The sequence below is a fragment of the Streptomyces sp. NPDC050842 genome (assembly GCF_044456565.1).
Taxonomy (GTDB): Bacteria; Actinomycetota; Actinomycetes; order Streptomycetales; family Streptomycetaceae; genus Streptomyces.
In genome coordinates this window covers 735,206-789,448 of record NZ_JBITGA010000003.1, presented here as the reverse complement: position 1 = coordinate 789,448, position 54,243 = coordinate 735,206, and the positions used below count along the sequence as shown (strand labels likewise).

General features: G+C 71.7%; 57 protein-coding genes, 1 tRNA gene and 1 riboswitch (1 of these 59 running past the window's edge). Of the genes, 33 read left to right on the top strand and 25 right to left on the bottom strand.

Annotated features, from left to right (window positions below):
- The first annotated feature begins 85 nt into the window (after positions 1-85).
- On the top strand, positions 86-490 hold the full coding sequence (locus tag ACIBG6_RS12755; RefSeq protein ID WP_399222589.1) for a DUF4259 domain-containing protein: 405 nt from the start codon (positions 86-88) through the stop codon (positions 488-490).
- A 67-nt stretch (positions 491-557) separates the two neighbouring features.
- Here the strand turns inward: ACIBG6_RS12755 and ACIBG6_RS12750 are convergent, their stop codons facing one another.
- The 4 genes from ACIBG6_RS12750 to ACIBG6_RS12735 form a co-directional block, all read right to left on the bottom strand.
- Positions 558-2,771: a LamG domain-containing protein gene (locus tag ACIBG6_RS12750; protein WP_399222588.1), complete on the bottom strand. Its 2,214-nt coding sequence runs from the start codon at positions 2,769-2,771 to the stop codon at positions 558-560.
- Positions 2,772-2,852: 81 nt separating this feature from the next.
- A complete protein-coding gene (locus ACIBG6_RS12745; protein WP_399222587.1) occupies positions 2,853-3,029 on the bottom strand; it encodes a hypothetical protein in 177 nt (58 codons plus the stop codon).
- A gap of 230 nt (positions 3,030-3,259) precedes the next feature.
- A complete protein-coding gene (locus ACIBG6_RS12740) occupies positions 3,260-3,532 on the bottom strand; it encodes a DUF397 domain-containing protein (RefSeq protein WP_399222586.1) in 273 nt (90 codons plus the stop codon).
- Positions 3,501-4,340 (bottom strand): Scr1 family TA system antitoxin-like transcriptional regulator, encoded by an 840-nt coding sequence (locus tag ACIBG6_RS12735; RefSeq protein WP_399222585.1) that lies wholly within the window; start codon positions 4,338-4,340, stop codon positions 3,501-3,503. The genes ACIBG6_RS12740 and ACIBG6_RS12735 overlap by 32 nt, the downstream gene beginning before the upstream one ends.
- 147 nt (positions 4,341-4,487) lie before the next feature.
- Here ACIBG6_RS12735 and ACIBG6_RS12730 point away from each other — a divergent pair, with 147 nt between their 5' ends.
- The 3 genes from ACIBG6_RS12730 (at position 4,488) to ACIBG6_RS12720 (ending at position 6,491) form a co-directional block, all read left to right on the top strand.
- Positions 4,488-4,832: an ATP-binding protein gene (locus tag ACIBG6_RS12730; protein WP_399222584.1), complete on the top strand. Its 345-nt coding sequence runs from the start codon at positions 4,488-4,490 to the stop codon at positions 4,830-4,832.
- Between the two features lie 57 nt (positions 4,833-4,889).
- Positions 4,890-5,522 (top strand): class I SAM-dependent methyltransferase, encoded by a 633-nt coding sequence (locus tag ACIBG6_RS12725; protein WP_384147580.1) that lies wholly within the window; start codon positions 4,890-4,892, stop codon positions 5,520-5,522.
- Between the two features lie 138 nt (positions 5,523-5,660).
- A complete protein-coding gene (locus tag ACIBG6_RS12720; protein ID WP_399222583.1) occupies positions 5,661-6,491 on the top strand; it encodes a hypothetical protein in 831 nt (276 codons plus the stop codon).
- A gap of 130 nt (positions 6,492-6,621) precedes the next feature.
- Here the strand turns inward: ACIBG6_RS12720 and ACIBG6_RS12715 are convergent, their stop codons facing one another.
- On the bottom strand, positions 6,622-7,617 hold the full coding sequence (locus tag ACIBG6_RS12715) for an ArsR/SmtB family transcription factor (RefSeq protein ID WP_399222582.1): 996 nt from the start codon (positions 7,615-7,617) through the stop codon (positions 6,622-6,624).
- A gap of 67 nt (positions 7,618-7,684) precedes the next feature.
- Here ACIBG6_RS12715 and ACIBG6_RS12710 point away from each other — a divergent pair, with 67 nt between their 5' ends.
- From ACIBG6_RS12710 to ACIBG6_RS12700, 3 genes are read left to right on the top strand one after another with little or no spacing between them, the layout of a single operon-like run.
- On the top strand, positions 7,685-8,593 hold the full coding sequence (locus ACIBG6_RS12710; RefSeq protein ID WP_399222581.1) for an aldo/keto reductase: 909 nt from the start codon (positions 7,685-7,687) through the stop codon (positions 8,591-8,593).
- 46 nt (positions 8,594-8,639) lie between these two features.
- On the top strand, positions 8,640-9,188 hold the full coding sequence (locus ACIBG6_RS12705) for an ArsR/SmtB family transcription factor (RefSeq protein WP_399222580.1): 549 nt from the start codon (positions 8,640-8,642) through the stop codon (positions 9,186-9,188).
- 17 nt (positions 9,189-9,205) lie between these two features.
- The gene (locus ACIBG6_RS12700) at positions 9,206-10,489 is read left to right on the top strand and encodes an MFS transporter (protein ID WP_399222698.1); all 1,284 of its coding nucleotides are present in this window, start codon (positions 9,206-9,208) and stop codon (positions 10,487-10,489) included.
- A gap of 30 nt (positions 10,490-10,519) precedes the next feature.
- Here ACIBG6_RS12700 and ACIBG6_RS12695 read toward each other — a convergent pair whose 3' ends face one another.
- The gene (locus ACIBG6_RS12695; RefSeq protein WP_399222579.1) at positions 10,520-11,986 is read right to left on the bottom strand and encodes a hypothetical protein; all 1,467 of its coding nucleotides are present in this window, start codon (positions 11,984-11,986) and stop codon (positions 10,520-10,522) included.
- A 646-nt stretch (positions 11,987-12,632) separates the two neighbouring features.
- On the opposite strand from ACIBG6_RS12695, the gene ACIBG6_RS12690 reads away from it, so the two are divergent.
- The 3 genes from ACIBG6_RS12690 to ACIBG6_RS12680 all read left to right on the top strand — a co-directional run bounded on the left by ACIBG6_RS12690 (position 12,633) and on the right by ACIBG6_RS12680 (position 15,707).
- Positions 12,633-13,571, top strand: a complete 939-nt coding sequence (locus ACIBG6_RS12690) for an N-acetylmuramoyl-L-alanine amidase (RefSeq protein WP_399222578.1) — start codon at positions 12,633-12,635, stop codon at positions 13,569-13,571.
- Between the two features lie 104 nt (positions 13,572-13,675).
- Complete coding sequence (locus tag ACIBG6_RS12685) at positions 13,676-14,563, top strand: DUF5336 domain-containing protein (RefSeq protein ID WP_399222577.1); 888 nt, start codon at positions 13,676-13,678, stop codon at positions 14,561-14,563.
- 109 nt (positions 14,564-14,672) lie between these two features.
- Positions 14,673-15,707, top strand: coding sequence for an LLM class F420-dependent oxidoreductase (locus tag ACIBG6_RS12680; protein ID WP_399222576.1), 1,035 nt, complete (start codon positions 14,673-14,675; stop codon positions 15,705-15,707).
- A gap of 2 nt (positions 15,708-15,709) precedes the next feature.
- Here the strand turns inward: ACIBG6_RS12680 and ACIBG6_RS12675 are convergent, their stop codons facing one another.
- The 4 genes from ACIBG6_RS12675 to ACIBG6_RS12660 form a co-directional block, all read right to left on the bottom strand.
- On the bottom strand, positions 15,710-16,255 hold the full coding sequence (locus tag ACIBG6_RS12675; protein ID WP_399222575.1) for a hypothetical protein: 546 nt from the start codon (positions 16,253-16,255) through the stop codon (positions 15,710-15,712).
- Between the two features lie 110 nt (positions 16,256-16,365).
- Complete coding sequence (locus ACIBG6_RS12670; protein WP_399222574.1) at positions 16,366-17,460, bottom strand: prenyltransferase; 1,095 nt, start codon at positions 17,458-17,460, stop codon at positions 16,366-16,368.
- Positions 17,457-18,191, bottom strand: coding sequence for a class I SAM-dependent methyltransferase (locus ACIBG6_RS12665; RefSeq protein ID WP_399222573.1), 735 nt, complete (start codon positions 18,189-18,191; stop codon positions 17,457-17,459). The genes ACIBG6_RS12670 and ACIBG6_RS12665 overlap by 4 nt, the downstream gene beginning before the upstream one ends.
- A 73-nt stretch (positions 18,192-18,264) precedes the next feature.
- Positions 18,265-19,599 (bottom strand): glycosyltransferase family 4 protein, encoded by a 1,335-nt coding sequence (locus ACIBG6_RS12660; RefSeq protein ID WP_399222572.1) that lies wholly within the window; start codon positions 19,597-19,599, stop codon positions 18,265-18,267.
- Between the two features lie 238 nt (positions 19,600-19,837).
- Between ACIBG6_RS12660 and ACIBG6_RS12655 the strand changes: the two genes are divergently transcribed.
- Positions 19,838-20,464, top strand: coding sequence for a TetR family transcriptional regulator (locus tag ACIBG6_RS12655; protein ID WP_329623747.1), 627 nt, complete (start codon positions 19,838-19,840; stop codon positions 20,462-20,464).
- 130 nt (positions 20,465-20,594) lie between these two features.
- Here the strand turns inward: ACIBG6_RS12655 and ACIBG6_RS12650 are convergent, their stop codons facing one another.
- The 3 genes from ACIBG6_RS12650 to ACIBG6_RS12640 form a co-directional block, all read right to left on the bottom strand.
- Complete coding sequence (locus ACIBG6_RS12650; RefSeq protein WP_399222571.1) at positions 20,595-21,113, bottom strand: hypothetical protein; 519 nt, start codon at positions 21,111-21,113, stop codon at positions 20,595-20,597.
- A gap of 125 nt (positions 21,114-21,238) precedes the next feature.
- Entirely contained in the window at positions 21,239-21,472 is a 234-nt protein-coding gene (locus tag ACIBG6_RS12645; RefSeq protein WP_329623745.1) for a ferredoxin, read from the bottom strand.
- Entirely contained in the window at positions 21,472-22,944 is a 1,473-nt protein-coding gene (locus ACIBG6_RS12640; RefSeq protein ID WP_399222570.1) for an aldehyde dehydrogenase, read from the bottom strand. The genes ACIBG6_RS12645 and ACIBG6_RS12640 overlap by 1 nt, the downstream gene beginning before the upstream one ends.
- A 766-nt stretch (positions 22,945-23,710) precedes the next feature.
- On the opposite strand from ACIBG6_RS12640, the gene ACIBG6_RS12635 reads away from it, so the two are divergent.
- Both ACIBG6_RS12635 and ACIBG6_RS12630 read left to right on the top strand, forming a co-directional pair.
- A complete protein-coding gene (locus tag ACIBG6_RS12635; RefSeq protein WP_399222569.1) occupies positions 23,711-24,322 on the top strand; it encodes a hypothetical protein in 612 nt (203 codons plus the stop codon).
- A 23-nt stretch (positions 24,323-24,345) separates the two neighbouring features.
- Positions 24,346-25,488, top strand: a complete 1,143-nt coding sequence (locus ACIBG6_RS12630) for a hypothetical protein (RefSeq protein WP_399222568.1) — start codon at positions 24,346-24,348, stop codon at positions 25,486-25,488.
- Here the strand turns inward: ACIBG6_RS12630 and ACIBG6_RS12625 are convergent.
- A complete protein-coding gene (locus ACIBG6_RS12625; RefSeq protein ID WP_399222567.1) occupies positions 25,485-26,720 on the bottom strand; it encodes a hypothetical protein in 1,236 nt (411 codons plus the stop codon). The genes ACIBG6_RS12630 and ACIBG6_RS12625 overlap by 4 nt on opposite strands.
- 265 nt (positions 26,721-26,985) lie before the next feature.
- Between ACIBG6_RS12625 and ACIBG6_RS12620 the strand changes: the two genes are divergently transcribed.
- The 7 genes from ACIBG6_RS12620 (at position 26,986) to ACIBG6_RS12590 (ending at position 34,829) form a co-directional block, all read left to right on the top strand.
- On the top strand, positions 26,986-28,023 hold the full coding sequence (locus ACIBG6_RS12620; RefSeq protein WP_399222566.1) for an MBL fold metallo-hydrolase: 1,038 nt from the start codon (positions 26,986-26,988) through the stop codon (positions 28,021-28,023).
- Positions 28,024-28,114: 91 nt separating this feature from the next.
- A riboswitch (cobalamin riboswitch) is annotated at positions 28,115-28,191 on the top strand.
- Between the two features lie 95 nt (positions 28,192-28,286).
- Positions 28,287-29,540: a prenyltransferase/squalene oxidase repeat-containing protein gene (locus tag ACIBG6_RS12615; protein ID WP_399222565.1), complete on the top strand. Its 1,254-nt coding sequence runs from the start codon at positions 28,287-28,289 to the stop codon at positions 29,538-29,540.
- A gap of 8 nt (positions 29,541-29,548) precedes the next feature.
- Positions 29,549-30,244 carry an SCO2322 family protein gene (locus ACIBG6_RS12610; RefSeq protein ID WP_399222564.1) on the top strand — a complete coding sequence of 232 codons (696 nt, stop codon included), beginning with the start codon at positions 29,549-29,551 and terminating at the stop codon, positions 30,242-30,244.
- Positions 30,245-30,251: 7 nt separating this feature from the next.
- Positions 30,252-31,400 carry an energy-coupling factor transporter transmembrane component T gene (locus ACIBG6_RS12605; RefSeq protein WP_399222563.1) on the top strand — a complete coding sequence of 383 codons (1,149 nt, stop codon included), beginning with the start codon at positions 30,252-30,254 and terminating at the stop codon, positions 31,398-31,400.
- Positions 31,397-33,271 (top strand): ABC transporter ATP-binding protein, encoded by a 1,875-nt coding sequence (locus ACIBG6_RS12600; protein ID WP_399222562.1) that lies wholly within the window; start codon positions 31,397-31,399, stop codon positions 33,269-33,271. The genes ACIBG6_RS12605 and ACIBG6_RS12600 overlap by 4 nt, the downstream gene beginning before the upstream one ends.
- On the top strand, positions 33,268-34,143 hold the full coding sequence (locus ACIBG6_RS12595; protein WP_399222561.1) for an ECF transporter S component: 876 nt from the start codon (positions 33,268-33,270) through the stop codon (positions 34,141-34,143). The genes ACIBG6_RS12600 and ACIBG6_RS12595 overlap by 4 nt, the downstream gene beginning before the upstream one ends.
- A gap of 284 nt (positions 34,144-34,427) precedes the next feature.
- Positions 34,428-34,829: a transglycosylase SLT domain-containing protein gene (locus ACIBG6_RS12590; protein WP_399222560.1), complete on the top strand. Its 402-nt coding sequence runs from the start codon at positions 34,428-34,430 to the stop codon at positions 34,827-34,829.
- A gap of 234 nt (positions 34,830-35,063) precedes the next feature.
- On the opposite strand, the gene ACIBG6_RS12585 is transcribed toward ACIBG6_RS12590, so the two are convergent.
- On the bottom strand, positions 35,064-36,233 hold the full coding sequence (locus tag ACIBG6_RS12585; protein WP_317594604.1) for a steroid 3-ketoacyl-CoA thiolase: 1,170 nt from the start codon (positions 36,231-36,233) through the stop codon (positions 35,064-35,066).
- Between the two features lie 242 nt (positions 36,234-36,475).
- Here ACIBG6_RS12585 and ACIBG6_RS12580 point away from each other — a divergent pair, with 242 nt between their 5' ends.
- Both ACIBG6_RS12580 and ACIBG6_RS12575 read left to right on the top strand, forming a co-directional pair.
- On the top strand, positions 36,476-37,723 hold the full coding sequence (locus tag ACIBG6_RS12580; protein ID WP_399222559.1) for a cytochrome P450: 1,248 nt from the start codon (positions 36,476-36,478) through the stop codon (positions 37,721-37,723).
- Positions 37,724-37,881: 158 nt separating this feature from the next.
- Complete coding sequence (locus ACIBG6_RS12575) at positions 37,882-38,550, top strand: O-methyltransferase (RefSeq protein WP_399222558.1); 669 nt, start codon at positions 37,882-37,884, stop codon at positions 38,548-38,550.
- On the opposite strand, the gene ACIBG6_RS12570 is transcribed toward ACIBG6_RS12575, so the two are convergent.
- Positions 38,547-39,737 (bottom strand): serpin family protein, encoded by a 1,191-nt coding sequence (locus tag ACIBG6_RS12570; RefSeq protein ID WP_399222557.1) that lies wholly within the window; start codon positions 39,735-39,737, stop codon positions 38,547-38,549. The two genes, ACIBG6_RS12575 and ACIBG6_RS12570, sit on opposite strands and share 4 nt — an antisense overlap.
- A 144-nt stretch (positions 39,738-39,881) precedes the next feature.
- On the opposite strand from ACIBG6_RS12570, the gene ACIBG6_RS12565 reads away from it, so the two are divergent.
- A complete protein-coding gene (locus ACIBG6_RS12565; protein ID WP_317594610.1) occupies positions 39,882-40,220 on the top strand; it encodes an antibiotic biosynthesis monooxygenase in 339 nt (112 codons plus the stop codon).
- 29 nt (positions 40,221-40,249) lie between these two features.
- Entirely contained in the window at positions 40,250-40,735 is a 486-nt protein-coding gene (locus tag ACIBG6_RS12560; protein ID WP_399222556.1) for a GNAT family N-acetyltransferase, read from the top strand.
- Between the two features lie 27 nt (positions 40,736-40,762).
- Here ACIBG6_RS12560 and ACIBG6_RS12555 read toward each other — a convergent pair whose 3' ends face one another.
- Both ACIBG6_RS12555 and ACIBG6_RS12550 read right to left on the bottom strand, forming a co-directional pair.
- Positions 40,763-41,587 (bottom strand): hypothetical protein, encoded by an 825-nt coding sequence (locus ACIBG6_RS12555; RefSeq protein ID WP_399222555.1) that lies wholly within the window; start codon positions 41,585-41,587, stop codon positions 40,763-40,765.
- 96 nt (positions 41,588-41,683) lie between these two features.
- On the bottom strand, positions 41,684-43,753 hold the full coding sequence (locus ACIBG6_RS12550; RefSeq protein WP_399222554.1) for a DHA2 family efflux MFS transporter permease subunit: 2,070 nt from the start codon (positions 43,751-43,753) through the stop codon (positions 41,684-41,686).
- Between the two features lie 323 nt (positions 43,754-44,076).
- On the opposite strand from ACIBG6_RS12550, the gene ACIBG6_RS12545 reads away from it, so the two are divergent.
- On the top strand, positions 44,077-45,120 hold the full coding sequence (locus ACIBG6_RS12545) for a peptidoglycan-binding protein (RefSeq protein ID WP_399222553.1): 1,044 nt from the start codon (positions 44,077-44,079) through the stop codon (positions 45,118-45,120).
- 144 nt (positions 45,121-45,264) lie between these two features.
- Positions 45,265-45,933 (top strand): HAD-IA family hydrolase, encoded by a 669-nt coding sequence (locus ACIBG6_RS12540; protein WP_399222552.1) that lies wholly within the window; start codon positions 45,265-45,267, stop codon positions 45,931-45,933.
- A 171-nt stretch (positions 45,934-46,104) separates the two neighbouring features.
- Here ACIBG6_RS12540 and ACIBG6_RS12535 read toward each other — a convergent pair whose 3' ends face one another.
- Positions 46,105-46,884: an ABC transporter permease gene (locus ACIBG6_RS12535; protein ID WP_399222551.1), complete on the bottom strand. Its 780-nt coding sequence runs from the start codon at positions 46,882-46,884 to the stop codon at positions 46,105-46,107.
- Between the two features lie 220 nt (positions 46,885-47,104).
- Here ACIBG6_RS12535 and ACIBG6_RS12530 point away from each other — a divergent pair, with 220 nt between their 5' ends.
- From ACIBG6_RS12530 to ACIBG6_RS12520, 3 genes are all read left to right on the top strand, one after another.
- Complete coding sequence (locus ACIBG6_RS12530) at positions 47,105-47,755, top strand: HNH endonuclease family protein (protein ID WP_399222550.1); 651 nt, start codon at positions 47,105-47,107, stop codon at positions 47,753-47,755.
- 188 nt (positions 47,756-47,943) lie between these two features.
- Positions 47,944-48,426: a DoxX family protein gene (locus ACIBG6_RS12525; RefSeq protein WP_399222549.1), complete on the top strand. Its 483-nt coding sequence runs from the start codon at positions 47,944-47,946 to the stop codon at positions 48,424-48,426.
- Positions 48,427-48,614: 188 nt separating this feature from the next.
- On the top strand, positions 48,615-49,244 hold the full coding sequence (locus ACIBG6_RS12520) for a DedA family protein (protein ID WP_399222548.1): 630 nt from the start codon (positions 48,615-48,617) through the stop codon (positions 49,242-49,244).
- Here the strand turns inward: ACIBG6_RS12520 and ACIBG6_RS12515 are convergent.
- Both ACIBG6_RS12515 and ACIBG6_RS12510 read right to left on the bottom strand, forming a co-directional pair.
- Positions 49,204-49,464: a DUF2277 domain-containing protein gene (locus ACIBG6_RS12515; protein WP_399222547.1), complete on the bottom strand. Its 261-nt coding sequence runs from the start codon at positions 49,462-49,464 to the stop codon at positions 49,204-49,206. The two genes, ACIBG6_RS12520 and ACIBG6_RS12515, sit on opposite strands and share 41 nt — an antisense overlap.
- Before the next feature lie 98 nt (positions 49,465-49,562).
- Entirely contained in the window at positions 49,563-49,784 is a 222-nt protein-coding gene (locus ACIBG6_RS12510; protein ID WP_399222546.1) for a hypothetical protein, read from the bottom strand.
- A gap of 196 nt (positions 49,785-49,980) precedes the next feature.
- On the opposite strand from ACIBG6_RS12510, the gene ACIBG6_RS12505 reads away from it, so the two are divergent.
- Positions 49,981-50,739, top strand: coding sequence for a GntR family transcriptional regulator (locus ACIBG6_RS12505; protein WP_399222545.1), 759 nt, complete (start codon positions 49,981-49,983; stop codon positions 50,737-50,739).
- On the opposite strand, the gene ACIBG6_RS12500 is transcribed toward ACIBG6_RS12505, so the two are convergent.
- Entirely contained in the window at positions 50,681-51,493 is an 813-nt protein-coding gene (locus ACIBG6_RS12500; RefSeq protein ID WP_399222544.1) for an MBL fold metallo-hydrolase, read from the bottom strand. The genes ACIBG6_RS12505 and ACIBG6_RS12500 overlap by 59 nt on opposite strands.
- Before the next feature lie 124 nt (positions 51,494-51,617).
- Here ACIBG6_RS12500 and ACIBG6_RS12495 point away from each other — a divergent pair, with 124 nt between their 5' ends.
- Entirely contained in the window at positions 51,618-52,067 is a 450-nt protein-coding gene (locus ACIBG6_RS12495; RefSeq protein WP_399222543.1) for a lamin tail domain-containing protein, read from the top strand.
- Positions 52,068-52,124: 57 nt separating this feature from the next.
- Here the strand turns inward: ACIBG6_RS12495 and ACIBG6_RS12490 are convergent, their stop codons facing one another.
- The 3 genes from ACIBG6_RS12490 to ACIBG6_RS12480 all read right to left on the bottom strand — a co-directional run bounded on the left by ACIBG6_RS12490 (position 52,125) and on the right by ACIBG6_RS12480 (position 53,090).
- Complete coding sequence (locus tag ACIBG6_RS12490) at positions 52,125-52,658, bottom strand: DUF4231 domain-containing protein (RefSeq protein WP_399222542.1); 534 nt, start codon at positions 52,656-52,658, stop codon at positions 52,125-52,127.
- 32 nt (positions 52,659-52,690) lie between these two features.
- Positions 52,691-52,969 (bottom strand): hypothetical protein, encoded by a 279-nt coding sequence (locus tag ACIBG6_RS12485; protein ID WP_399222541.1) that lies wholly within the window; start codon positions 52,967-52,969, stop codon positions 52,691-52,693.
- A 46-nt stretch (positions 52,970-53,015) separates the two neighbouring features.
- Positions 53,016-53,090, bottom strand: a tRNA-Val gene (locus tag ACIBG6_RS12480).
- Between the two features lie 167 nt (positions 53,091-53,257).
- Here ACIBG6_RS12480 and ACIBG6_RS12475 point away from each other — a divergent pair.
- Positions 53,258-54,016, top strand: coding sequence for a DUF4097 family beta strand repeat-containing protein (locus ACIBG6_RS12475; protein WP_399222540.1), 759 nt, complete (start codon positions 53,258-53,260; stop codon positions 54,014-54,016).
- Between the two features lie 129 nt (positions 54,017-54,145).
- Positions 54,146-54,243, top strand: partial view of a hypothetical protein gene (locus ACIBG6_RS12470; RefSeq protein ID WP_399222697.1) — the 5' end (the start) only. The gene runs 1,228 nt beyond the window's last position; the window shows 98 of its 1,326 coding nt (coding positions 1-98); its start codon is at positions 54,146-54,148; its stop codon lies off the right edge, out of view.

Below are 54,243 nucleotides of genomic sequence, written 5' to 3'. Positions count from 1 at the left end.
CGTCCGCGCCCCGGGGCGTTGTCAGTGGGTCCTGTCACGATGCACGGAACACGGACAGAACGCGGACAGTGGGAGTGAACACACCATGGGCACCTGGGACATCGGCCCCTTCGACAACGACACCGCCGCCGACTTCTCGTACCGCGTGGACGAGGCCCCGGCGGAGAAGCGGGCGGAGGTGCTGCGCGAGGCGTTCCGCGAGGTGACGGCGACAGGTGACGACTACCTGGACTCGGACGTGGCTGTGGAGGCCATCGCGTCGGCGGCGCTGGTCGCCGCGCAGTGCCCGGGCGGCGACCCGGTCACGACCGCGTACGGCCCGAAGGAGCCCCTGCCCGACCTGCCGGTGGAATTGCGTCCGCTGGCCGTCGCGGCCCTGGACCGGGTGCTCGTCGCGCCGTCCGAACTCCTCGAACTCTGGGAGGAGTCGGACGGCGACGAGTGGAAGGCCGGCATACGGACGCTGCGGGCCGTCCTCGCGGGAAGCTGACCCGTCAGATCGACCCGTCAGGTCGATCCGTCAGGTCAGCCAGTCGGGTCGACCGTCGGATCAGCCGTCAGGCCGCCGGTGTCTTGAAGTGGCAGTTGGCGGAGACGGGCGTGCTGTTGGTGGTCTGGTCCGCCGTGCGGACCCGCCAGCCGTAGCTGTGGCCGGGGGCGAGCGTCGGCACGGTGAGCGAGACGGTGCCCTGGCCCTTGACCGTCGTGGCGCTGCGCGACCCCGGCGTCCCCAGCGTCAGGATCTGCGTCGACGTGGTGTTGTCCCAGAGGGAGAACTCCGCCCAGACGTCCTTCGACGGGTCGGGGTGCCGGACCGTGGCCGTGAGCGTGGGCGTGAGGCTCGCGGCGGTGCCGATGCCCTGCGCCTGGTGGCAGCCCTGAGTGCGCGTCCCGACCTCGCCCGTGAGCTGGATGTTCTCGCCCGTGGGCACGGTCATGCTTCCGGAGTGGTTCGCGATCTGGTCGTCCCGCAGGGCGTAGCCGAAGGCCTCGACGCGCTGGATACGGCCCTTGAAGAACGCGTTCTGGGCGCCGTTCACGAGGTCCCGGCCGACGACGAACGGCCCCTTCGCCTGCCACTGGTCGGCGCTGAGGTGCGCGGCCTCGGCCTTCTTCACACCGTTGACGTACAGCCTGGTCTTCCCGGCCGCCGCGTCGAAGACGCCCGTGACCCTCGTCCACTCCCCCTTGACCGCGCCGGGAGAGATGGCCTGGTCGATGCTCCAGCCGTCGGCGTCCGCCTTGGGCATGCCGAAGCGCCAGGAGTTGTCGGGCGCGTTGTACCAGAGGATCATTCCGCTGATCCTCGATCCGTCCTGAGCCACCACGGCCGACGTACCGGCCGCGGGGTCCACCTTGGCCCAGGCGGAGACGGTGAAGCTCTGGGCGGTGTTGACCACGGGACCGGCCGCGGTCACGGTGTCGTCGCCGTCCAGCGGCAGGGCACCCCCGTGGTCCGCGAGGTCCCAGTCGGTCCCTCCGGTACGTACGCCGCTGTGGGCGCCGGAGCCTCCGACGGCCGCGTCGGCGCTGCCGTCGAGCTTCCAGGAGAGGACCGGTCCGCCCTGGGTGTAGCCGTAGAGCGGGGTGTGGTCGGAGTAGGCCTCGGGGCCGGGGACGCACTTCTTCGCGATGTTCTGGCAGTCCGGCTGAGTGCCGACGAGGTAGTCCGTCCGGTCGCCGTACTCGACCGCCGAGTCGCAGCCGGTGAAGTCACCGGTCGCGAAGAGGTAGTCGATCTTGCTCGACGTGTTCTCGTACGACAGGTACCCCGCGTTCGCGTCGAGCTGCGCGCTCGTCCGGTTGAGCTTCGTCACCTCGTTCGCCGTGTCGCCGGGGAGATAGGAGCGCTGGTCGCACTCCGCCATGAGGCTGTAGAGCGGCTGGATCCTGTCCGCACGGGTGGTGTTGAAGTCACCGCCCACGACCACGGACGGGAACTTCTTCACCACGTCCACGACCTTGTCCATCTGGCCCTTGTAGTAGGCGTCGGCCTGGTCCTGGGTGATGTCGGCGGGCTGCCCCGGCTTCGACTTGGCGTCCTCGTCGAAGTTGGAGATGTGTGTGGTGCACAGGTGGTTCTCCCAGCCGGCCACCTCGACGCAGAGCACGGTCCCGCTGCTCATCGACAGACCGGCGTTGACGGGGGTGTGGAAGTCCGTCTCCGACTTCCAGGTGATCTCCCCCTTGACGGCGATGGCGACGCCCAGCGTCCCCGTCAGGGCATCACCCCGGCAGTTCGAGCCCTCCTGGTCGATGAGCTCGACCGTCGGGCGCTCCGGCTCCTCCGCAAGCTCGTCGGGCCGCGTGACGCCCGCCGACGCGATGCTCCATCCCTCGGGGAGCAGCGCGTCGAGCTCGTCGAGGTGGCTCGTTCCGTAGAGGTCGCCCGGCGTCCTGCCGCCGCAGACCTCCTGGAGCATCACCGCGTTGAGGTTGCGCTTGTTGATGAGATTCACGACGCCCTGCATCTTCGTACGGGGCCCGTCGTAACTGAGGATGGGCTTCCCGTCCGGCTTGTCCAGCCCGGTGTCGGTCGCCTTGCCGTTCCGCCAGGGGCAGTAGCCGGGCGCGGAAGCCCACTCGCCACCGGCCTCACCGCACATGTTCCAGGTCGCCGCGCGCACCGAATCCCGGGTGTACGCGTTCCCCGCCGCGTCACCGGCCGTCGTCGTGACGGCCGCGGCGGGCGTCGCCTGGGCCCCTATGAGGAGCGCGGCGCCCAGGACGGGCGCCGCGGCACGCAGCCACGTGGCTACTCTTCTTCGCATACCAACTCGCCAATGGACATACGGGTGTCCCTCCCCTCCCCCGATCCCACCTTGGGACACGCCAAGACTGCCAAAGCGCGTTCAACGCACGCCAGCGGGCCTGTTCTTGAGGGCGAGGGTGACGCTCGTGACGGTCGCGGCGACGGCCATCACGCCGAAGGCGAGGAGCCCGGGATTGACCCACCACGGGACGATCTCCCTGCCGCCGCACACGAGGCTGACGGGGAGCGCGCTGGTGGAGTCCGGGTAGACCAGCATCCCTGCCTTAAACCAGCACGTGTCCTCAGGGAAGAGGAACGGCATGTACGACAGGCCGTACAAGTGCAGCGCCCCGCCCCCGAGGCAGGCGAGCCCGGCGATCCGGGCGGCCTTGCCGGCTGATGAGCGACGGGGGCGGGAGCGGGGCGGCGGGGGCAGGCGTGCGCCCCGCCGCGCCCGGACCAGCAGAAGGACGGTGAGGACCACCATCCCTATGAGGATCACCACGGTCAGCGGCCGATACGCCCCTCGGCGGCGGCGCTCACGAAGGCCGTGAAGGCGGCGGGGGTGGTGCGGAAGGCGGGGCCTTCGGGGTTCTTGGAGTCGCGGACGGCGATGTGGGCGACGAGGTCGGCGACTTCGACGCAGTCGCCGCCGCTGCTGCCGCTGAACGAGGACTTGCGCCAGGCGGCGGTGCCGAGCGGGGCGCACTCGATGCAGTCGCCGCCATTGGGGCCGCTGTAGGACGACTTACGCCACCGCAGGTCCTGGCTGGTGCCCATACCGCTCCTTCGTCACGCGTCTGATCAGCGCAGCCGAGTCCTCCTGCGAGAGGGCCGTGGCCTGCAACCGAGCGTATCCGACGGACCGCTCCCTGATCGCCTGAGAATTGGCGGTCATATGGCCCGAGTCGTAGCTCTCGGTGTAGAGGATGTCCGGGTCGTCCTCGAAGCGCAGAAGGTTGAAGGAACCCAGCAGTCCCGTGTGCTGCCCTGCCTCGAAGGGAAGCACCTGGACCTGCACCCACGGACGGTCCAGGAAGCTCAACAGGTGGGCGAGTTGGTTTCGCATCACCTCGACGCCGCCGATCGGCCGGTGGAGCGTGCCTTCGTCCAGCACGACACACAACACCGGCGGATGCTCCCGCTCCAGGATGCGCTGGCGTTCCATCCGAGCAGCCACCATCTCGTCGAGCCGCTCCGGGTTGTCGACACTCAGCACGGCCCGCGCGTACGCCTCCGTCTGAAGCAACCCGTAGACCAGTTGGGCCTGGTACGTCGAGATGAACGTCGCCCGCGCCTCCATCTCCGCGTACGGCTGGAACCACGTCGGCAGCTGGCTCTTCAGCACCAGCCCCACAAGGCGCGAGAACACCCCGCCCGTCATCAGCGCCGCGTCGACCCGTTCCGAGAACTGGCGCGTCGGGACCTTCTTCGCCGTCTCTATCTGACCGATGAGCGACGCCGTGCAGTAGAGAATCGCACCCAACTGCGCCTGGCCGAGCTTCGCCTCCTCCCTCAGGCGGCGGAGTTCCGAGCCGTAATAGTCCAGCGGCGAGGCACTCGGATCCAGGTTGCGGATGTTGACCACGGCGAGGTCACCCCCAAGCTCACGCGGTGAGGCGTTGCGTTCAGTCCGTAGCCGAGCGTAACGACACCGCTCCACCCTGGTGGCATGAATCACGCAACTGACCTCTATCCTCCGGCACTTACCTCCAGCTACCGGATGGGGTTCACCGTGGGTGAGCACTCGGCCGGCCACATGCGCAACATCCTGCGCATCTTCCTCACCCGTTGGGAACTCGACCGGCTGTCCGATTCCGGCACGCTCGCGCTCACCGAGCTCGTCGCCAACGTCGTGCGGCACGTGCCCGGCCGGCGGTGCTCCGTTCTCATCCTGCGCGAGCCGCACGGGCTGCGGGTGGAGGTCGCGGACTCCGTCCCCGGGGCCGTGTTCGCGAAGCTCGCCGGGCCGCTGGAGGAGAGCGGGCGGGGGCTCGCGCTCGTCGAGGCGGTGACGGACCGGTGGGGGGTCGACGAGGCGGCCGACGGGAAGACGGTGTGGTTCGAGTGCGACGCGTAGGGCACGGGTAGGGCACGATGGGCGCCCGTACCCGCGTACTCGCCAGTAGGAGACACCATGTCCGTGCCCGCGCCCGAGATCCTTGCCGCCTTCGAGGCCGCGAAGGGCTTCATGCCCGTCGGGGAGGGGCTCGCGCTGTACGAGGCGGCCACGGAGGCAGCGAAGCTCGGGCTGCCGCTGCTTGAGGTCGGGACGTACTGCGGGCGGTCCACGATCCTGCTCGCGGACGTGGCCCGGCAGGCGGGGACGGTCGCGGTGACCGTGGACCATCACCGGGGCAGCGAGGAGCAGCAGCCGGGCTGGGAGTATCACGACCCGACCGTCGTCGACCCGGAGGTGGGGCTCATGGACACGCTCCCCACCTTCCGCCGGACGCTGCACAAGGCAGGGCTTGAGGAGCACGTCGTCGCGGTCGTCGGCCGGTCGCCGCTGGTCGCGAAGGCGTGGGGCGGGCAGCTCGGCCTGGTCTTCATCGACGGCGGGCACACCGACGAGCACGCGACGAACGACTACGAGGGCTGGGCCCCCAAGGTCGCCCCCGGGGGCCTGCTCGTCATCCACGACGTGTTCCCGAACCCGGAGGACGGCGGCCAGGCCCCGTACCGGATCTACCTCCGCGCGCTGGAGTCGGGCGACTTCGACGAGGTCTCGGTCACCGACTCGCTGCGGGTCCTGCGCCGCCGGGGCTGAGCCAGGAGCGGGGGGCGGCACCGGAGCCGTACCGCCGCTGACCGTTCAGGTACTCAAGGCTGCCCTTGCGTACCTGGACCGGCGAGCCGCCCCACGCGTATCCAGGGAGGTCCCGACCCCGTCTCCCAGGAGGCTCTGATGCGCGCCCACGAAACCGCTCGACCCGCGGACCGGACCACGTCCGGCCGCGTACCCGCCCGCACCCGCGCGCCCGCCGGCGCGGGCACGGCCGCCGGGGCCACGTCCCCTCAGGCGCTCCTGGCCTTGCAGGGCACGGCGGGCAACGCCGCCGTGGTCCAGCTGCTCCGGCAGGCGGGCCGGCCCCAGGCGCAGGAACAGCACCAGCACGGCGCCGGATGCGGCCACCAGCACACGGAACAGCCTCAGGTGCAGCGGGTCCCGGCGGACGAGAGCCGCTCCCGTAGGCAGGCGGCGATCAACTCCCCGTTCTCCCACACACCGCGCTCCGAGCGGCTCCAGCAGCAGGGCGGCTACACGCGCGGGCAGGACCGTGAGCCGCCCGTTCCGGTGCAGGACGACCAGGGCCGCGCCCTCTGGAACGGGACGAGAAGGAACCTGAACTTCAGAGAGGAGGACATCACCGCGACGCTGAGGAGGACCCCGAGTCAGACCAACGCCTCCGGTGCGCAGACCTACGCGTGCACGAATTGCGGAACGTACCTGCCGCAGCAGCGGGACGCGGGCCCGAGGCAGCCGCACATCCAGGTGGACCACATCAATCCGATCCTCCGGTACGTCTACGACCACACCGACACCCAGCGGTGGACCGTGGGGGACCGGACGGCGGAAGGGATGCTCCTCGCGGACGCGCAGGCGGCGGCCAGGGATCAGCGGAACCTTCGCGCCCTGTGCAACAGCTGCAACGCGGGCCGGAACTCGACCGTCAGCAGCAGGGACATGGACACGAGCAACCCGACCCGCTGGATACGACCGAACATGTACGGCTGAGAGACTCCGGACCCACCGGACACGCCGACGGCCGCCCCCTCGGAAGGTGACGGCCGCCGGGGTGCGACCCGGGCGTGGGCGGGGGCTCGGTGGTCGGCCCCGGAACCCTTCGAGGGTCGGCCGCCGAGTGTCAGGTGGATGCGGCGTTGAGGAGGGTTTCGCCCGCGGTGGTGCGGGCGTAGAGGACGGAGCGGCCGGCGCGGTGGGCGCTGACCAGGCCCGCGTTGCGCAGCGCGGTGAGGTACTGGGAGACCCCGGACGGGGAGAGCCCGGTGCGGTGGGCCAGGTGTGTGGTGGAGGCCGGGGTCTCCAGTTCGGTCAGCAGCAGGGCCCGCGAGCGGCCGACCACGGCGGCGAGGGCGTCGCCCCGGGTGGCGCGCCGCGTCTCCCACAGCGCGCCGACACCGCGCGCCTGATAGGCGAGTTGCGGTGGATCCGGCGGTGTCGTACGGGTGCGCAGCGCCGGTCCGGTGAAGGCCGAGGGGATCAGCAGCAGTCCCGTGCCTGCCGTTTCACGGGTCAGCGGCTGCTTTCGGCGGGCCATCCGCAGTCCGCCCGCGTCCCAGCTCACCGAGGTGTGCAGGTCGTCGAAGAGGCGGCCCGCGCCGTGCTCGGCGACCATGCGGGCCCGGTAGAGGACGTCGGCCTCCAGCACCGCCCGGATCCGCGCCCAGTACGGGGCGAGCGCCACTTCCCAGAACGCTTCGAGTTCGTCCGTGACCTTCGCCAGGCGGGTCTGCGGGTCGGCGCGCAGCATCCGCAGCCGGGGGCCGAGGCCGCCCTGGTGGCGGGCCAGGTGATCGAGGTCCTGGCGCACCCGCTCGGCGGGCGCGGCCCGTATCGCCCGCCACTCCGCCTCCGGTGCGGGAGCGGGTCCGGCGGGTGCCGGGTTGAGGAAGTCGGGGACGTAGCCGGTGGGCGGGATCAGCTCGGCGAGCCAGCCGCGGTCCAGTCCGGCGGCCACCAAGCGCGGCCTGACCTGGTCGGCCCAGGGCCGGTGGACCGGATGTGCGGCGTGGGACCGCAGCAGCCGGAAGCCGGGCGCCACCTCCCACATCGGGGAGACGGCGAACCGTACCTGCGCCAGATCGCTCGCCGAGAACGACAGCTCCGCCAGGGTGACCACTCCTCGATGGATTCAAGCATGTGTGAATCAATGGCCGCCGATCCTATCGGGCGCAGATCATCCCGCCATGACCTCACAGACAATCGACGCGGCGGCAGCGGGCGCCTGGACGCTCGGCGACCGCACGGTCAACCGGATCGGTTTCGGCGCGATGCGCCTGCCCCAGACCGGCGAGGCGTTCGCGGCCGATGCCGTGGCACGCGACCGTGACCACGCGACAGGGGTGCTGCGCCGCGCGGTCGAACTCGGCGTGAACCACATCGACACCGCCGCGTTCTACTTCTCGCCCCTGCGCAGTGCCAACGAGCTGATCAACCGGGCACTGGCCCCCTACCCGGACGACCTCGTCATCGCCACCAAGGTCGGGCCCGGTCGCGACCCTTCGGGTCGGTGGCTGCCGCACGCCACCCCCGAGCAGCTGCGCGGCCAGGTCGAGGAGAACCTGCGCCAGCTCGGCCGCGACCACCTCGACGTGGTGAACCTGCGCATCGTCGGCACCGACTCGATCGCCGAACGCTTCGGCGCACTCGCCGAACTGCGCGGGGCCGGACTCATCCGTCACCTGGGCCTGTCCAACGTCCGCCCCCACCACCTCGCCGAGGCCCAGGCCATCGCGCCCGTGGTCTGTGTGCAGAACATGTACGGAATCGGGGCATCGCCCGAGCAGAGACAGTTCGTGGACCTCTGCGGTGGACAAGGCATCGCGTTCGTGCCGTTCTACTCGATCGCCGGCACCGGACGCACGGCCGGCGCGACCACGGACGACAGCGACGAGATCCTCGCCGTCGCCCGCGCCCACGGGGTCGGCACGGCCCGGATCCGGCTGGCCTGGACCCTGCACCAGGGCCCTCACGTCCTGGCCATCCCCGGTACCGGCGACCCCGGTCACCTCGCCGAGAACGTGGCCGCCGGCTCCCTGCGCCTGTCCGAGGACGAACTCACCGCCCTGAACTCCCTTCGCCACGACACGGCGTGAACGAAACCCCTTGACCAATGGTCAAGAAACGTTGACCATTGGGCGCATGCCTTCCGATGATCTTCCCGAGACGTTTCACGTCACCACTGACGAGCAGCTACGCGCCGTCTCCAATCTCACGCGCCACCGGATCATGGCCGTGCTCCGCTTCGAGCCGGCGACGATCACGCAGATCGCCGCGCGGGTGGGCCTGGCGAAGGGGAGCTCCAGCTATCACGTGCGACTGCTGGAGCGGGCCGGCCTGGTGAAGGTGGTGCGGACGCGGAAGGTGCGGGGCGTCACCGAGCGGTACTACGCGATGGCCGCGCGGTCGATCGAGCTGCCGGATCCGGGGGCGGGGCAGCCGGATGTGCTGATGCGGAACGCGGTGGCGGACCTGGAAGCGGCGCCGGTGGACGCCGAGCGGCACGTGGGGATGGCGCATCTGCGGCTCACCGAAGAGCAGTTCACGGAGTTGGGGACTCGGCTGCAGGCACTGGCGGAGGAGTACCGGGAGCTGTCCGATCCGTCACTGCCGGACGTGTCGCTCGTCTTCGCGCTGTTCCGGCCGGCGCAGCCCACGCAGACCGAGCAGACCGAGGGGGACTCCAAGTGAAGCCGATTACCGAGAAGTTGCCGTCCGGGTTCGGACGACTGTGGACCGCGCAGACGGTGTCCTCGCTCGGTGACGGGGTGACGCATGCCGCGCTGCCGCTGCTCGCGCTGACGTTGACGCGGGATCCGATGGCACTCGCCGTCGTCACGGCCGCCGGGACGCTGCCGTGGCTGCTCTTCGGGGTGCTCGGCGGTGCGCTGGTGGACCGCTGGGACCGCCGGCGCACGATGTGGGTCGCGGACGCGGCACGGGCGGTGCTGCTCGCGATACCGGCAGCGGCGGCCGTGCTCGACGTGCTGAGCATTCCGCTGCTCGCGGCCGTCGCCTTCCTGCTCGGCCTCGGCGGGCTCTTCTTCGACACGGCCGCCACGGCCTATCTGCCGGATCTGCTCGGCCGCGACCCCGCGCTCCTGGAGCGCGCCAACTCCCGCCTGCGCGGCGCCCAGACGGCCGCGTCCGGCTTCGCCGGGCCACCCGCGGGCAGTGCGCTGCTCGCGCTCGGGCGGGCGGTACCGCTGCTCGCCGACGCGGTGTCGTTCGCGGTCTCCGCACTGCTCGTACGGTCGCTGCCCGCCTCGCCCCGGCCGGTACCGGAGGCCCGCGAGTCGCTGCTTCGGCAGGCACGGGCCGGGGCCGCCTACGTCTTCCGGGACCGGTTGCTGCTCGGGCTCGCGCTCCGTCCGGCGGTCGGGAACATCGCCTTCCTCGCCGTGGAGACCGTGCTCGCCCTCTTCGCGCGCGACCATCTCGGCATCGGCACCTTCGGTTTCGGCCTGCTCCTCACGGCGGAGGCCACCGGCGGCCTGCTCGGCGCGGGCATCGCCTCCTTCCTCGGCCGACGACTCGGCACCGGCACCGCGCTGACCTGCACGGCCGCGGTCGAGGGACTCGCCATCCTGGGGCTTGCCGCCGCCCCGAATCCTTATGCGGCCGGGCTCGCGCTCGCCGTCTGCGGGGCGGGCATGGGCGCCACGATGGTGCTCGCGCCCTCCCTCCGGCAGGCGATCGTCCCGGCCCACCTGATGGGCCGGGTCGCCTCCACCTCCCGCATGCTCTCCATGTGCGCCGCCCCCTTCGGCGCCTTCCTCGGCGGCTGGCTGGCCACCACGTACGACGTGCGCACCCCGCTCTACACCGCCGCCGGCCTCCTCCTCGCCATGACCGCCATCACGGCGAACATGACCAGCAACCGCCGGGTCGAGGCGGCACTGCGCGGCACAGCTCCGGCAGGCGGCCGAGGCCGCCCCGGATCCGCGGACCCCGTTCGGGCCGGTGCACCCGAATCCGGTGGAACCGCCTGACCGCCCCGAAGGGGTGCCGGAGCCGACCGCTCAGAACCTCGACGTCACGTACAGGCAGTTGGTGTAGCTGTAGCCCGGTTCGATCTTGATCTTGCTCGTCTTGGTGTCCTCGGTCGCCGTCAGGCTTCCGCCCCGCTTCTGGAGGAAGTGGTAGTCACCGGCGGGCAGCAGCAGGGTCGACTTCGGGTACTTCGAGGCAGGCCCGGTGCAGGCCTTGATCTTCTTGCCCTGGGAGAGGATCGGGCCCGGGTACTTGGTGCAGGTCGTGCAGTTCTTGAGCGTGACCTTGCCGGTCATCGGACCGGTGTAGAGCAGCTCGACCTCGCCCGGTCCGTCGTTGCTCACGACCAGGATCATCCGGGAGCCGCCGGGAACCTCCGACGGCGGCAGCTTGTTGCCGGCCGCCGGCTCCTCCTCGGCGATCTCGGCCGCGATGGCGATGGAGCGGGCGTGCTCGGCCTGCGGGCTGTCCGGGTACGCCTTGGCGTACTCGGTCATCGTCTTGGCCGCGTCGTCGAAGTCCTTGTCCTTGAACTGGTCGGTCCCGCAGGCGAAGTCGCCCCGCTGGACTCCTTCCTTGGCCTCGGTCGTGACGCCGTCGAGGGAGGGATCCGTCATGTCGCTGAGGGACGTCCGGAGGGTGCGCAGCTCGACGGTCGCGGCGCAGGGGTCGTTGCCGCTGTCGAGTGCGGTCGTACGGGTCTTGACCGCCGCCCGGATCGCCGGCTCGACGCGGGTGGCGTGGGACGACTTCGGGAAGGTGCTCAGGAGCTCGTTGAGGCTCTGGGCGGCGGTCGGCGTGGCGGTCGCCACCCCGAGCGCGGCCGTCCCGCACTCGTAGAGCGAGTGGGCCAGCGGCTCGTCGGTCTTGGCGGGCCGGGCGCCCAGGAGGTCCTTGTCGACGGTGCCCGCGAGGCCCCGCAGGTGCTTGAGCGGGGCGATGGCCTCGCAGTACGTCTCCTTCTCGTACGGGGAGGAGACCGTCTCGTAGTACGCGTCGAGGCGCGCGGGGACGAGCTTCCCGGCCCGCGAGCCCGTGTGCTTCGTGCCGAGGTCCTCGTACGCGTCGAGCGCCTTGGCGAGGATCGGCTCGGCCTTGTCGAAGGCCAGACCGTCGGCCGACTTCACCTGGGCGTCCGCCGCGGAGAGCCGGTCGAGCAGGGCCTGCTCGCGCGCCTCGTCACGGGCCGCCCCGTAGGCGAGCGAGCCGCCCGCGGGGACGGCGAGCAGCACGACGGCGAGCGGGAGCGCCAGGCGCCGGAAGGAGGCGCCGAGGCTGAGGGTCGCGCGCAGTCCGCGCCGGGCCCCGTCGGCGGCGACGGCGAGCAGGAAGACGCCGTAGCCGATGAGGAGACCCGAGGGCACGCCGTCGACGTCGGCGGGCAGCGCCATCACGAGCAGGGCCACTGTGGCGGCCCAGCAGAGCGCGGCACCGATCCAGTTGCGCAGGAAGACGTAGCCGAGGCCCAGGCAGGAGAGGTTGAGCAGGCCGATCATGGCGGCCTGCGCCGGGTTCGCCTCGCCGCGCGGCCCGGGGCCGGGGGGCGGGCCGTACCCCGGGGGTGCGGCCGGCGGCGGCGGCAGCGTCCCCGAGCCGGCCCAGCCGGGCGCGGTCGCGGGGCCGGTCCCTGGCGTGGGTCCGTATCCCTGCCCGGCACCGGCGCCGGCGCCGGGCGGCGGGCCGAATCCGGGCGCCGGGGCTCCCGGGGCGGAGGCGCTCGAAGCGCCCGGACCGCCGGGCGCCGGACCACCGGGCGCCGGACCGCCGGGCGGCGGACCGCCGGGCGCCGGACCACCGGGCGGCGGGGCCTCCCAGGGCGCCGGAGCGCCGAAGCCCCCACTCGTACCGCCACCACCGGCACCGGCACCGCTCCGGGCGTCAGGCGTGCCCTGGCCCTGCGGCGGTCTGTTTAACGATCCGTCTCCCGGAATGCGGTCGGACGGCTCGGGACGTGCGTCGTTCGGTTCTTCCCCCACCACGGTTCCCCCTCGTGGGTCCATGCGCGGTGACACCCCACCGTCGCCTCTGGACACCTACCCTTCACTGTCTCCGCACACGCGTCCACGGTTCTGCGAAGCCGGTGACCAAGCTGCGACCTACCCACTACCGTGATTCGCCCCGCGCAGGGCCTAAAGTCGCGGGGTGCCGTACGACCACCGGAAGACCGCCCCCCGTACCCTCGCCCTCGCGCTGGCCCTCACGGGCTGCTGCGCCGCGCTAGCCGGCTGCGGAGCCTCCCAGGCATCCGAGGCCTCCCCGACGGCCGGGAAGGGCGGGACGCAGACCCCGCCGCCCGCCGTCACCGCGACGCCCGACGCCTCCTCCTCCGCGCCCGCGGACGGACAGCCGAGCAGAACCCCGCCCCCGGCCTCCTCCACGCCGCAGGGCAGCCGCTCCCTCGCCGGCCGGACCGTCGTCGTCGACCCCGGCCACAACCCCGGGAACTTCCGGCACTCCCGGGAGATCAACGCGAAGGTGGACATCGGCACGGGCCGCAAGGAGTGCGACACCACCGGCACCTCCACGAACGGCACCGCGACGAAGGCCGCCTACACCGAAGCCGCCTTCACCCTGGACGTCTCCCACCGGCTGCGGGACCTCCTCACCGCGCGCGGCGCGAAGGTGGTGTTCACCCACGACGCGGACCGCCCCTGGGGCCCCTGCATCGACGAGCGGGCCGAGATCGGCAACGAGGCCGCCGCCGACGCCGTCGTCTCCGTCCACGCGGACGGCTCGGCCGTCGGCAACCGCGGCTTCCATGTGATCCTCCCGGCCCGGGTGAGCTCCGGCGCGGCCGACACGGCCCCGATCGTGGGGCCTTCCCGTGAACTCGGCGAGAACATCGCGGACCGGTTCGCGCGCGCGACGGGTACCGCCCCCGCCAACTACCTCGGCTCGGGGACGGGGTTGGACGTCCGCAAGGATCTCGGCGGGCTGAATCTCTCAACCGTCCCCAAGGTCTTCGTCGAATGCGGCAATATGCGTGATCCGAAGGATGCCGAGCTGCTGACGTCCGCGGCATGGCGGCAGAAGGCGGCCCAGGGCATCGCGGACGGCATCGCCACCTACCTCAACGGGTAGAACCGGCGAGCGATAGATTCGCTCCGTAATATGGGGCCGCCCCCGTGCCACGACCTTGAGCGCCACCCCGACGCGACGACGACGACCCGACGAAGGACTCTTACGTGAATATCCGCTCCCTCACCCGAGGCGATGGCGTGCTGATCGGTGCAGCGGTGGTGCTGTTCATCGCTTCTTTCCTGGACATCTCCGGCTGTGACGCCGCCCCGGCCATCTGCGACCAGGTGCCGTCCACGAACTCCTGGGAGGCCTCGCCCCTCGGCTGGGGCGCCTTCTTCCTCGGCTTCGCCGGCGCCGCGCTGGTCGTCACCTCCCGAGCCCTGCCGCAGCAGCGCAAGGTGGCCGGCCTGGAGCTGGGCCAGGTCGGTGCCGGCTTCACCATCGCCTCCGCGTGGACCCTGCTCATGTGGATCTTCGAGGCGAACAACGCCGGTGCCGGCCTCATCCTCGGCCTGATCGCCTCGCTCGTGGTCGCCGGTGCCGCCGTCGCCGGTCCGCTGGTGCCGGCCCTCAAGGCCCCGCTCGTCAGCGCGCCGCGCCCGCAGACCCCGCAGCCGTACGGCATGCAGCCCGGCCAGCCGGGTCAGCCGGGCGTCCCCGGTGGCTACGGCTACCCGGGTGCGCAGCAGCAGTTCAGCGGCCCGCAGGACCCGTCGCACGGTGCGGGCCAGCAGTTCGGCGCGCAGGGCGCCCCGCAGCAGCACGCTCCCCAGCCGCACGCCCCGCAGCAGCCGGAGCCGCAGGCCGCCCAGGCTCCGGCCCCGCAGCCGCAGGCCGCGGCGCAGCCGTCCTCGGACTTCGCGCCGTTCTGGTTCGCGGTCCCGGTCGCCCGCGCGCTGTACGCGGAGGACGGGTCGCAGGCGCCGATCGCCGAGCTGGCCCCCGGTACCTGGTACCTGGCGGTCGAGCAGCGCGGTCCGGCCCTGGTGGCCCAGACGCAGGACGGCCGCCGCGGCGTCCTCCAGGACACCACGGGCATCCAGCGCGGCTGACTGACCGTACGACCCGACGGCCCCTCGTCCGGAATCCCTTCCGGGCGGGGGGCCGTTGGCGTACAGTCCCGGGAACTGAACTGACGGATCGTCAGAAAGGTTGCTCGTCATGCGCCTCGGACTCGCCCTCGGCTACTGGGGTCGCGGCCCCTCACCCGCCCACCTGGACCTCGCCCGCGAGGCCGAGCGGCTCGGGTACGACTCCGTGTGGACGGCGGAGGCCTGGGGCTCCGACGCGTTCACCGCGCTGACCTGGATCGCCGCGCACACCTCGCGCATCCGGCTCGGGACCGCCGTCGCGCAGATGGCCGCCCGCACCCCGACCGCGACCGCGATGCACGCGCTGACGCTCGACCACCTGTCCGGCGGGCGCGTGATGCTGGGGCTGGGCCTGTCCGGGCCGCAGGTCGTCGAGGGCTGGTACGGCCGCCCCTTCCCCCGCTCACCCCTCACGGCGACCCGCGAGTACGTGGACGTGATCCGTCAGGTCCTGCGCCGCGAGGCCCCCGTACGGCTCGACGGACGGCACCACTCCCACCCGTACACCGGCGAGGACGGCACCGGCCTCGGCAAGGCCCTCAAGCCGATCACCCACCCGCTCCGGCCGGACCTCCCGATCCTCCTGGGCGCCGAGGGCCCCAAGAACATCGCGCAGACCCTCACCATCGCGGACGGCTGGCTGCCCCTCTACTGGTCCCCCGAGCGCTGGGCCGACGTCTACGCGCTCCCGGACCGCCTCCCCGAGGCCCGTGAGGGTACGAACCAACGTAACTTCCTCGTCGCCCCGATGGTCCGCGCGCAGGTCTGCGAGGACGTGGCGGCCGGGCTGCTGCCCGTCAAGGCGATGCTCGGCTTCTACATCGGCGGCATGGGGCACGCCGCCCGCAACTTCCACGCCGACCTCATGGGGCGGATGGGGTACGCGAAGGAGGCCGGCCGCATCCAGGAGTTGTTCGCGGCGGGGCGGCGTGAGGAGGCGGTGCTCGCCGTACCTGACGGATTCGCCGACGAGATCTCGCTCGTCGGCCCCCGGGAGCGGATCGCCGAGCGCCTCGACGCATGGCGGCGGGGCCCGGTGACGGACCTGCTGGTCACCTCACCGGACCCCGCCACGCTCCGCGTACTGGCGGAGCTCAACTCGTAGCATCAGCCGCCCAGTTGCGACGTGCTGGGCACCTTCTCGACCACCACCGCGCCGGCACTCTGGCCCGCGTCCTTGACGCTGTTGATGACGGACTCGAAGGCGCCGACGTCCGCGGCGCCGACCTCGCCCTTGCGGAGCTTCGTCCCGAGTTCCTTGAGCGACTCGATCCCGGCCGTGAGCGGCGCGACCGCCTTCGAGAGCAGCGGGTCGCCCTTGGCGTTGTTCACCGCCGCCTTGAGCCGGTTGTACGTGAACGCGCCCGCGAGACCCGCCTTCACGAGGGCGAAGGTCCGCCCGTCCGCGCCCTTCGCGAACTTGCCCGCGCGGTACGGCTTCACGATCCACTGGTACGTGGCCCCGGCGGCGAGGCCCGCGTTGGCCACGAACCGGGTCTTCGCCAGCTTCTGCTGCTCGAAGGTGCTGGTACTCGTGGGCGTCGCCGCGCTGCTCGCGCTCTGCGTGTCGTCGCCGCCGCACGCGGCGGTGGTCAGCAGCAGGACGCAGGACAGCAGCAGCGCGACGACACCGCGCGAAGGGCTTCTGGGCACGACGGGACCTCCCTGGGACCGATGGCGCCAGCCTCACCCCGGCCCCCGGCGTCCGCCACCCGGGCGACTCCGTACGGGTCCCGCGACCCCTCCTAGCCGGACCGGCCCGGTCAGGCCGCCCCGCAGCAGTCCGGTTCGAGGCCGGCGGGGAGGCGCTCGCCGCCGAAGACGGCGACCGTGGCCTCCTCGCCGCCGAGGGCCGCCACCGCGAGCAGCAGCGAGCCGGCGGTCCAGGCCGTCTGCTCCTCCGGCCACATGGCCTTGTCGCTTTCCGTGTCGCCCTCGAAGACGTACCCGGTCCAGTACATGCCGTTCCCCGCGCGCAGGTGCCGGATGTCCTGGAGGATCGTGAGGGCCCGGTCGGATTCGCCCATCGCCCAGAGGGTGAGGGCGAGTTCGCAGGACTCGCCGCCCGTGACCCACGGGTTCGGGATCACGCAGCGGACGCCGAGGCCGGGCACGACGAACGCGTCCCAGTCGGCGTCGATCCGGGCCAGCGCGTCCGGTCCGGTGATCGCGCCGCCGAGGACCGGGTAGTACCAGTCCATCGAGTAGCGGGACTTGTCGAGGAAGCGCTCGGGGTGCCGGCGGATCGCGTGGCCGAGCGCGCCCGTCGCCAGCTCCCAGTCGGGCTGCGGCTCTTCGCGGACCTCGGCGATGGCGAGGGCGCAGCGCAGCGCCTGGTGGATGGAGGACGAGCCGGTGAGGAGCGCGTCGCCCACGGGCTCGCCGGAGGGCTCGCGCTTCCAGCCGATCTGGCCGCCGGGCTGCTGGAGTCCGAGGACGAACTCGACGGCCGCGTAGACGACGGGCCACATCCGGTCGAGGAAGGCGTCGTCGCCGGTGGACAGGTAGTGGTGCCAGACGCCGACCGCGATGTACGCGACGAAGTTGGACTCCCGGCTCGGGTCGGTGACGTCGTCCGGGTCGCCGTCCTGGTAGGCCGCGTACCAGGAGCCGTCCGTGTTCTGGTGGCGGGCGAGCCACTCGTAGGCGCGGGCCGCGGCGGCGTGTTCGCCGGCCGCGTCGAGGGCCATGGCCGCCTCGGTGTGGTCCCACGGGTCGAGGTGGTGGCCCCGGAACCACGGTATGGCCCCGTCCTCGCGCTGGACGGCGAGTATCCCGGTGACGGTCTCGGCGGCCTGCTCGGCCGTGAGCACTCCGGGCAGCACGAGGTGCTCGGCGATCCGCTCGGGAGAGGTCACTTGGTGTCGGCCTTCGGGTGGTGCGGCTTGGTCGCGTAGGCCACGAAGCTCTTGCCCACGACCGGGTTGAGCAGCTGCTCGGTGACCCGGGTCAGGGCGGGCTTCTTCATGATGTCCCAGACCAGGAGCTTGTGGTACGCGCGGACCGGCAGGGCCTTGTCGTTGTCGACGCCGAAGGCGCACTTCAGCCACCAGTACGGCGCGTGCAGGGCGTGCGCGTGGTGGGTGCCGTACGGCTTGAGGCCGGCCTGCCGGATCCTGTCGAGGAGCTCGTCGGCCTTGTAGATGCGGATGTGGCCGCCCTCGACCTCGTGGTACGCGTCGGAGAGCGCCCAGCAGATCTTCTCGGGGCCGTAGCGGGGCACGGTGATCGCGATCCGGCCGCCCGGCTTGAGGACGCGGACCATCTCGGCGAGCACGCCCTTGTCGTCCGGGATGTGCTCCATGACCTCGGAGATGATGACGACGTCGAAGGACTCGTCGGGGAAGGGCAGGTTGAGGGCGTCGCCCTCCATCGCGGTGGCGGTCGCCCCTGCGGGGGCCTCCCCGGCCTCCTTCATCGCCGCGAACCACTTGGCGACCTCGCGGATCTCCTCGCCGTTCTGGTCGAGGGCCACGACCTGGGCGCCGCGCCGGTAGCACTCGAAGGCGTGCCGGCCCGCACCGCAGCCCAGGTCGAGCACGCGGTCGCCGGGGGCGAGCGGGAAGCGGGTGAAGTCGACGGTCAGCACGAGGGCCTGCCTTCGCGGTCGGGACGGGGGTGGTGCGTGTGCGTGTGGTGCGGATGGTGCGCGAGCGGGGTGGTCACCTGCGGACGCCCTGACGGGCGCCCTGCCTGGCGACGGCCTCGCGGTACAGCTCGGCCGTGCCCTGGGCCGCGCGGGCCCAGGTGAAGCGCTCCAGGACCCGTTCCCGGCCCGCGGCGCCGAGGCGGGCCCGCAGCTCCGGGTCACCCAGCACCCGGCCCAGCGCGGCGGCCAGCGCCCCCGCGTCGCCCGGCGGCACCGCGAGGCAGGTCTCGCCGTCGGCTCCGGCGACCTCGGGGATCGCGCCGCCGGTGGTGGCGACGAGCGCCGTCCCGGTGGCCATGGCCTCGGCGGCGGGCAGCGAGAAGCCCTCGTACAGCGAGGGCACGCAGGAGACCTGGGCGGAGCGCACGAGGTCGACGAGCTCGGCGTCGCTGATGCCCTTGACGAACTCGACGGCACCGGCCAGCCCGTACCGCTCGATGGCCTGGGCGACGGGGCCGTCCTCGGCGCGCTTGCCGACGACGACGAGGTGGGCGTCCGGGTTCTCGGTGCGGAGCTTGGCGAGCGCCTCGATGAGGTGGACGAGGCCCTTGAGGGGGACGTCGGCGCTGGAGGTGGTGACGATCCGTCCGGGGACCTCGGCGACGGCCGCGTCCGGGGACCAGAGCGTGGTGTCGGCGCCGATGTGGACGACCCGGATGCGGTCCTCGCGTACGCCGAGGTGCTCGACGATCTCGTCGCGGGAGGTGCCGGAGACGGTGAGGACGGACGGCATCCGGCGGGCGACCCGCTTCTGCATGCGCGTGAAGGCGTACCACCGGCGGACGGAGGCGCGGCGCTTCCAGTCGGCGGCGGCGTCGAGTTCGAGCTGCCGGTCGACGGTGATGGGGTGGTGGATCGTGGTGACGAGCGGCGCGCCGAGGGCCCGGGGGCCGCCGAGGAGGCCGTAGCCGAGGGTCTGGTTGTCGTGGACGACGTCGAAGTCGCCGCGGCGGGCGGCGAGCATGCGCCGGGCCCGCAGGGAGAAGGTGAGCGGCTCGGGGAAGCCGCCGGTCCACATGGTGGCGACTTCGAGGCCGTCGATCCAGTCCCGGTACTCGTCGCGCTTCGGCGTACGGAAGGGGTCCGGCGAGCGGTAGAGGTCGAGGCTGGCGATCTCGGTGAGCGGCACGCCGTCGTCCAGCGTGGGGTACGGCTGGGAGCCGACGACCTCGACGGTGTGGCCGAGGCGGGCGAGCTCACGGGAGAGGTGGCGGACGTAGACGCCCTGGCCGCCGCAGAAGGGGTTCCCCTTGTACGTGAGGAGAGCGATCCGCAACGGACCGTCACCGTCCGCGGTGGCGCCCTGCCGGGGGCTTGCCGGGCTTGCCTCTATGGCTTCCGCGGTCATGCGCGACCCCCTTCGAGCGTGTTTCGCCGGAGCGTAACCGCTCGCGCTAATCTAGAACAAGTTACAGACTTGATCGTTCTCGATCTTCTTGCATGATCTTCCTGATCGCTCAAGGAGGACAGAATCTACCGGCAGGTAGCTCCCTGGTGAGAGCCGGAACAGGTGATTCGCGCCACGACGGCCGGACCGCGATACTGTCGCTCCCCACCTCCGCTCCCACCGCACGGAACGGGAACCCATGACCGCAGACAACAGGGCGGACCTCGGCCCTTCGGCGCCGGCCCTCACGGAGCGCCAGGAGGCGCGGCGGCGCCGCATCCTGGACGCCAGCGCGCAGCTCGCGGCGCGGGGCGGCTTCGACGCCGTACAGATGCGGGAGGTCGCCGAGGCGGCCGGGGTGGCCCTCGGCACGCTGTACCGCTACTTCCCGTCCAAGATCCATCTGCTGGTCGCGACGATGCAGGACCAGCTCCAGCACATGCACACCACGCTGCGGAAGCGTCCGCCCGCGGGCGCCGACCCGGCGGAGCGGGTCGCGGAGACCCTCATGCGGGCCTTCCGGGCGCTCCAGCGGGAACCCCAGCTCGCCGACGCGATGGTGCGGGCGCTGACCTTCGCGGACCGCGGGGTGAGCCCCGAGGTCGACACGGTCTCGCGGCTGACGACCGCGATCATCCTGGACGCGATGGGGGCGGAGCACCCGAGCCCGCAGCAGCTGTCGGCGGTGCGGGTGATCGAGCACACCTGGCACTCGGCGCTGATCACGTGGCTGTCCGGGCGCGCCTCGATCGCGCAGGTGAAGATCGACATCGAGACGGTCTGCCGGCTGATCGACCTGACGGCGCCGGGCGCGCCGGAGCGGTGACGGCCCCGGACGCGGGCAGGGGCACGGCCGAACCGAGCGCGACACCCGTCCGTGCCCCGATCCGTCGGGGGTACGGACGGATCGAGGGACGGGCGGACGGGCGGACGGACGCCAGGAGCACTGACGGACGTCAGGAGGACTGACGGGCCTTCTCGTTGTCGGCCGCGATCTTCGCGGCGCACTCCGGACCGCTGTCGGCGGCGACGAACATCACGAGCTTCACCGGGCCCTGGGCGTGGTTGCTGGCCTGGAGCGTCCAGCCGCTCTTCTCCAGGGACTTGATGACGGAGCCGTTCATCTCGTTGCTCCGCAGCTCCTTCCAGCCGCCGCCGGTCAGGGCCGTGATCGTGCCCGCGTAGGACTTCACCGGGTCCGCGGCCTTCTCGGCGTCGGCCGTCCAGGTGACCATGCAGTCCTTGAGTTCCGGCGCGACGTCCTCGCCCGAGGCGTCCTGCGCGAAGCCGGCCCCGGTCGCCGCGGCCTCGATCTCCTTGGTGACCGCGGCACCGTCCAGCTTGCCGCCGCCCGAACCGCCGGAGCCCGAACCACCCGCGCTCGTACCGCCCGTGACGGACGCGCCGCCCTTGTCGGAACCGCCCTCGCCACCGCAACCAGCGACCAGCAGCACCACACCGGCGGCCGCGGCCACCCACTTCCCCTTGCGCACAACACTCCCGAAATACGTGCGCACGAAGGCCCCTTGCCCCCGTGACCAAGGGCCTAGTTTTGCACAAGGGAACGACAGCGCGCCGTACTCCGGGCCCCGCTCGGCCGCTACTCCTCCGGTGGGAACACCGGTTCCCCTCCGTCCGCGAGGGCGATCAGGATGGCCTCCACCGGGCAGCCCTCGGCCGCCGCGAGCAACGTCTCCCCCGCGTCCACCTCCGGTTCCACCGGATGGGACTGGCGGGCCGTGTCGAGCCGGAAGGCCGTCGGGGCGTGGTTGACGCACATGCCGGAGCCGATGCAGACGCTCCGGTCGACCTCGACGTGCCAGCGGTCCCCCATCACGCCCCGCTCGCGGGAGCCTCGTAACCACCGGGCAGGTGGATCATCTTGTGCTCCAGGTACTCGCCGAAGCCCTCGGGGCCGAACTCCCGTCCCAGACCGGAGTTCTTGTAGCCGCCGAAGGGGCCGAGCATGTCGAGGCTGAAGGTGTTGACGTTGAACGTGCCGGTGCGCACGGACCGGGCGAAGTCGATGCCGTGCTCCACGTCGCCGGTCCAGACGCTGCCGCTGAGCCCGAAGTCGGAGTCGTTGGCGATCCGGAGGGCTTCGGCCTCGTCCCCGTACGGCAGGAGGCAGATGACCGGGCCGAAGATCTCCTCGCGGGCGATCCGCATGGAGTTGTCGACGCCGCCGAACAGGGTCGGCTCGACGTACCAGCCGCGGTCGAGCCCGACCGGGCGGCCACCACCCGCGAGGACCTTGGCGCCCTCCGCCTGGCCGATGCCGATGTAGTCGAGGGAGCGCTGCTGCTGGCGCCGGGCGACGAGCGGGCCGACCTGGGTGGCGGGGTCGAGCGGGTCGCCGACGACGAGCGCGCCGGCCGCCGCCGCGAAGGCCTCGGCGATCTCCTCGTAGCGGGAGCGCGGGGCGAGGATACGGGTCTGGGCCACGCAGGCCTGGCCGTTGTTCATCCAGGCGGCGGGGACGATCCCGGCGACGGCGGTGTCCAGGTCCGCGTCAGGCAGGATCACGGCGGCCGACTTGCCGCCGAGTTCGAGGGTGACGCGGGTGAGGTTGCGGGAGGCGACCTCCATGACCCGCTTGCCGGCCGCGACGGATCCGGTGAAGGACACCTTGTCGACGCCGGGGTGGCCGACGAGGTACTCGCTGACCTCGCGGTCGGCGGGCAGGATGCTGAGCACGCCCTCGGGCAGCCCGGCCTCGGTGGCGATCTCGGCGAGGATGTACGAGTCGAGGGGCGACTCTGGCGAGGGCTTGAGGACCACCGTGCAGCCGGCGAGCAGCGCGGGCCCCAGCTTGGCGGCGGCGGTGAACTGCGGCACGTTCCACGGGATGACGGCCGCGACCACACCCACCGGCTCGCGCCGGACGAGCAGCGGACCGAGGACGCCGCCGCGCCGCTCCTCGAAGGCGAAGTCCCGGGCGACGGTGATCGCCGCGTCCCAGACCATCATCGCGCCGAGCGCCTGGGCGAGGACGGACCAGGAGTACGGGGAGCCGTTCTGCGAGCTGATGGAGCGGGCGATCTCCTCGTACCGGACGGCGATGGCGTCCTTGATCCGGGTGACGACCGCGATCCGCTCCTCGACGGTCATCCGCGGCCAGGGCCCCTCGTCGAAGGCCCACCGGGCGGCGGCGACGGCCCGGTCGACATCGGCGACGGAGGCGTGCGGGACGCGCCCGATGACCTCTTCGGTGTGCGGCGAGATCACCTCGATGACCGCATCGCCCAGGGGATCGGTCAACTCCCCGCCGATGAACAGCTTTCCGTGCTCCACAAGCTCGCTCATGACCGCAGCCTCCCGGGGGGACGAGTATTCTGACGATGCCTCAGAACTGATACCAGTTCTAGTTATAGGGAGCAATGCCGCGGACGAGATAGGCCCCCACCAGGCGCTTTGCGGCCAGTGTGCGCCACCGGCATGCCGCCTGGGCCGCCTCCGGGCCGTCAGCCACCCCGCCGCCCTTCCGACTACATGCCGTCCACGGCCGTTCTGGGGCGACTCTCACTGGAGAACCGGCGGACCCTCACCAGGGTCCGGATGAACGGCCGGCACACCACCACGCCGCTGCGGGCTCTCCTCGTACGTCGAGAAGCCGGGATTCACAAGGAGCGAGAACTGCGGCGCCTGCTCGACAACTGACTTGCTGCGACCTAGCGTTGCTCAGTTCCAACGGAATCGGGGGAAGTGCATGACCGACGGGATCCAACCTTCCAGGCGCTCGCCCGGCACACCGGGGCCTCCGGTGCCCGACACCACGTCGACTCGCCCGCCTGTACCGGACAGCACCACACCGAACCAGCCCGCACGACCGGCACCGACCTCGCCGCCGGAACCCTCACCTACACCGGCCGCCCCCGAACCTTCGGCTGCGCCGACCCCGGACGCGCCGTCTCCCCCGGCCCGGCCGAGCCGTCTCCGCACTCAGACGGCCCGCGTCCGAGCCCTGGACCCGGCCAACAAGATCGCTCTGGGAGGGCTGGTTCTGGCCGGCCTGGCCCTTGCGGCGCCTTCGCTCGGCTCCGTTTACGACCGCGTCTTCGCTCAGGAGTCAGTGCTGGTCGACGCCGAACAGCTGAACACGTACTGCACGAGTACCTGGTCCGCTCTCCCGGGCAACGACGATCTGTTGCCCCGGCTGCCCGAGGCCGACACCCGGGAGGTTGCGCGCTGGGAGCGCGAGCAGCGGATCGTGCAGCGGCAGACATTGCGGGTACTCATCAGTCTGCGCGGCAACACCGATCAGGCAGCACAGTTACGTGACGTCACGATCACCGTCGTTCGCCGTGATCCATTGCCAGAGGGGGTGCGCCCCGACGGCAGGACTGCGGGATGCGGGAACGGTGAGGAACCTCCCGAAGCGGCGGGCGTCAACCTCGATCTGCTCGCGGTCGGCCGGCCCGTGTCGCTCAGCACGCTACGCGGGAAACCCGGGCAGCGTGTCGTGGCCAAGGAAGCACTGGACTGGGGCAAGCCTGTGTCCCTGCCGCACTCCCTGAACAGCGGGGAGATCTATTCCCTCTTCCTCCTGGGCCGGACCGAGAGCTACGACGTCAGGTGGAAGGCGACATTGACCTGGTGGGACGGCAAGAAGACGAAGTCGGTCGACTTGGACAACGCCGGCCGGCCCTTCCACGTGATGGCCGACCCCGATGAGGCGCCGTGAGCGGCCGGCTCAGGATGACGGCTGTGGCCGCGGTCGTCGCAGTCGTTCACCTTGCCGGTGTGCTTCCCGCGCAGATCCACTGGGCGGAGACGGCGGAGTCCTTCTCGCCCTGGGAAGCCCTGAGGACGCCGACGGTGTCACCGGTATGGCAGTTCAACGAGCGCACTGGCATCGCGGGTTGGCTCCTTGAAGGAGTCTGGCTGGCTCTCTTTCTGACGCTCCTGTTGTCCCTCACACACGCACTCATCGCCCGGATGGGGCCGCCCTTGCAGTCCGGGGCACGAAGGGCCGTGGTTCTGCCGTTGGTCGCTCCGGTCGCCGCGATGCTGGCTCTTCTGATCAGCGGGCTGCCGGACTTCCTGCGCGCCCAAGAGCCAAAGGGGCACTGGCAGCGCATAGTGGGTAACCGGGGACCGGAGCTTTCACGCCTCCTGGAAGACGCTTACGCCACCGCCCCGCATGCCCTCCTCCTAGGTACCGCTGCCGCCGCAACCGGCCTGTTGTGTGCTCTGCCCGCCCGGATGCGGTCCGCAGGATTCCCCCGGTCCGCCAAACGGCGGGTGTTGCTCCTGCTGTCGGTGCTGCGCGGCCCCCTGCGCACCCTCTGGCCACGGATCGGCGAAACAGTCCTGGCAACCGCAACAGCCACCGCCTGCGAACGTCTTCTCACATTGCCGGCTTTCCACGAATCCTCGGCCCGTGCCCTCGACTCTCTCTGCCAGGTGCGCTGCGGGGGGTCCGTGGCATCCACCGTGCTGCCGCGGTCGGATACCAGTTCACCGCCGATCACGGTCCAGCAGCTCGTGCAGGCCGTTCACATCGAGCCGATGGGGCACTTGTGGTTCACCTGTACCTTCGCCGTCACGTTCTTCATACTGCGTGCGCACCCCGCGTTCCGCGCCAGACCGCTACGCCCGGCCACCCTGTTCGTATTGTTCTGGGCCGCCTACGTGGTCGGCCGACTTGACAGTCACCTCTACAGCACCGAGTACCTGCTCAGCATGTCGGTGCCGCAGGGTGCCCTCCAGGGAGAACTCTTCCATTCCCTGCTCCTGGAACCGGAGCCGCTGCGCGACGCACTGTTCGGCGCTCCAGGAAGCGCTGCGCTGGTGGCGGCGGCCCTCACGCTGATCAGAGTCGTACGCCACCGCGCGGCGCGAGGCTAGGGATCCACTCTGTACTCGACGCTGTTCGTCACCCCGCGACTGCGTCGATAGGGGTCGATACTCTCCACCTGCGTGGCGGTGCTTCCTCTGCCCCACCAGGAAGTCGGCACGAATTCCGCCTCCAGGAGAGGCAGGGGGATACCACGCTTCGGGTCGTGGTGGCGAAACTTCACACGAGCTACCGGTCGGTCGCCGAGCAGGTCCCGAATGAGGCTCTCCCGGGGCAATTTCACTTCGAGGCATTGATCGAGCACCCCGGGACCGGCTTTACATTCGGCGAACTCCCCCAAAGAGTCCGAACCGTGCATGATGAAATAGAGGAAAACAGTCAGTCGCACACTCTCCAGAGAGTCGTTCTTGACATCGAACACGAATGATGTCTCGCTTTTCTGCCCCGGGGTGAAGTGTCCTCCATGGCGGGTCAGGCGACCGACCTTGAGCAACCCTCTATATCGACTGTTCTCCCTCCACGCCACATTCCCCGGCCTTCCCAGGACGGAATTTGCCTCTTCCTTCGTGATGTAGCGAGGCGCAGCCACGTCATGTCCCGTGACGGTGTACACAGCGGCAAGAACATCCAGTTCACCGGCGCCCACGTTCTCCATCGTCACGGTTCCGCGCATATGAGTGACGCCCTTGCCATGCCGCAACTCATGCAGCTGCGGCACGACGTTCACACGCGGACCTTCGTGTACAGGTCTGTAGAACGTCAAGTACCAGAATTGAAGCAAGCCCACCAGCGGCAGAATCGCCGCGACCAGTCCCCAGGTCACGTTCAGCACGTGCGGCTGCCCGACAATGGAGATCACAGCAGCGATGGCCAAAGCGATCAGCAGCAATGCGGCAATCAACACGAGAATGTCGAGGGCGTCTTGAAGGCCACTGCTGAGCTCGATCCAGATCGGGATCAACAGGATCGGGATGGCGGACGCTTGGCCAGCGATAGCACTGGGAAAATCCCAGGGCCTATGACCTGCCGGCGAAATTCCGATGGCCATCAAGCGCCCAAGCTTTTTCCTGACCTGAATGAAGGCGGCAGCATTGACGAATGCGGAGGCGAATCTCAGGATACTGGTGGCCGCTTGCGCACTTCCCACGAGCGCGAGGTCGACCAGTCCAGTGACCGAAAAGACAATACAATCCAACAGTAGGACCCATTGGAAACGCTGCACGTCGAGAATCCAACTTGGGCGACTTGCTACCCAGCGAAGAATTCGCTTGATGGATGCCATACGGGAAGGCTAGGAGATCACCGCCTCGCAAGCCCTCAAGGAGGGGCGCCTGGCGCGCCCTGGAGACACGCCACTTCCCTGCCCCCTCGGCGGCGGCGATCCCGCCGGCCGGCGGCTCCGCCACCGGCCGTGGGCCACGCGCGGGCGAGGCAGCCCCAACTCGGTTACCCCACGCGACTCTGACGAGCCGTCAGTTCTCGTTATAGTGGGTCATGGAACGGGCACGGTCGAGCAGGCTCCGTACGGCCTTGAGAGATGAGGGCACATGACCCAGGTGACCGAGCACGGTGGAGGCGTCTGGTCCCTGCGGGTGCCCATTCCGGACAATCCGCTTGGCCATACTCTGGTCCACGTCCTCGACACCGACCGTGGTCCGGTCCTCGTCGACACCGGCTGGGACGACCCCGCCTCCTGGGAGGAACTCACCGGCGGACTCGGTGCGTTGGGGTTGTCCGTCCAGGAGATCCACGGGGTCGTCATCACCCACCACCACCCCGACCACCACGGCCTCTCCGGCCGGGTCCGCGAGGAGTCCGGGGCCTGGATCGCCATGCACGCCGCCGACACGGCCGTCGTCCGCCGCACCCGCGAGGCCGAACCCGGCACCTGGCTCGACTACATGACGCAGAAGCTGACCGCCGTCGGCGCCCCCGAGGAGCACGTCGCCCCGCTGCGGGCCGCCCGCGCCTCCGGCCGGATGCTGACCCTGCCGGGGCTGCGCTCCGCCGTCCCCGACCGGGAGATCGTCCCCGGCGAGCTCCTCGACCTGGCCGGCCGGCGGCTGCGCGCGATCTGGACCCCCGGCCACACCCCCGGCCACGTCTGCCTCCATCTGGAGGAGGAGCACCCCGCCGGGCTGCCGGGCCACGGCCGGCTGTTCTCCGGCGACCACCTGCTGCCCGGGATCTCCCCGCACATCGGGCTGTACGAGCACCCGGGCGACCTCCACGAGACCGACCCCCTCGGCGACTACCTCGACTCGCTCGAACGCATCGGCCGCCTCGGCGTCGCCGAGGTCCTCCCCGCCCACCAGTACGCGTTCGCCGACGCCGCCGGCCGGGTCGACGAGCTCCTCGCCCACCACGAGGAGCGGCTCACCGGGCTCCTCGCCCTGCTCGCCACCCCGCTCACCCCCTGGCAGCTCGCCGAGCGCATGGAGTGGAACCGTCCCTGGGACGAGATCCCCCACGGCTCCCGGAACATCGCCGTCAGCGAGGCCGAGGCCCACGTCCGCCGCCTGGTGAAGCTGGGCCGCGCGGAGGCCGTGACCGGCACGGACCCGGTGACGTACGTCGCGGCGTGAGGTTCCCGTACCCGTGTGAGGCAGCTCGCACCCCCGGGGCCGCGGGCGTACGGGCCGGTAGAGTGAGCAGGTCGTCATCATGCCCGTACGGGGGGAAGCCGGTGCGAATCCGGCACTGACCCGCAACCGTGAGCCGCCCCGAACCGAGGGCGGCGAGTCGGAATGCCCCGTCCGGGACGTGACCGCCGGCACCGTCGAGGAATACGGAGCCGGAGCCTGGTGCCCCTGAGGCGTGCCGGTGCCCGGCCGCAGGAGAGGGCCCCATGAACACCGTCCGCCGCGGCGCCGCCGCGCTCGCCGCCGCCGCAGTCGTACTCGGCACCGGAGCGGCCCTTCCGGCCGCCGCCGCGCCCTCCCCGACCCCGTCGACCGGCGCCCTGGCGCCCGGTCTGTACGGCACGAAGGACCCGACGTACGACGGTGTGTGGCGCCAGTCGCTCGCCTTCCTCGCCCAGCGCGGCACCGGCTTCCAGCCCGCCGACCAGGCCGTGGACTGGCTCCTCGGCCAGCAGTGCGCCGACGGTTCCTTCAGCTCCTACCGCGCGGACGCGACCAAGCCCTGCGACGCGAAGACCATGCGGGACACCAACGCCACCGCCCTCGCCGTCCAGGCGCTCGGCGCCGTCCGCCGCCAGGCCGCCGCCCCGGAGAAGGCCGACAAGGCCGTCAAGGCCGGCCACGACTGGCTGCGGTCCGTGCAGAACAAGGACGGCGGCTGGGGCTACATCCCCGGCGGCGGGCCCAGCGACGCCAACTCCACCTCGGTCATCGCCGGCGCCCTCGCCGCGACCGGCGTGCGGCCCGGCTCCTTCACCTCCGCCGAGGGCCGCACCCCCTACGACGCGCTCCTCACCTTCGCGGTGCCCTGCTCCGACAAGGCCGGCGCCGGCGCCTTCGCGTACCAGCCCGACAAGACCGGCAAGCTCCTCGCCAACGCGGACGCCACCGCCGCGGCCACCCTCGCCGGGCTCGGCAAGAGCGTCGTCTCCACCAAGGCCTCCCCCGAGCAGGCCCCGACCTGCCAGGACCTGACGAAGCCGACCGTCGAGCGGGCCGCCCTCAACGGCGCCTCCTACCTGGCGAAGGCCCTCGCGAAGACCGGCCACCTCACCGCCCCGCCGATGCCCGGCGCCACCGACACGACGGAGAAGCCGGACATCGGCAACACCGCCGACGCGGTCGTGGCACTCGCCGCGGCCGGTGCCACCAAGGAGGCCCAGCCCTCGGTCGAGTGGCTGGAGAAGAACTCCGCCGCCTGGGCCAAGGAGAGCGGCCCCGCCGCCTACGCGCAGCTGATCCTGGCCGCCCGCGCGACGGAGAACGACCCGCGCGAGTTCGGCTCGGCCGACCTGGTCGAGCAACTCAACGCCCTCGGCCCGGCGCCCAAGAGCCCGGACACGTCCGCCGCGACCACGAGCGACGACGAGGAGTCCGGCTTCGACATCTGGTGGATCATCGGCATCGGCATGGTCGTCGGCGTCGGCATCGGCTTCCTCGTGAGCGGCCGCAAGAAGTGACGCGAGAAGTGACGACAGTCCGAAGGGGCGGCGTCTCTCGAATCGCGGGCGCCGCTGCCGGGGCGCTCCTCACGCTCACCGCCGTCGCCGCCGCCCCCGCGCAGGCCGCCGGGTACCGCTACTGGTCGTTCTGGGAGAGCGACGGCGGGACGTCCTGGACGTACGCCACGCAGGGACCGGCGACCGCCCGCCCCGCCGACGGCGACGCCATCGGCTTCCGCTTCGCGCTCAGCCAGGGCACGAGCGACACCTCCAAGCCCTCCGCCGCCCCCGACTTCCCGGGGATCTGCGCGGGCGTGGAGAAGAAGGACGGCAGCAAGCGGATCGCGGTCGTCGTCGACTTCGGCGGTCCGCAGGACGCCCCGCCCGGCGAGAAGCCGCCGGGGAAGCCGGTCACGACCGGCTGCGTGCAGGTCCGTGAGGACGCGACGGGCGCGGAGGCCCTGGCCGAGGTGGCGAAGCCGCTGCGGTACGACGGCGCGGCGATGCTGTGCGGGATCGCCGGGTATCCGGCGCGGGGCTGTGGCGAGCAGGTCGCGGAGGGCGAGGAGCAGCCGGCCCCGTCGTCGGCTTCCCCCGCCCCCACCACCGCTGCCTCCGGCTCGGAGAGCGGTGGGGGCCCGTCCTTCGGCGTGCTCGCCGGCGGGGCGGCCGTGCTCGCGCTCGGCGGCGCCGCGATCTGGAAGGCCCGCCGTCGCGGATGAGCCCCGCATGAGCCCCGCCCGTAGCCGCAGGACGTTCGCGGCCCCCGTGGCGAACCGGTCGAACGCCCTCCACGCCGGTGCCTGGTGGGTGTGGGCGCTCGGCCTGGCCGTCGCCGCCTCGCGCACCACCAACCCGCTGCTGCTCGGTCTGCTCGTCGGGGTCGCCGGGTATGTCGTGGCGGCCCGGCGTACGGACGCGCCCTGGGCGCGTTCGTACGGGGCGTTCGTGAAGCTCGGTCTGTTCGTCGTCTTCCTGCGGGTCGTCTTCTCGCTGCTGCTCGGCTCCCCCATCCCGGGGACGCACGTCCTGTTCACGCTGCCCGAGGTGCCGCTGCCCGACTGGGCGCAAGGGGTACGGATCGGCGGCCGGGTCACCGCCGAGCAGCTGGTCTTCGCCCTCTACGACGGCGCGAAACTGGCCACCCTGCTGATCTGCGTGGGCGCGGCGAACGCGCTGGCCAACCCGGCGCGACTCCTCAAGTCGCTGCCGGGGGCCCTGTACGAGGCCGGGGTCGCCGTCGTCGTGGCGATGACCTTCGCGCCGAACATGGTCGCCGACGTGGTCCGGCTGCGTACCGCCCGCCGCCTCCGGGGCCGCCCCACGGGTGGGGTCAGGGCGGTGCTCCAGATCGGTCTGCCGGTGCTCGAAGGAGCGCTTGAGCGGTCGATCGCGGTGGCGGCCTCGATGGACGCGCGGGGTTACGGCCGGACGGCCCAGGTCCCCGCGTCCGTGCGCCGTACGACGAACGCGCTGACCCTGGGCGGGCTGCTCGGCGTCTGCGCCGGTTCGTACGGGCTGCTCGCGGCGGAGGGCGCGCGGTACGGGCTGCCGCTGCTCGCCGCCGGGCTCCTCGCGGCGATGGCGGGGCTCCGGCTCGGCGGGCTGCGGACCGTACGGACCCGGTACCGGCCCGACCGCTGGGGCGTGCGGGCCTGGCTGGTCGCGGGCTCGGGGGTGGCGGTCGCGGTGCTGATGATCTGGGCGAACGCGTACGCACCGGAGGCGCTGCACCCGGGGGTCGTCCCCCTGGAGGCGCCGGAGCTGCCGCTCCTGCCGGCCCTCTCGATCCTGGTGGGCCTGGTCCCGGCGTTCGTGGCCCCCGTACCGCAGGAGTCCGTTCCCCGCCGGGACGCCGTCGCCAAGGAGAGCACGTGATCCGCTTCGAGAACGTCTCGGTGAGGTACGAGGACGGAGACGGCGCCGAGCCCACGCTGCGGAACGTGAACCTCACCGTCCCCGAGGGTGAGCTCGTCCTGCTCGTCGGCCCGTCCGGCGTCGGCAAGTCGACGCTGCTCGGGGCGGTCTCCGGCCTCGTCCCGCACTTCACGGGCGGCACCCTGACCGGCCGGGTGACGGTCGACGGCCGGGACACCCGCACGCATCCGCCGCGCGAGCTGGCGGACGTGGTGGGCACGGTCGGGCAGGACCCGTCGGCACACTTCGTGACGGACACGGTCGAGGACGAGCTCGCGTACGGGATGGAGTCCCTGGGTCTGGCACCGGCCGTCATGCGGCGCCGGGTGGAGGAGACGCTCGACCTCCTCGGCCTGGCGGAGCTCCGCGACCGCCCGATCGCCACGCTCTCCGGCGGGCAGCGGCAGCGCGTCGCGATCGGCTCGGTCCTCACCCCGCACCCCAAGGTCCTCGTCCTCGACGAGCCGACGTCCGCGCTGGACCCGTCGGCGGCGGAGGACGTCCTGGCGGTGCTCCAGCGCCTGGTCCACGACCTGGGCACGACGGTCCTCCTGGCGGAGCACCGCCTGGAGCGGGTCGTCCAGTACGCGGACCAGGTCATCCTCCTGCCGGACGGCGTCATGGGCCCGCCGGCCGAGATCATGGCGGTCTCCCCGGTCCACCCGCCGGTGGTGGCCCTGGGCCGTCTCGCGGGCTGGTCCCCCCTGCCACTGACGGTGCGGGACGCACGGCGGCGGGCGGGCGCGCTGAAGGAGCGGCTGGCGGCCCGGGCGGAGGCCGGGGACCCTGCGGGGCTCCACCCCCACCCCACCCCTTCCCGAAACCGGGGCTCCGCCCCGGACCCCGGTCCTCAAACGCCGGACGGGCTGGATTCGCCCCGCTCCATGGCGGGCGAAGCCCTGCCCGGCGGGAGCGCGGCCCCGCCGCGGGGGGACTCCTTCGCCCAGGGAGCCATTTCAGCCCCGCCGGCGTTTGAGGCGCGGGGGTCCGGGGGCAGTGCCCCCGGTTTCGGGAAGGGGCGGGGTGGGGGAATCTCCCTCTTCCGACGGCGCCGCACCCACCCGACCGACCCCACTCCCACCTCCCCCCTCGCCCTCGCCGAAGGCCTCGGCGTGCGGCGCGGCCGCGTCGAAGCCCTCCGCCGCATCGACCTCCGGGTCGACGCCGGCGAGACCGTCGCGCTCATGGGGCGGAACGGCGCGGGCAAGTCCACCTTCCTCTCCACCCTCGTCGGCATGATCCCGCCGACCTCCGGCACCGTCCGCGTCGCCGGCCGCACCCCCCACACCACCGCCCCTCGCGACCTGATCCGCCGGGTCGGCCTCGTCCCGCAGGAGCCGAGGGATCTGCTGTACGCGGACACCGTCGCCGCCGAGTGCGCGGCGGCCGACGCGGACGCGGGCGCGGCGCCCGGGACCTGCCGGGCCCTGGTGTCCGAGCTGCTGCCGGGGGTGGGCGACGACACGCACCCCCGGGACCTGTCCGAGGGGCAGCGGCTCGCGCTCGCGCTGGCCGTGGCCCTGACCGGCCGCCCGCCGCTCCTCCTCCTCGACGAGCCGACCCGCGGTCTGGACTACGCGGCGAAGGCCCGGCTGGTCGCGCACCTGCGCACCCTCGCGGCGGACGGTCACGCGATCGTCCTCGCCACGCACGACGTGGAGCTGGCGGCGGAGCTGGCCCACCGGGTGGTGATCATCGCGGACGGCGAGGTGGTCGCGGACGGCCCGACCGCCGAGGTCGTCGTCTCCTCCCCCGCCTTCTCCCCGCAGGTCGCCAAGATCCTCGCGCCGCAGCACTGGCTCACGGTCGAACAGGTGGAGGCAGCGCTGTGAGGCAAGCGAAGAGCGGCCGCCCCGTCCGCCTCGGCCCGCGCTCGATCGCCGCGCTGGTCCTGGTGTCCCTCATCGGGGTCGCCGCCTTCACCTGGCCGCTCTTCGCGGACGCCGGTTCGGCCGTGACCTCGCACGCCGGGGACGCGCCCTGGCTCTTCGCCGCCCTGCTGCCCCTCCTCGTCGCGGTCGTGATCGCGACGATCGCGGACTGCGGGATGGACGCGAAGGCCGTCGCGATGCTGGGGGTGCTCGCCGCCGTGGGGGCCGCGCTCCGCCCGCTCGGGGCGGGGACGGCGGGCCTCGAACCGATGTTCTTCCTGATGGTGCTGAGCGGCCGGGTCCTCGGCCCGGGCTTCGGCTTCGTCCTCGGCTCGGTGACGATGTTCGCGTCGGCCCTGCTCACGGGCGGGGTGGGCCCCTGGATGCCGTTCCAGATGCTCTCGATGGGCTGGTTCACGATGGGCGCCGGGCTGCTGCCCGCCCCGCAGCGGCTCCGGGGCAGGGGCGAGCTGCTGATGCTCTCCGCGTACGGCTTCGTGGCGGCGTTCGCGTACGGAACGGTCATGAACCTCCAGGGCTGGGTCCTGCTCCAGGGCCTGAGCAGCGGGATCTCCTTCGAGCCGGGCGCCCCGCTGCACGAGAACCTGGTCCGCTTCCTCGCGTATGTCGTCGCCACCTCCCTCGGCTGGGACCTCGGCCGCGCCGCCCTCACCGTCGTCCTGACCCTCACCATCGGATCCACGCTCCTGAAGGCGCTCCGCCGTGCCACTCGCCGGGCGAACTTCGAGGCCCAGGTCACATTCGAAGGCCCGGAAAAGGCCTCTCCGGGTGAGCCACCCCACAGGACCTACGTCACGTACGAGTCGACGTAGTAGCCAGACACACTAGGCCAAACCACCCCACATACGGGCATGACCTGCGGAAATCTCCCAAGCCCACCCCTGGGCCGTTCCGCCCGGGTCCGAACCTTCCTCGTACAGGGGGTCGTTGCGTCGGCGCTCCGGCCCTGGTTCTGTAGAGGACGTCGCCAGGCAGCCGGTGCTCACCGCAGCGCCTCGGACGGCCGGTTCCCCCAGTTCCCGGGTCTCCCGGGCTCTGGTTCCGGCTTGCCGAAATCGCCCGGCGCGACCCTTGTTCCCGACGTTAGGTAGAAACGTTGATCAGCTCGCTCACCACCCGCATCGCCGCCCGCAAGAAGACCTTCGCCGCCACCGCAGCCGTGCTGCTGGGTGCGTCGGGCGCGGTGCTCGGTACGACGGGCTCGGTTTCGGCCGCCAGCCCGCAGGAGCTCGCTCGTGACATCGTCCCCGCCTCGCAGTACGCGTCCTTCAGCAAGATCGTGACCCACGAGTCCGGCTGGAACCCCAGCGCGACCAACTCGTCCAGCGGCGCCTACGGCCTGGTCCAGGCCCTGCCGGCCTCGAAGATGTCCTCGGCCGGTTCCGACTGGAAGACCAACCCGGCCACGCAGATCAAGTGGGGCCTGAACTACATGAACGAGCGCTACGGCTCCCCGAACGCCGCCTGGGCGTTCTGGCAGGCCAACGGCTGGTACTAAGAAGTCCCTGCCGCCGCACAGCGCACCCGCAAGGCCCCGCCCTCCTCTCGGAGGGGCGGGGCCTGCGGCGTTTTCCGGCCGCACGGCCCGGGGCGTCCCGAACGACTTCGTCCGGGACATGGCGGCCCACGAGGAACACGTGCCGCCGCACCCCGTGCAGAACGCGCCGATGGGGCCGATCCGCCGAGCGGGGCCGGCCGGAGTACGTGAACCTGCGGGAGGGTGAGCCCGCGGCTACAGCCGCTGGATGATGGTGCCGGTCGCCAGCGCGCCGCCCGCGCACATGGTGATGAGCGCGAACTCCTTGTCGGTGCGCTCCAGTTCGTGCAGGGCGGTGGTGATCAGCCGCGCGCCCGTCGCTCCCACCGGGTGGCCGAGGGCGATGGCGCCGCCGTTGACGTTGACCTTCTCCAGGTCCTGGTCGAAGACCTGCGCCCAGCTCAACACCACCGAAGCGAAGGCCTCGTTGATCTCGACGAGGTCGATGTCCTTGAGCGACATGCCGGCCTTGCCGAGGACGGCGCGGGTCGCGTCGACCGGTCCGTCGAGGTGGTAGTGCGGGTCGGCGCCGACGAGGGCCTGGGCGACGATCCGGGCGCGCGGGCGGAGCTTGAGGGCGCGGGCCATGCGCTTGGAGGCCCACATGATCGCGGAGGCGCCGTCGGAGATCTGGGAGGAGTTCCCCGCGGTGTGGACGGCGGTCGGCATGACGGGCTTGAGCCGGGCCAGGCCTTCCATGGTGGTGTCGCGCAGGCCCTCGTCCCGGTCGACGAGCCGCCACATGCCCTGCCCCGCGGCCTGTTCGGCCTCGGTGGTGGGGACCTGGACGGCGAAGGTCTCGCGCTTGTACCGCTCCTCGGCCCAGGCGGTCGCGGCCCGTTCCTGCGAGAGGAGGCCGAGGGAGTCGACGCGCTCGCGGGTGAGGCCGCGGCGGCGGGCGATGCGCTCGGCGGCCTCGAACTGGTTGGGCAGGTCGACGTTCCACTCGTCGGGGAACGGCTTGCCCGGGCCGTGCTTGGAACCGGAGCCGAGCGGGACGCGGGACATGGCCTCGACCCCGCAGCTGATCCCGATGTCGATGACGCCGGCCGCGACCATGTTGGCGACCATGTGGCTGGCCTGCTGCGAGGAGCCGCACTGACAGTCGACGGTGGTGGCGGCCGTCTCGTACGGCAGGCCCATGGCGAGCCAGGCGGTGCGCGCCGGGTTCATGGACTGCTCGCCGGCGTGGGTGACCGTACCGCCGACGATCTGTTCGACGCAGTCGGCGTGGATGCCGGTGCGGCCGAGGAGTTCACGGTAGGTCTCGCCCAGGAGGTAGGCGGGATGGAGGTTGGCGAGCGCGCCTCCGCGCTTGCCGATGGGGGTGCGTACGGCTTCGACGATGACGGGTTCCGCGGCCATGAGCTCGTCCTCTCCTCGACCGGTCGAGGTGTCCCGGCACCTCGTCCGGTCGGCGTCCCTGGGGAACTAGTACGCGTTCTAGTTCTGAGTGCAAGTCTTATGACTGCTACCTCGGGTACGCAAGGGTCCGGGACGCAACAGTTCTCGCTCCGCCTCTTGCTACTTGGCGAACTCGTTACTAACTTTCCCGGCAGTTTCTGATGGGCCATCAGATAATCATCGGATAATGGAGCGTGTTGCCGATGCCCTGCCCTCATCTCCCCGAAGGGTTCGACGCCACCGACCCCGACCTCCTCCGTACGCGCATACCCTTCCCGGAGTTCGCCGAACTGCGGAAGACCGCCCCCGTGTGGTGGTGCCCGCAGCCGGCCGGCATCACGGGCTTCAGGGACGAGGGGTACTGGGCCGTCACGCGTCACGCGGACGTCAAGTACGTCTCCACGCACCCGGAGTTGTTCTCCTCGAACCTCAACACCGCCGTGATCCGCTTCAACGAGAGCATTGCCCAGGAGCAGATCGACGTCCAGAAGCTGATCATGCTCAACATGGACCCGCCTGAGCACACCCGGGTCCGCCAGATCGTCCAGCGCGGCTTCACCCCCCGGGCGATCCGGAGCCTGGAGACGGTCCTGCGCGACCGCGCCCGCGCCATCGCCGAGGAGGCCCGGCAGGGCGCAGGACCCGACGGCAGCTTCGACTTCGTCACCCAGATCGCCGTGGAACTGCCCCTCCAGGCGATCGCCGAGCTCATCGGCGTCCCCCAGGAGGACCGCTCCCGGATCTTCGACTGGTCGAACAAGATGATCGCGTACGACGATCCCGAGTACGCCATCACCGAAGAGGTCGGCGCCGAGGCCGCCATGGAACTCATCGGGTACGCGATGACCATGGCCGCCGCCCGCAAGGAGTGCCCGGCCGCCGACATCGTCAGCCAGCTGGTCGCCGCCGAGGGCCAGGGCAACCTCTCCTCCGACGAGTTCGGCCTCTTCGTCCTCCTCCTCGCCGTCGCCGGGAACGAGACCACGCGCAACGCCATCAGCCACGGCATGCACGCCTTCCTCACCCACCCCGACCAGTGGGAGCTCTTCAAGCGGGAGCGACCGGCGACCGCCGCCGAGGAGATCGTGCGCTGGGGGACCCCGGTGGTCTCCTTCCAGCGGACGGCGACCCAGGACACCGAGATCGGCGGGCAGAAGATCAGCGCGGGCGACCGCGTCGGCCTCTTCTACTCCTCCGCCAACAACGACCCCGAGGTCTTCACCGACCCCGAGCGCTTCGACATCACCCGCGACCCGAACCCGCACCTCGGCTTCGGCGGCGGCGGACCGCACTTCTGCCTCGGCAAGTCCCTCGCCATCAAGGAGATCGAGCTGATCTTCAACGCGATCGCGGACGTCCTGCCCGACCTCACGCTCGTGGGCGAACCCCGCCGGCTGCGGGCCGCCTGGCTGAACGGGGTGAAGGAACTCAGGGTCCGCACGTCGGTGTGAGGCGGGGGAGCCGGGGGCGGCCGGAATTGGGGCTCCCTGGAGCCGGGGCGGCCTCACGAACCGGGGCAGGCGTCTGGGAGCCGGGACGCCCGGGAGCCTGACCTCCACCGGCCGCGCCCGACCCGGTGCCACGCCACCCCAGGTGTACGTTCGACCGCATGACGAACTCTCAGTGGAACGACGTCGACCGTTACGTCACCGAGCTGCTCGCCCCCGCGGACGAGGCGCTGACCGGCGCGCTCGCCGCGTCCACGGCGGCCGGCCTGCCCGAGATCGCGGTCGCCCCGAACCAGGGCAAGCTCCTGCACCTGCTCGCCGCGATGCAGGGCGCCCGGAACATCCTGGAGATCGGCACCCTCGGCGGCTACAGCACGATCTGGCTGGCGCGCGCCCTGCCCGCCGACGGCCGGCTGATCACCCTGGAGTACGACCCCGCCCACGCGGACGTCGCCCGCGCCAACATCGCCCGCGCCGGCCTCGACAAGATCGTCGAGGTCCGGACGGGCGCGGCCCTGGACAGCCTGCCGCAGCTGGAGGAGGAGGGCGCGGGCCCCTTCGACCTCGTCTTCATCGACGCGGACAAGGTCAACAACCCGCGGTACGTGGAGTGGGCGCTGAAGCTGTCCCGCCCGGGCACGGTGATCATCGTCGACAACGTGGTGCGCGGCGGGAAGATCACCACCGCGAACCCGGACGACCCGGCGATCACCGGCACCCGCGAGATGTTCGAGCTGGTGGCGCGCGAACCCCGGCTGGACGCGACCGCGTTCCAGACGGTCGGCACGAAGGGCCACGACGGCCTGCTGCTCGCCCGCGTGGTGGGTTAGCCCCCCGGCGCGCTGCGCCGCCAGCCCACGAACAGCGGCACCTGGCCCGCCGCGTCGAGGACGACGACGCCGAAGGGCCGGTCGAAGGCGATCCGCTCCACCACGGTGGGGCGGGGCGCGGCCGCGCTCCGGGTCATGGTCACCTGGGTGACGGCCGCCGCCTCGACCCCCTCCTCGGCGACCTCGACCAGCGCCGTCTGGAGGACCTTGTCGATGTACAGGTCGGCGGCGGAGATCCCGGAGAAGTCGGCCTCGGGCCGCAGGGCGAGACGGACTCCGAGGGCGTCGAGATGCGGGCGGACGTCGGTCTTCGTACGGAGCGTGAAGCGCGGCAGGGCGAGATCGACCGAGTCGGCCGCGAGCGGCGTCCGTTCGGCGGCCCCGGCCCAGGCGGCGGGCAGCACGTCACCGGGCCCGGCCCCTTCCCGCCCCAGCACGAACCGCACCCGGCTGCCTCCGGCCCCGGCCCCGCCCCCGTCGCACGGCAGCTCGACGACGGTGACCCCGCCCGCGTACCAGACCCACCCGGCGGGAATCCGCTGCCGCATGGTCGGTACGGGCCTGGTGTCGCCGTTCCCGTCGGTGAAGGGCTCGTCGCGGGTGAGGTGCGCGGGGAAGGCGGTCAACCAGGAGGCCTTCAGGGCCAGGGCGTTGAGCAGGACGAGGTCCTCGGACCCGTCGAGTTCGAGCGGCAGCACCGGAATCCGGCCGCCCGTGGCGACCCGCACCCACGCGTCGAGCTCCTCCTGGGCGTCGGGGACCTCCCCCCACGACATGTCGTCCGTCGCGCCGAAGACCGCGTCGGGCAGGGCGAAGTGGGCCGCTCCGGGCAGCGCCCCGAACCCGACCCCGGGCAGCCGGTGCCGGAAGCCGTCGAGCACCGGCATCGTGCTCCACACCCCGGTCGCCACCGCGACCCCGTCCGTCCCGCCGAGCCACCGCCCGGCCTCGGTCACGGCCCGGGCCGCGGCCTCCCCCTCGACCCCGAGCAGCCCCGCCATCTCCTCCCCGGTCCGGCCCCTCGCGCCGGAGGCGACGGCCCCGAGGGCCATCCACAACCCGACCGGTGACACGACGAAGTCCCCGTCCCCGAGCCGGGGCAGCCAGCGCGCCGCCAGCGCCCGTACCGCCCCCGCGCCGTCCTTCGCGCCGTCCCCCGCGCGATCCACCGACTCGAACCCGACCATGACCGCCCCCTGTTCGCCCGTACCACGTCTGTCAGCATCATGACGGCTTCCCCACCGGCGGCGCCGCACCCGGGCCGGTCCTCACACCGTCCCGACGGGTCCGTGTAGGAGACTGCGGGCACGTACTGAACTGAGAGGTGTCGTGTGCCCAGTGTGGTGAAGATCAACGTCCTGACCGTTCCGGCCGAGCAGCGTGAGGTCCTGGAGCAGCGCTTCGCCTCCCGCGCCGGGGCGGTGGAGGGGTCCGACGGCTTCGAGTGGTTCGAGCTGCTGCGCCCGCTGGAGGGCACCGACCAGTACCTCGTCTACACCCGCTGGCGCAGCGAGGAGGACTTCCAGAACTGGATGAACGGCTCCATGAAGGCCGCGCACGGCGGTGGTGGTGCCGGTGCCGGTGAGGGTGGCGAGCGGCCGAAGCCGGCGGCTTCCGGTTCCACTCTCTGGTCGTTCGAGGTCGTGCAGCAGGCGTCCCCGAAGAACTGAGCTGCGTCCCGGGTCGTGCGCGCCGCACAATGGCGCGCATGACCTGGAACTTCTCCCCCGAGCGCGTCGACACCCCGGACGCCACCGCCCTGCGCCGCGACTACTACGACGATGTCGCCAGCCGGTACTGGAAGCGGCCCGCGACCACCGCGGAGATCGACGAGGGGCTCACGAACGACGGGGTCGAGCTGCTGACCCCGCCGACCGGGCAGTTCCTCGTCGCGCGGTACGAGGGCAAGGCGGCCGGCTGCGGCGGGGTCCTGATGCTCGACGGCGAGCGCGCCGAGCTGACCCGGGTCTTCCTGCGCCACGCCTTCCGCGGCCTGGGCGGGGCCGCGGCCCTGCTCGGCGAGCTGGAGGACGCGGCGCGCGGCCTCGGCGCCCGCCGGATGGTCCTCAACACCCGCCTGGACCTGGTCGAGGCACGCGCCCTGTACGCACGGCACGGGTACGGGGAGATCCCTGCGTACTGCACGGGCCCGTACATGGACGTCTGGTACGGCAAGGAGCTCTGACCGCAGCCCTGAGTCGGGGACGGACGGTCAGCGGGTCCAGACGACGACGTCGAAGACGCCGGTCGTGTCGGAGCCCTGCCCGGTCAGTTCCTTGACGGTCAGCCGGGCGAGCCGCCCGTCGTTCGTGCTCGCGCAGAGGGCCAGGCCCGTCTTCAACTTCACCTCCGCCGAGGTTCCCAGGGTGTCGACGACACCGGCGCAGTCCTCGTACGTGGGCGCCTTCGCCGTGTCCTTCCACACCAGGGCCTTGACCCTGTTCTTGGGCTGGAGCATGTAGCTGGTGCCGAACGGATAGAGGGAGAGGTCGTTCTCCTCGTTGATCTCGGACTCGACGGGGGGTGCGGAGTCCAGATCCTTGTCGTCCGCCCACATGATCGCCAGGGCGCCCTGCCACGCGACGGTGCCGGCCGGCTTCCCGGGCGGGGTGGTGGGAGGGGCGGTCGTCGGAGCCGACGACTCAGTGGAGTCCGTCGACCCCGTCGATCCCGCCGACTCCGCGGACTCCGGGCTCTGCGACGCGTCCGAGGGGGCGGCGTCGTCACCACCCTGGTTGTCCTCGCCGGGTGTGGTGGCCGAGGTCGCCGGGCCCTGCGCGGCGGGCGGGGTGGGGTTCGCGTTGCTGTTGTTGTTGCTGCTGATCAGGTACGCGCCGACGACACCGATGACCGCCGCCACGAGCGTGGCTCCCGCGCCGATCCACGCCCCTCGGTGCGAAGTGGCGCGCGCCGGCGCGACCGGCATCTGCGTGCCGTACGCGCCGTTCGCCACGTAACCGCCGTTTCCGCCGTACGCGCCGTTTCCGCCGTACGCGCCGTGCTCTCCGTACGGCTGACGTGGCTCTTCGCTGTTCATCCTGCCCATCCCCCTGCGATGCGATCTTGGAGGGGACAGCCTACTGACGGGCCCTGAGCGGCCGTCATACAGGGCGCGCTGTGCCCGAGTTCACACCTAGGCGTGATGGTCGCGGGGCGGTTCGGGCGAGCGCGGCTGCTCCCCGTCCGAGCCGTTCAGCTCGGCCGTCAGCTCCTCCACCAGCTTCACGAGGTCGGTGGGCCGGTCCGGCCCCCACCAGTCGCCGAGGAGTTCGGCGAGCGACTCCTCCCGCGCCTTGTCGAGCTTCACCGCCGCCTGGACGCCCTCCTCGGTGAGGAACAGCTGGACGCCCTCCCGCGTGGCGAGCCGTCGCTCCTCCACCTGCCGGGACGCCTCCGTGATCGCCCGCAGCGGTACGGGGGTGGTCTCGGCGAGCCGGGCGGGTTCGACGGTGCCGTGGCGGCGGATCCGCAGCAGCAGCCAGCTCGCGGCGGGCAGCAGGTCGAGCCCGGCGCGGGCGGTGATCTTCTCGTAGATGGCCTTGCGGCCCTCCCGGGAGCCGAGGACGGAGAGCGCGCGGGCGCACTCGTCGTACGAGGAGCGCTCGACGGGGTTCGAGGCGAGGGTCTGGCTCGGGTCGGGCGCCGTGACCGAGCCGCGCAGCTTGTCCTCCTTGAGGAACCAGGCGACGACGAAGGCGACGAGGACGACCGGCGCCGCGTACAGGAAGACGTCGGTGATGGACGTGGCGTACGCGTGGAGGACGGAGGGGCGGAGATCCGGCGGGAGTTCGGCGATGGCGCGCGGGTCGGCGGCGACCTGTTCGGGTCCGATGCCGGGCGGGAGCTCCTCCCCGGCGCTCGCCGCGCTCGCGAAGACGTCGTCGAGTTTGTGGGTGAGCCGGCTGGTGAAGATGGTGCCGAAGACGGCGACGCCGAAGGACGCGCCGATGGAGCGGAAGAAGGTGGCTCCGGAGGTGGCGACGCCGAGGTCCTCATAGGAGACGGCGTTCTGCACGACCAGGACGAGGACCTGCATGACGAGGCCGAGCCCGGCGCCGAAGACGAAGAAGTAGACGCTCATCTCCCACGTGGAGGTGGTCTCCGTCAGCTCGTTGAGGAGGAGCAGCCCGAGCGCGGTGAGGGCCGTGCCGGCGATCGGGAAGACCTTCCAGCGGCCGGTGCGGGACACGATCTGGCCGGAGGCGGTCGTGGTGATCAGCATGCCGAGGACCATGGGCAGCATGTGGACGCCGGACATGGTCGGGGTGACGCCCTGCACCACCTGGAGGAAGGTCGGGAGGTAGGTCATCGCGCCGAACATCGCGAAGCCGACGACGAAGCTGATGACCGAGACCAGGGTGAAGGTCCGGATCCGGAACAGCTTCAGGGGCAGGACGGGTTCGGCGGCGCGCTGCTCGACGTACACGAACCAGACGAGGAGTACGGCTCCGAGGACGGCGAGGCCGATGATCTGCGCCGAGCCCCAGGCCCAGGTCGTACCGCCGAGGGAGGCCACCAGGACGAGGCAGGTGGCGACCGAGGCGATGAGGAAGGTGCCGAGGTAGTCGATGGCGTGCCGGGTGGAGCGCACCGGGATGTGGAGCACGGCGGCGATGACGAAGAGGGCGACGATGCCGATCGGCAGATTGATGTAGAAGACCCAGCGCCAGGAGAGGTGCTCGGTGAAGAGGCCGCCGAGCAGCGGGCCGAGGACGCTGGTGGCGCCGAAGACGGCGCCGAAGAGGCCCTGGTACTTGCCACGCTCGCGGGGGGACACGAGGTCGCCGACGATCGCCATCGACAGGACCATGAGGCCGCCGCCGCCGAGGCCCTGGACGGCGCGGAAGGCGATGAGCTGCGGCATGTTCTGGGCGATGCCGCAGAGGGCGGAGCCGATGAGGAAGAGGACGATGGCGGCCTGGAAGAGCTTCTTGCGGCCGTACTGGTCGCCGAGCTTGCCCCAGAGCGGGGTGGCCGCCGTGGACGCCAGCATGTAGGCCGTGACCACCCAGGAGAGGTGCTCCATGCCGCCGAGCTCGCTGACGATGGTCGGCAGGGCGGTGGAGACGATGGTCTGGTCGAGGGCGGCGAGCAGCATGCCGAGCAGCAGTGCGCCGATCGCGACGAGGACCGTACGGTGGCTCTGCCCCTCTCCCGGCAGGGGATCGCCGCCGAGCTGGGACGGGCTCGTTTCCTGGGCCATGGGCGGGTCTCCTCGGGCCTCTCCTCGGACAACTCCTCCATCCTGATCCGAATGTCCCGATATGGCCTGCTGGAGAGCACTGCTGTCCCCCTGTCGGACAGGGGGGGGCTGCATAATCGCTCGCAGTTGTCTCGGGGAGGGGACCCATCATGACCGGACATGTCTGTCCTGAATGCGGTGTACAAAGACCTGGCTGCGCCTGCGCCCAGGCGGAGATAGCGGCGGCGGAGGACTTCGACCCGCTGAGGATCAGGCCGTACGTGACGCTGGACGCGACGGAGCCGACGGAACCGGCGGGGCATGGGGGGCCTGCGGGACCTGGGATGCCCGGGGGGTCCGCGGGACCTGAGGGGCATGGGGGATCCGCGGGGCCTGGAGGGCCCGGCGGGAGCTACGCGGCGGAGGATCCGCCGACGGCCCAGCTGGCGGCGATCCGCCCGGACGGCCCCACGACGCCGCACCCCGGCGCGTACGCCGGCACCCACTCGGGCGGGCACTCCGGCACCGGCACCGACGCGGGCCTCGCCCCGTACGGCGCCCCGGATCTCGCCCCGCACGGCGCCCCGGATCCCCACCCGTACGGCTACCCGAACCTCGACCCGGACCTCGGAGGCGACCCCTCCGAGACGATGCCCCTGCTGCTGCACGGCATCGGCCGCATCACCGACCCGGACCCGACGGACGTCCGCGAGTCGGGACGCGGGCGCCGGCGCGGCATGATCGTCGCCGCGGTGGCCGCCGTCGCCGTGGTCGGCACCGCCGCCCTCGCGGCGGCCGTCCTCGGCGGCGGGGACGAGACCGACGACCGGGCGGGCGGGCTCGAGATCACCACCAGCGCGTCCCTGAACATCGCCGTCTCGGAGGCCCCGTCACCGTCCGCCTCCTCCGAGACCCCGGAGCCGAGCTCGTCACCCCCGTCCGTACGCCCGACCACCACCTCCGCCTCCCCGTCCGTCACACCCACCCCCTCCGCCTCCGGAGCCACCGCTTCCGCCGGCGCCACGACCGGCTCGGCCGCACCTCCGGCCGCCACCACCACGGCGGCCCCGACGGCCACCTCGGCATCGGCGCCGCCGCCCGAACCGACGGCGACGACCCCGACGGCGACCCCCTCCTCACAGGAGCCGGAGACCGAGGAGGCGGCGGTCACGCTGAGCCTCGGCTCGACAGGGCCCGAGGTGCGCGAGCTCCAGCGGCGGCTGGCCGTCCTGTGGATCTACGACGGCAACTTCCACGGCAAGTACGACGACGAGGTACGGGAGGCGGTGGCCACCTACCAGCAGTGGCTCTACCCCCGGGAGGACCCGGAGGGCGTGTACGGCCCGTCCACCCGCAGCCACCTGGAACAGGCCACTCCCGACTTCTGAGACCGGATCTCCGGGCCGGAACACGAACGGGTTGGCCAAGACGCCCCCCGGTTTTGTATCGTGGAAAAACAAAGTGGCCCCGCCCGTATTCCCTGACCGGCGGGCGGGACCGCTTCGTTCTCCGCACCCCTCTCTGGAGACCCGATGCCTGCCACCACCCCGGCACAGCTCACCGCCCGCGCCCTCCTCCTCGACATGGACGGCACCCTCGTCAACTCGGACGCCGTCGTCGAGCGCTGCTGGCGCCGCTGGGCCGAGCGGCAGGCGCTCGACGCGGACGCCGTCCTCAAGGTGGTCCACGGCCGCCAGGGGTACGCGACGATGGCCGTCCTCCTCCCGGACCGCCCGATGGAGGAGAACCACGCCGACAACCGGCTGATGCTCGCCGAGGAGACCGCCGACCTCGACGGCGTCGTGCCCGTCCCCGGCGCCCCCGCCTTCATGACCGCGATCGCCGCGCTGCCGTACGCCCTGGTGACCTCGGCCGACGAGGCCCTCGCCCAGGCGCGGATGGGCGCGGCCGGCCTGGCGATACCGGAGACCCGGGTCACCGCCGAGCGCGTCGGCGCGAGCAAGCCGGACCCCGAGGGCTTCCTCAAGGGTGCGGCGGAGCTGGGATTCACCCCGGCGGACTGTGTCGTCTTCGAGGACTCCGAGGCCGGCATCCAGGCGGGCCGCGCGGCCGGCATGCGGATCGTGGGCGTGGGCCCGCGCGCGGCGGCCTTCGCCCCCGACATCCACGTCGAGGACCTCACCCGCCTGCGGGTCGAGACGGCGACGGACGGCACGATCACCCTCACGGCCCTGGCGTAGGGGAAGGGGCACCCCCACCGCCCAGGCGCAGGAACTCATCGCCCAGGCGCAGGAACACCCCCACCGCCCAGGCGCAGGAACTCACCACCCAGGCGCAGAGACACCCTCACGCCCCGACGCAGGAACTCATCACCCAGGCGCAGAGACACCCTCACGCCCTGGCGTGGGGACTCACCGCCGAGGCGTGGGAATCCCCTCCGCACCCGCCTCCCGAGGCCGGGTGATCCGGCCGCGCGCGACCAGTTCCAGGGTGGTCGCGGCGGCCACCGCCTGCACGGCGAGCAGCGCGATGAGCACGAAGAGCTGGACGGCGCCCGCGTGCAGCGGTGACGCGCCGCCGAGCAGCATGCCCACGAAGGCCCCCGGCAGCGTGACGAGACCCACCGTGCGCGTCTGGTCCATGCCGGGGAGCAGGGCGTCCGCCGCCGCCTTCCGCGCCACTTCGAGCCGCGCCTCGCGCTCGACGAGCCCGATCGCCAGGCCCGCCTCCACCTCGCCCCGCCGCGTCTCCAGCTCGTCGAGCGCGCGCCGCCCCGCGAGGACGGTGGCCGTGAGCGCGCCGCCGACGAGGATGCCGGTCACGGGTACGAGCGTGATCCCCTTCACCGGTACGAGTCCGGTGACGACGAGCGCGAGGACCACCGGCACCACGGCGGCGGCGATCGGCACGCCCGCCCACCACCAGCCGCGCCCCGGCGCGGGCACGACCCGCCGCCCTGCCGTCCGTACCGCCACCGCGTACATGAGGAGCAGGAAGCAGAGCAGCAGCGGTACGGAGCGGACCACCCACCCGATCACGAGCGAGACGGCGATCAGCTGGACGGCGGCGCGCGCGCCGGCGAACAGGGTGTCGCGGGCGCGGCCGAGGTGCGCGAGGGCGACGACGCCGGCGGCGAGGGCGAGCAGGACGGCGAGTACCGCCCCAAAGGTGACGTTCACGTCCAGAAGCACACGGCCACAGTAGAGCTCTCGCGCAAGGGAGGGGCACCGGGCGGAATCTGGCGCTCCATCAGCCATGTCACACCCCTTGATGTGACGTGCCCATGTCGCCACCCTGTTACCTGGCGCACCCCCCACGGAAACCTCGCGCCGCCACGATGACCGGGCCAGCGCCCGGCACCTCCGCGGGGACCGCACCCAGCCAAGGTCCCCCCACTTCAAGGGAGTTCACATGCCCGTCGGCATGATCTACGCGCGTCGACTCGCTGTACTCGCCACCTCCGCCGCCCTCACCGTCACCGGCCTCCTCGCCACGGCACCGGCCGCCCAGGCCGCGATGCCGACCCCTGTCAGCGCGTCCACCGCCCGCACGTACCTGGCCGCCCTCACGGTCAAGGCGGAAGGTTCCTCCTCGGGCTACAGCCGGGATCTCTTCCCGCACTGGATCACCCAGTCCGGGGCGTGCAACACCCGCGAGACGGTCCTCAAGCGCGACGGCGTGAACGTCGTCACCGACTCCAGCTGCGCCTCGGTCAGCGGCAGCTGGTTCTCCGAGTACGACGGCGCCAGCTGGACCGTCGCCTCCGACCTCGACATCGACCACGTCGTCGCCCTGTCCGAGGCATGGCGCTCGGGCGCGAACGCGTGGACCACCTCGCAGCGCCAGGCCTTCGCGAACGACCTGACCCGGCCCCAGCTCATAGCCGTCACCGACAACGTCAACCAGTCCAAGGGCGACCTGGACCCGGCGGAGTGGCTGCCCTCGCGCACCTCCTACCGCTGCACGTACGCCCGGGCGTGGGTGCACGTGAAGTACCACTGGAACCTCAGCATCGACTCCGCCGAGAAGAGCGCCCTGCAGTCCGTCCTCAACGGCTGCTGACCACGGACCCCCTGAACCACCGTCACCACAGCGGCCCCGGGGAGTGAGCCTCGCCACACACTCCCCGGTGGCCGAATGTTGAACTTGCAAGTACTGGTGAGGGGTGCCTAACCTTGCGGCCTCGTCGGTTTCCGTCCCCCACACCCCGTCCTCCCCACGGACGGGGTCAGGCCGAAGGAGTTCCCCCCATGAACACCACCTCGAACAACCTCACAAGCCGCCTGAACCAGGCCCAGCCCTACGCGCTCGGCCTCTTCCGGATCGTCGTCGGCCTGCTCTTCGCCTGCCACGGCGCCGCCTCGCTCTTCGGCGTCCTCGGCGGCGCGATGGGCGGCGGCACCGTCCCGGCCGGAACCTGGCCGGGCTGGTACGCGGCCGTGATCCAGCTCGTCGGCGGCGTGCTGGTGCTGGCGGGTGTCGGCACCCGGAGCGCCGCGTTCCTCGCGTCGGGCTCGATGGCGTACGCGTACTTCAAGGTCCACCAGCCGGAGGCCCTCTTCCCGCTCCAGAACAGCGGCGAGACCGCGGCCCTGTTCTGCTGGGCCTTCGCCCTGCTCGTCTTCACGGGCCCGGGCGCACTCGCCCTCGACGGCCTCTTCGGCGCCAGGACCGGCGCGGGCGCGAAGACCGGCCAGGAGAACGAGAAGCAGGGCGCGCCGATCGCGGCCTGAGTCCCCGCTAAACGCAAGGGCCGGAAACCGCAGGACGGTTTCCGGCCTTTCCCGTACGCGACTCCTGCCCCACACACCCACGCACGCACGCCCGGCACCCGCGACGCCCGCCCACCTCACCCCCACCACACCCCCGCCCGGCACCCGCCCGGCAGGGGGTCCCCCACCCCCGCGTAGGCTCTGGCCCTGTGAATCTGCTCGACAGCCTCGGCTCGCTGCGGTCGTTGACCGCCGGCCCGTGGATCTACCCGGTGGTGGCGGCGTCGATCCTGCTCGACGTCTTCCTGCCCGTGCTGCCGAGCGGCTTCCTCGTGATCACCGCCGCCACGGCCGCGGCGACGGCCACCGCGGCCTCCCCCGACGTGCCGTCGCTCCTCCCGCTGCTCCTCTGCGCGGCCACCGCGTCCGTACTCGGCGACTTCCTGGCATACCGCCTGGCCCGGCGGGGCGGCGCCAGGCTGGACAGGGCGATCGCCCGCTCGCGGCGCCTCTCCCTGGCGCAGGAACGTCTCGGCACCGCGCTGGCCCGGGGCGGCGGGCTGCTCGTGGTGCTCGCGCGCTTCGCCCCGGCGGGCCGCTCCGTGGTCTCCCTGGGCGCGGGCGCGGCCAAGCGGAGGATCAAGGACTTCCTGCCGTGGTCGGCGCTCGCGGGCGTGACCTGGGCCTCCTACAGCGTGGGGCTCGGCTGGCTGGGCGGGCAGTGGCTGGGCGCGACCTGGTTCAGCGCGGGGGTGTCGACCCTCGCGCTCTTCCTGGCGGGCGGCCTCGCCGCGTACCTCATACAGCGTCCGGCTGCGGCTCCCGCGCCGGTCTCGTGACGGCGGGGTGCGCCCCGCGCACCTCCAGGCCGGCGAGGAGTCTCGCGGTCGCCTCCGTGATCTCGTCCACGGCGCGGTCGAAGACCTCGCGGTTGTGGGCGGCGGGAGCGCGGAAGCCGGAGACCTTGCGGACGTACTGCAAGGCGGCGGCGTGGAAGTCCTCCTCGGTCGCCTCCTCGGGCAGCGCGGGCGGTCGGAGCGTCTTGATGCTGCGGCACATGCCTCCAGTGTGGCGCGCCCCACTGACAACCGCCGCCGACTCCGCCAAGCGACCGAGGAACACGGCCACGACGGCCACGGAGGGTCACCGCACCCCGCTCAGGCCAGGCCGCGCCGACTGCGCGCGTTGATCTCGGCGGCGCGGGCGCGCAGCTCGCGCAGGGGGGTGGCGAGCTGTACGTCGGCGGGCTCGGCCTCCCACTCGGCGCCACCGTGGACCGGCCGGATCAGGAAGCGCCCGGAGGCGCTCTCCACATAGAAACCGACCCGCCCAGTGGCGGTGTCGCGGACGAGGTCACCGACCTCGGGCAGTGGCTGCACGCATCCCCTCCGTCCCGTCCGTACCGAATCCTGAATCCTGGGGACCACCAGAGAAGCGGGGACACCCCGCCCTGTCAACGTATCTCTAGAGATGTCCCCCGATGGATGGATCGACCCGGCGGGACGGCGCACACGTGTGCACCCTGGCCCGGGGGTGCGCCTAGGGTGTCCCGCAGATGAAGGGAGTGGTCCACCCGTGACTGACCAGGACAGCGCTCGTCGACCCAAGTACCAGCGCATCGCCGACGAGTTGAGAACGGCGATCCAGTCAGGCGCCTTCGCGCCGGGCGACCGCCTCCCCGGCGAGAACGACCTCATGTCCACCTACGAGGTGGCCCGGATGACGGCGCGCCAGGCCCTCTCCGTCCTGCGCAACGAAGGACTGGCCGAGGCCCGCAAGGGCGCCGGGGTCTTCGTCCGGGTCTTCCGCCCGCTGCGCCGCCGGGGCATCCCGCGCCTCGCCGGGGACCACTGGGGCAGCGGCCGCTCGGTCTGGTCGGCGGACGTGGAGGACCGGACCCTGGTGGTCGACGGCATCGAGGTTGCGGAGACGGCGGCCGGAGGCAGGGTCGCGGAGGCGCTGAACCTCGCACCGGGCGCACCGGTCTGCGTCCGCAGCCGCCGCTTCGTCCTGGACGCCAAGCCGGTCCTGCTGTCGGTCTCGTACCTCTCGGCGGAGCTGGTGCGCGGGACGGCGATCACGGAGCCGGACACGGGTCCGGGCGGCACCTACGCCCGGCTGGCCGAGCTGGGGCACCGGCCGGTGCGCTTCCGCGAGGAGATCCGCTGCCGGATGCCGACGGCGGACGAGTCGGACCGGCTGGCCCTGGAGTTCGGCACTCCGGTGGTCCTGATCGGGCGCACGGCGTTCACGGGGCAGGGGGTCGCGGTGGAGCTCAACGAGATGACGCTCGACTCGTCGTCGTACGTCCTGGAGTACGACTTCGACGCGTGACGTCGAACCGTGCGCCGGGGTCGGCGTGGGCGACGTCGCCGGGGAACTCGGCGGCGGCGAGTGCGACGGCCTCGGCGGGCTCGACGCCGGACCCCACATGGGTCACGACGAGCCGCCCGGCACCGGCTGCGGCGGCGCTGCGCCCGGCCTGTGCCGCGGAGTGGTGCCCGGGCCCTTCCCCATCGGCCTCGCAGACGAACAGATCGCAGTCCCGGGCGAGTTCGACGAGCGAGGGACAGGGCTCGCAGTCGCCGGAGTAGACGAGAGAGCCCCCGCCCTCGTCCTCGACGCGCAGGGCGAAGGCGTCGGGCCCGGCGTGCTCGACGCCCCGCGACCGCAAGGTCAGCCCGCCAAGGCGGACGACATGCCCGTCGTACAACTCCTCGACGGCGAAGGCCTTCTCGACGGGACTGCGCTCGGGCCCGTTCGTCAGGAACCCGGCGAGCCGGTCGGCGATCCCGACGGGCCCGAACAGAGCCACCGGCACGGAAACGCCGAGCCCGGCATACAACAACCCGTAGGAGGCAGTCAGCAGATCGGCACTGTGATCGGCATGGAGATGCGAGATCCAGACGGCGTCGACGTCGCCGAGCGTGACGTACCGCTGGAGCTCCGCGAGGGTGCCGGTCCCGGCGTCCACCCACACGCGGACGCCGCCGCCCTCGACGAGAAGGCCGGAACAGGGGTTGTCCGGCCGGGGGAAGGGGGTGGCGGACCCGAGGACGGTGACTCGCAGCGGCGCATCAGGCTCCATGACCCCACCGTAGGGGGTGTCCCCCACCCAGACGGAACATGTGTGGAAGAGGTGAAGGACGTGCGTATCCTATGTGCTCGCCGGGCCCCATCGGCGGGTGCCCGGCAGAAACTGAGGGACATTCATGCTTCGTGCACGCACGCTCGCGGCCGTGACCGCGGCCGCCGCCTCCGGCGTTCTGCTGCTGCCTTCGCCGGCCCAGGCCGCCGGTTCGGTCCACCTGTACAAGATCTACTACGACAGCCCGGGCTCGGACCTGCGCTCCAACACGAGCCTCAACGGCGAGTACGTGCAGATACGCAACACGACGGGCGCCGCGGTGAACCTGCGGGGCTGGACGGTCACGGACGCCGCCAACCACAAGTACACGTTCGGCTCGTACACGCTCGGCAAGGGCAAGATCGTGACGGTCCGCACGGGCCGCGGGACGAACACGTCGACGAACGTCTACCAGAACCGCGGCGCGTACGTCTGGAACAACGACAAGGACACGGCGACGCTGCGCAAGAGCAACGGCACGTGGGTCGACAACTGCTCGTACAACTCGACGCGGGTCGACTACAAGTGGTGCTGACCCCGCACCGCACCTGACGAACCGTGGGCCCCGGCAACCCCGGGGCCCACGGCCGCCTCAGGAAGTCTCGGACTCCTGCCGAGCGGCGGGCACCCCGTGCTGCGCGACATCGGCATTCACCTGCCCACCGAGGGTCATCACATTCAACGTCGCCGAATTCTCGCCGGCGATGGCCCGCTCGACCCGGGCGACGAGCGCGGAGAACGCCTCCCGCCTCGAAAGACCGTGGTAGGGCCCCACCTTGGTCTCGAAGTAGACCCGCTCGTGCCCGAGCAGCTGCTCGGTCGACCGGTAGTTCTTCCACTGCTCCCGGTACCGGTACACGCTCTCCAGCGACACGGCGGCGACGACCACGACGCTCAGCACCGTGGCGGTGACCCGCGCGAACGCGAGGTCCACGTTCACGAACACCGGCACGAGCGCCCCACCGACGACGGACACGGTCCGCATCCGCAGATGCATCGCCTTCATCCGGGTCGCCTTCAGGTCGTACCACTCCTGGTACTGCGCGAGCCGGGTCTCGATGTACCGCTGCGCCGTCATCTCACCGCTCTGCACCACGGATTCGGGCGCGTCCCCCACCTCAGCCATGCCCGGAGTACACCCGCCCGGTCAGGCCCACGTCAACTTTCCACCCTTCCCGGCCTGACCCCGAACCTTGAGGCCTTCCAGAACGGCACCGTTGCCTGCGGGTTCCAAGGGGCATCCTCATGCCGCTCGCCGAAATCGTGATCGATGTAGTCGGCCAGGTCATGGCTGTAGCAGATGATGTCGAGTCCCCACACGGACATGACCGGATGCCCAAAGGCGTCGCGCCCGGCCAGCAGGAAGCGGTGCGCGTAGAGAGGTACGAGCCGTGGCGCCCCCACACCAGGAATCTCGATCAGTCCGGCAACGTACACACACCGCAAAAGGCCCCGGACCATGATCGGTCCGGGGCCTTTTCCCTGGTGGGCGCGGACGGTTTCGAACCGCCGACATCTGCTTTGTAAGAGCAGCGCTCTACCCCTGAGCTACGCACCCGTGGAAGAGGCAACAGCCTACATGGCCGACGGGGCGTGGCCGAATCCGTTGTCGGCGGGCGGGGGGTAGCCCCACCCTTCGGACGGTGGGTCGCCGGATCGTGACGGGGGGTGGCGGGCTCGTACCGTCGGCGTACCGACGTTTTCTACTGGGGGATCGACATCGCCATGGACACACGCCACCCGTTCCTCGCCGCCGGCGGGGTCCTCGTCGCTCTGTTCGCGCTCAGTGCCTGTGGGACCGCCGATGCCGGTGAGGCGCCGGTCGAGAAGAGGACGTTCGCGTTCGACGGGGGCGCGCTCACCATCGACTCCGACGACTCCGAGCTCGTCATCACGCCCGCCGACGTCGACGACGTCCTCGTCGAGCGGCAGGTCGACGGGTGGGTGGTCATGGGGTCGGGGCCCGACGCGAGCTGGAAACTGGAGGGCGGGCGGCTCACGCTGCGCGTGGACTGCGACGCCGTCGCCTCCCACTGCGAGGCCGTGCACCGCGTCCAGGTGCCGCGCGATGTCGCCGTCACCGTCGAGAACAAGGACGGGGACGTCACGGCGGAGGGCTTCGCCACGCCGTTGAAGGTGCGGTCCGACGACGGGGACGTACGGGTGTCCGCGAGCACCGGGGCCCTCGACCTCGGCACCAAGGACGGCGACCTCGCCGTCGAGGGCGGCACCAGCGCCCCCCAGGTCCTCGCCCGGTCCGACGACGGCGACATCCGGATCGCCCTCGGGGCCGTACCCCGCCGCGTCGACGTCGTCACCAAGGACGGCGACATCGACGTCATCCTGCCCACGGCCGAGTACGAGGCCACCGGCGCCAGCCAGGACGGCGACGTTCGCGTCGACGTGCCCCGCCGCGACGGAAGCGAGCACTCCGTGAGCGTGCGCAGTGACGACGGTGACATCGTCGTACGAACGGCGAACTGACCGGCCCGTGTGTTCGTCCTTACCGGGTGGGAGAATGAACCGGACCGGAGACGGCGAACACAGCACGGGGAGAGGTACGTGGCGGCGAGCGACGGCAGGACGCCCCCTGGGGGCAGTGCGACGCCCAGGATTCCGTCCACCTTCCGGCTGGCCCTCGCGCTGCCGCTGCTGGTCGGGGCGCTGCTGCCGCAGGCCTTCGCCGGGGGCGGTACGCGTCGCTGGTTCGG

What these genes read in the sequence shown, in the direction of transcription:
- ACIBG6_RS12755 (WP_399222589.1), top strand. Translation starts at nt 86, where the DNA reads ATGGGCACCTGGGACATCGGCCCCTTCGACAACGACACCGCCGCCGAC.
- ACIBG6_RS12750 (WP_399222588.1), bottom strand. Translation starts at nt 2,771, where the DNA reads ATGCGAAGAAGAGTAGCCACGTGGCTGCGTGCCGCGGCGCCCGTCCTG.
- ACIBG6_RS12745 (WP_399222587.1), bottom strand. Translation starts at nt 3,029, where the DNA reads ATGCTGGTCTACCCGGACTCCACCAGCGCGCTCCCCGTCAGCCTCGTG.
- ACIBG6_RS12740 (WP_399222586.1), bottom strand. Translation starts at nt 3,532, where the DNA reads ATGGGCACCAGCCAGGACCTGCGGTGGCGTAAGTCGTCCTACAGCGGC.
- ACIBG6_RS12725 (WP_384147580.1), top strand. Translation starts at nt 4,890, where the DNA reads ATGTCCGTGCCCGCGCCCGAGATCCTTGCCGCCTTCGAGGCCGCGAAG.
- ACIBG6_RS12720 (WP_399222583.1), top strand. Translation starts at nt 5,661, where the DNA reads ATGCGCGCCCACGAAACCGCTCGACCCGCGGACCGGACCACGTCCGGC.
- ACIBG6_RS12710 (WP_399222581.1), top strand. Translation starts at nt 7,685, where the DNA reads ATGACCTCACAGACAATCGACGCGGCGGCAGCGGGCGCCTGGACGCTC.
- ACIBG6_RS12705 (WP_399222580.1), top strand. Translation starts at nt 8,640, where the DNA reads ATGCCTTCCGATGATCTTCCCGAGACGTTTCACGTCACCACTGACGAG.
- ACIBG6_RS12695 (WP_399222579.1), bottom strand. Translation starts at nt 11,986, where the DNA reads ATGATCGGCCTGCTCAACCTCTCCTGCCTGGGCCTCGGCTACGTCTTC.
- ACIBG6_RS12680 (WP_399222576.1), top strand. Translation starts at nt 14,673, where the DNA reads ATGCGCCTCGGACTCGCCCTCGGCTACTGGGGTCGCGGCCCCTCACCC.
- ACIBG6_RS12660 (WP_399222572.1), bottom strand. Translation starts at nt 19,599, where the DNA reads ATGACCGCGGAAGCCATAGAGGCAAGCCCGGCAAGCCCCCGGCAGGGC.
- ACIBG6_RS12655 (WP_329623747.1), top strand. Translation starts at nt 19,838, where the DNA reads ATGACCGCAGACAACAGGGCGGACCTCGGCCCTTCGGCGCCGGCCCTC.
- ACIBG6_RS12645 (WP_329623745.1), bottom strand. Translation starts at nt 21,472, where the DNA reads ATGGGGGACCGCTGGCACGTCGAGGTCGACCGGAGCGTCTGCATCGGC.
- ACIBG6_RS12640 (WP_399222570.1), bottom strand. Translation starts at nt 22,944, where the DNA reads ATGAGCGAGCTTGTGGAGCACGGAAAGCTGTTCATCGGCGGGGAGTTG.
- ACIBG6_RS12625 (WP_399222567.1), bottom strand. Translation starts at nt 26,720, where the DNA reads ATGGCATCCATCAAGCGAATTCTTCGCTGGGTAGCAAGTCGCCCAAGT.
- ACIBG6_RS12620 (WP_399222566.1), top strand. Translation starts at nt 26,986, where the DNA reads ATGACCCAGGTGACCGAGCACGGTGGAGGCGTCTGGTCCCTGCGGGTG.
- ACIBG6_RS12615 (WP_399222565.1), top strand. Translation starts at nt 28,287, where the DNA reads ATGAACACCGTCCGCCGCGGCGCCGCCGCGCTCGCCGCCGCCGCAGTC.
- ACIBG6_RS12605 (WP_399222563.1), top strand. Translation starts at nt 30,252, where the DNA reads ATGAGCCCCGCCCGTAGCCGCAGGACGTTCGCGGCCCCCGTGGCGAAC.
- ACIBG6_RS12585 (WP_317594604.1), bottom strand. Translation starts at nt 36,233, where the DNA reads ATGGCCGCGGAACCCGTCATCGTCGAAGCCGTACGCACCCCCATCGGC.
- ACIBG6_RS12580 (WP_399222559.1), top strand. Translation starts at nt 36,476, where the DNA reads ATGCCCTGCCCTCATCTCCCCGAAGGGTTCGACGCCACCGACCCCGAC.
- ACIBG6_RS12575 (WP_399222558.1), top strand. Translation starts at nt 37,882, where the DNA reads ATGACGAACTCTCAGTGGAACGACGTCGACCGTTACGTCACCGAGCTG.
- ACIBG6_RS12570 (WP_399222557.1), bottom strand. Translation starts at nt 39,737, where the DNA reads ATGGTCGGGTTCGAGTCGGTGGATCGCGCGGGGGACGGCGCGAAGGAC.
- ACIBG6_RS12560 (WP_399222556.1), top strand. Translation starts at nt 40,250, where the DNA reads ATGGCGCGCATGACCTGGAACTTCTCCCCCGAGCGCGTCGACACCCCG.
- ACIBG6_RS12555 (WP_399222555.1), bottom strand. Translation starts at nt 41,587, where the DNA reads ATGAACAGCGAAGAGCCACGTCAGCCGTACGGAGAGCACGGCGCGTAC.
- ACIBG6_RS12550 (WP_399222554.1), bottom strand. Translation starts at nt 43,753, where the DNA reads ATGGCCCAGGAAACGAGCCCGTCCCAGCTCGGCGGCGATCCCCTGCCG.
- ACIBG6_RS12545 (WP_399222553.1), top strand. Translation starts at nt 44,077, where the DNA reads ATGCCCGGGGGGTCCGCGGGACCTGAGGGGCATGGGGGATCCGCGGGG.
- ACIBG6_RS12540 (WP_399222552.1), top strand. Translation starts at nt 45,265, where the DNA reads ATGCCTGCCACCACCCCGGCACAGCTCACCGCCCGCGCCCTCCTCCTC.
- ACIBG6_RS12530 (WP_399222550.1), top strand. Translation starts at nt 47,105, where the DNA reads ATGCCCGTCGGCATGATCTACGCGCGTCGACTCGCTGTACTCGCCACC.
- ACIBG6_RS12525 (WP_399222549.1), top strand. Translation starts at nt 47,944, where the DNA reads ATGAACACCACCTCGAACAACCTCACAAGCCGCCTGAACCAGGCCCAG.
- ACIBG6_RS12515 (WP_399222547.1), bottom strand. Translation starts at nt 49,464, where the DNA reads ATGTGCCGCAGCATCAAGACGCTCCGACCGCCCGCGCTGCCCGAGGAG.
- ACIBG6_RS12500 (WP_399222544.1), bottom strand. Translation starts at nt 51,493, where the DNA reads ATGGAGCCTGATGCGCCGCTGCGAGTCACCGTCCTCGGGTCCGCCACC.
- ACIBG6_RS12495 (WP_399222543.1), top strand. Translation starts at nt 51,618, where the DNA reads ATGCTTCGTGCACGCACGCTCGCGGCCGTGACCGCGGCCGCCGCCTCC.
- ACIBG6_RS12490 (WP_399222542.1), bottom strand. Translation starts at nt 52,658, where the DNA reads ATGGCTGAGGTGGGGGACGCGCCCGAATCCGTGGTGCAGAGCGGTGAG.
- ACIBG6_RS12475 (WP_399222540.1), top strand. Translation starts at nt 53,258, where the DNA reads ATGGACACACGCCACCCGTTCCTCGCCGCCGGCGGGGTCCTCGTCGCT.